Here is a 57,671-nt window from a genome sequence, read left to right as displayed (position 1 = left end):
AACAAGGTTTTTGACTTCGAAATAAATATTGATACCGTTGTTTGATTTCTGTTTTGGCTGCTAAAACAGTTGGTTTTTGACTGCCAATCAATGTCCAGCTATACCGTAAAAAGACCGATTGCCCATTTTCAGCTAATAGTTTACGGATTTCCTTGGCGTAATCTTTTCTAGCTTTTAGATAGATACTGATTTTTCTAAGTGGTAGCCAAAAGAACCGTGCAAGGATACTAAAGAAAATCAAAAATTCAACGAGGTGTCCACGAACAAAAACTCTGATTTGCTCAAGTGAGAGGTGATTTTCTGAGAAGTCATCGATTTTCAGCTGTCCAGTTAAGACTTGATCAATATTAGATACGGTATGTGCAACACCGGCATCATAATTTTTAGCTTGAAAAAATTCTTTGGTTTGATCATCCATCAATTGATAAGCAAGTCCATCAGGAATTATCGCTTCTAAGCCATAGCCAACTTCGATTCGTTGTTTTCGATCATTGACCGCAATTACGTAAAGTATCCCAGAATCATATTTTTTATCGCCAATACCTAATCGATTGAAGGTTTCATTGGCATAGTTTTCAAGCGTATCATCAGAAGGTAGATTAGGCAAAGTGATCACTACCAACTGTGGATGCAGATCTAGTTGCTGATAATTTTGATTATAAGAACTAATTTTATCTTTGGTTGTTTGAGATAAAACGTGGGCTTGATCATCGACAAAAATAGTATCAGCCTGGACATCTTTACCAATAAAAATCAGGAATAGCAGAGTACATAAAAAAAGAAATCGTTTCATTGTGGCGCCTACTTTGTATTTTTTCTATTATTATGTCGGTTTCTATGGATTGTGGCAATCATTTTTTAGGAAATAATGGAATAAAAAAACTTGACGAGAAAAAAACGCTCGTCAAGTCATCGCTTTATTTGTGTTTTACAGTAATAATACTAGTTTCTATTCAAATCCGATTAGATAATCGTCGTCATTCATCGCTTCAACTTGTCCTAGCAGGTAGCCATTACCAACTTGTGAGAAGAAATCATGGTTACTGGTTCCTGTCGAAATACCATTCATAACGATTGGATTGACATCATCTGCTGTATCTGGGAAAAGGGGATCCATTCCTAGATTCATCAACGCTTTGTTAGCATTATAACGTAAGAAGGTTTTGACTTCTTCGGTCCAACCGATCGCATCGTACAATTCTTCCGTATAGCGTTCTTCGTTTTCATACAATTCATACAATAAATCGTACATCCAATCTTTCAAACGTTCTTGTTCTGCTTCAGGCAATTCATTGTAGCCGCGTTGAAATTTATAGCCAATATAAGTACCATGAACGGATTCATCACGAATAATCAATTTAATGATTTCGGCCACGTTGGCTAGTTTATTGTTTCCTAAATAATAAAGCGGCGTATAAAAACCAGAATAAAACAAGAATGTTTCAAGGAAGACACTCGCAATTTTCTTTTCTAGTGGTGTTCCGTTCTTATAAATTTCATTGATTCGTTCGGCTTTTTTTTGTAAGTATTGGTTGGTATTCGTCCATTCAAAGATATCTTCGATTTCAGCTTTCGTATTCAAGGTACTGAAGATCGATGAATAACTTTTGGCGTGAACGGATTCCATAAATTGAATATTATTTAAAACCGCTTCTTCATGCGGGGTACGGACATCTTTTCTTAATTGATCCATGCCGCTTTCTGATTGGACGGTATCTAATAATGTCAAACCACCGAACACATAACCAACGGTAGTTTTTTCAAGGTCTGATAATTTACGCCAGTCATCTAAGTCATTAGATAACGGGATCCGTGTATCCAACCAAAATTGTTCTGTTAATTTTTCCCAAGTCGATTTATCGATGATATCTTCGATTTCGTTCCAGTTAATGGCTTCATAATAAGTTTCTGCCATGGATATTCCTCCTAGTTCGTATTAATGTATTTATTTTTTCAAAGACCGAAAAAATAAATTTGATGCTCACCACGTATATCATCTAACTATCTAAGTTCATACCTGATGTAAATTAACCTGTACGATTTATTTTAAACAAATGAAACTTGCGAAAAGTTGGATTGACATCCTAAAATAGTAAGTTAGACGATAAGAGTACCTCTCGTGCAAAAGCGCGAGAGGTAGCTAGGTTTTAGATGACACAACTTTCACATTGATTTGAACCGATCTCTTCAGCATCGTCGGTAAATGTCCGAACATAATAGATCGATTTACACCCTTTATAGAAGGCGTAGTTCCGTAAAATATTCAAATCACGTGTGGTTTGTTTGCTTTCGGTTTTCCATTCATATAAGCCTTCAGGAATCTCAGACCGCATAAACAAGGTCAAGCTCATTCCTTGATCGATATGTTGTTGAGCAGTGGCATAGACATCGATAACTTTACGCATATCCATATCATAGGCAGAAGTATAGTACGGCAATGTTTCATTATTCAAGTAAGGTGCTGGATAATAAATTTTACCGATTTTCTTTTCTTGGCGCTCTTCGATTAAACGAGTGATCGGGTGCAAACTAGCACTGGTATCATTGATGTAAGAAATCGAGCCATTTGGTGCAACTGCTAAACGGTTTTGGTGATACAAACCATCTTTTTGAACCGCGATTTTCAAAGCTTCCCAATCTTCAGCGCTTGGAACAAAAATATCTTTGAAAATTTCTTTGACTTTATCTGTTTTTGGCAAAAATTCACCCGTTGTATATTTATCGAAGTAAGAACCATCGGCATAAGCTGATTTTTCAAAGTTATGGAACGTTGTTTGTCGTTCTTTAGCTAAAGTATTGCTTTCCATTAAAGTCCAATAATTTAACAAGGTGAAATAGATATTGGTGAAATCAATGGATTCTTCGGAACCATAAGCCATCAAATGTTTTGCAAAAAAGCTGTGAAGCCCCATTGCCCCTAAACCGATCGTATGATTTAGTTGATTTCCATTTTGAATCGATGGGACCACATCGATATCTGATTCATCGGTCACAAAAGTCAACGCCCGTACCATTGTCCGAACGGATTGTCCAAAATCAGGACTTTCCATTAAATTGACGATATTTGTTGATCCTAAGTTACAAGAAATATCCGTCCCTAAAACATCGTATTCTTGCCGCCCATTGATCAATGAAGGGGTTTGGACTTGTAAGATCTCTGAACACAAGTTACTCATCACGATTTTACCATCCACAGGATTTGCCCGGTTTGCTGTATCGATATTGATGATGTAAGGATAGCCAGATTCTTGTTGTAATTTAGAGATTTCATTTTCTAAATCACGAGCACGAACTTTTTTCTTACGGATATTTGGGTTAGCAACTAAATTATCGTATTCCTTTGTAATATCGACGTAAGAATAAGGTACGCCATATTCACGTTCAACTCCATAAGGACTGAATAGATACATCTCTTCGTTCTTACGGGCCAATTCATAGAATTTGTCCGGCACAGTGATTCCAAGTGATAATGTCTTTACTCGGATCTTTTCGTCAGCATTTTCTTTTTTGGCCGATAAGAACATTTTGATATCTGGATGGAAAACATCTAGATAAACGACACCAGCTCCTTGCCGTTGTCCTAGTTGGTTTGAGTATGAAAAGCTATCTTCAAATAATTTCATGACAGGCACAACACCACTTGCCGCGCCTTCGTAACCTTTGATTGGAGCACCAGCTTCACGTAAGTTTGAAAGATTGATCCCAACACCACCGCCGATGCGAGAAAGTTGTAAGGCTGAGTTGATTGATCGACCGATACTATTCATATCATCGGTTACTTGGATCAAGAAACAAGAAACAAGTTCACCACGACGCTTCCGACCCGCATTTAAGAAAGAGGGCGTTGCTGGCTGATAGCGTTGATGAATCATTTCATCTGCTAAAGAAAGAGCTAATTCTTCGTCGCCATCTGCAAAATACAAAGCGTTATAAGCAACACGATCCTCATAACTTTCTAGGTATTCTGACCCATCATTACTCTTTAAAGCATATTGAGAATAAAATTTATACGCTGCCATGAATGATTTAAAGGTAAAATTTTGCTTTTTTAAATAAGTAAATAACTTTTCAATAAAGGCCGGAGAATATTTTGCAATAAAGGCTTCTTCCAAAAAGTCTTGTTCCAATAAATAGTCGATTTTTTCTTGCACAGAAGAAAATGCATGCGTGTTAGGCTCAACGTTTTCTTTGAAAAAAGCGGCTAGTGCGTCTTTATCTTTGTTTAATGGAATCTGTCCATTTACTGGACGATTGATTTCGTTGTTCAATTTGAAGTAGGATACTTCACCAAGCTCTTTTAAACTCATTTCGTCACATCTTTCTCTTTAAAATTTTCTCTCTATATAATGAAGAAAAACTTTGCAATCATGGACCGCAAAGTTTCAAACTACGCTAATGCTTTCAATTGATCTGGTCGAAATCCGATGATGGCTTGTTGACCGCCGAAGATAACAGGAACACTTTGGAAACCTTGATCTTTCAGAAAACCTAGAGCTTCGGGTTCATTGTCGATATTGATTTCTTCGAATGAAATTTGATTTTCAGTTAAATAACGCTTTGTCATTTTACATTGCATACAATTATTTTTTGAATAGACTTTTACCATAAGACTACCTCCTCTGATTTCTACAACTCCTAGTATAAAAGATGTAGTAAAAAAGTCAATCGTTAAACACTATATATTGTGGTGGTTGAAGAGTGGTATACCACTCTTTGTGTTCTTTGCAAAATTATTGAAAACAAGTGAATTCAGAGGAAAAGCCCTTTTTACTAGCTTGAATCATGAAGTTTAGTGTTTTTTTACGGAAAATAATTTTTTTTAATAACGTAAAATTTGAAATGAAATCAAATGTATTGTCAGTTGTCAAATAAACTGCTCAAAAATAGCGAAAATCTTCGACCATTTATTGACTTTGTTATCAAATGAGGCTATTCTTATTGAGAAAGATTCTCATTATTGATTGAGTAGATAAAATAAGTGGCTATAAATGGAGGAAACTATGACAACTTTAGCAGATGTATCATTGAATCAAGTCGTTCAAATCGATGAAATGACATTAGAAAATGAATTAAAGCATAGATTACAAGATTTAGGGATGATCGTTGGATCAAAAGTTGCTTTGGTCAATCATTCTGGTGAGAATGGCATCGTTCTTTTACACAATACCCGCTTAGCATTATCGCGCTCCTTATTAAAACAAATACTTGTGAAAGATCTAACGCAAGTTCAAGAATCTTGGGTATCGTTGGATCAACTACATGCAGGTGAGCAAGCAGTGGTGGTCAGCGTTCACGGAACTGGTGCAGTCAAACGTCGCTTGATGGATATGGGATTGACCAAAGGCACACCGATAAAAGTAGTGAAGTTAGCGCCTTTGGGTGATCCAATCGAATTAAGAGTTCGCGGCTATGAGTTGAGTTTACGAAAAAGTGAATCCGAAATGGTCGTGGTATCAAAAGAAGAGGGGGCGAATTAATTGGCACAGCTTCATATTGCTCTAGCAGGAAATCCTAACAGCGGAAAAACTAGTACATTCAATGTATTGACAGGTACTAATCAATTCGTTGGAAATTGGCCGGGAGTAACAGTGGAACGCAAAGAAGGTCGTTATAAGAAAAACTCAGACGTAACGATCGATGACTTGCCTGGGATTTATTCTCTTTCGCCTTATTCGCCCGAAGAAGTAGTAGCCCGAGATTATTTATTATCAGACACACCAGATGCGATCATTAATATTATTGATGGGACCAATTTAGAACGCAATCTTTATTTGACGACGCAGTTGATTGAGACGGGGATTCCGGTGGTTGTCGCAGTCAACATGATGGATATCGTTAAAAAAAGTGGCAAACAAATTAATCTAGAGAAATTAGCCTATGCACTAGGAGTACCGGTCGTGGGTGTCAGCGCCCTAAAAAATTTTGGGATCGATAAAGCCGTGAATGAGGCCATACATCTGATCGAAAAAGGGCGAACTGAAGTCAGCTTTCCGCATTATGATCGGCGGTTGGAAGCTGCACTTAGTGAGATCGAAGAGGTTTTGGGCAGTACTGTTTTAGCAAAATATAGCCGATTTTATAGTGTGAAATTATTTGAACGCGATGAACAAGCACTCACACAATTAGATTTAAGTAAGATCCAACAAAAAGAAATTGCAGAAATCGTTCAAATTACAGAAAAGATTTTTGGCGATGATGCAGAGAGTCTTATCATCAATGAACGCTATAACTTTATCACTCATTTAACAACGTTATGTGTCGTGAATGGGGATCATTTTAAATTATCCTTGTCAGATAAGATCGATCATGTCATCACCAATCGTTTCTTAGCTTTGCCGATCTTTGGTCTAGTGATGTGGCTGATTTACTATATTGCGATCCAGACCGTCGGGACGATGGGAACAGATTGGGTCAATGATAATTTATTCGGTTCGATCGTACCAAATTTTGTCAGCTCGACCTTACAAGCCTGGCACGTAGCGGCTTGGATGCAGAGTTTGATTTTAGATGGAATCATCGCGGGCGTCGGTGCGGTGCTGGGTTTCTTACCACAGCTGATGGTACTATTTTTATGTTTAGCCATTTTAGAAGATTGTGGCTATATGGCTCGCATTGCTTTTGTGATGGATCGAATTTTCCGCAAATTTGGGTTGTCGGGTAAATCTTTTATTCCGATGCTGATCGCCACAGGTTGTGGCGTACCGGGAGTTATGGCAAGTCGGACGATTGAAAATGAAAAAGATCGTCGAATGACAGTGATGCTGACGACATTTATGCCTTGTTCTGCAAAATTACCGATCATCGCTTTAGTAGCAGGAGCTTTTTTCCCGCATAGCAGTTGGGTAGCACCCTCGGCCTATTTTGTTGGGATGGCGGCTATCGTTCTATCTGGAATCGCGTTGAAAAAGACGCGACTGTTTAGTGGTGATCCATCACCGTTTATTATGGAATTACCAGTCTATCATTTTCCGCGGATCGGAAATACGATTCGTTACACTTGGGATCATAGCAAAGCCTTTGTCAAACGAGCAGGAACGATTATTTTTGTTTCAAGCATCATTATTTGGTTTATCTCTAGTTATAATTTCCGCTTACAATCCGTGAATGAAAACGACAGTATTTTAGCAGCTCTAGGTGGTGTAATTGCTCCGTTATTTGCCCCGCTCGGGTGGGGAAATTGGAAAGCCGCAGTGGCTGCTATCACAGGTTTGGTTGCTAAAGAAAATGTGATTGGGACTTTTGGCGTACTGTATCGCCATGCGGAAGTTTCAGAAAATGGGTCAGAAGTTTGGTCGGTATTGCGCCAAACGTATACCTCAGTTGGTGCATATTCATTTTTAGTTTTTAACCTTTTATGTGCGCCTTGTTTTGCTGCAATAGGAGCGATCCATCGTGAAATGGGTGATCTGAAATGGACGATTCGTGCTATTGGTTATCAGTGCGGGTTGGCGTATGCTGTAAGTTTTATACTTTATCAATTTGGGCATATCTTTTTTGAAGGTGGTCATATTACTTTAGCTACAGTGATTGCGGGAATCATCTTGGCAACGATGGTTTATTACATCATCAGAAAACCAGCGAAACAGACACCAAGTATTTCGATCCAAGAAATCAAAGAGGTGAAAGAATGGCAACTATAATTTTAAGTATCTTGATCTTTGGTGGTGCAGGGGTGATCATTTATCGTCGGATCAAACATGGTGGTTCATGTGAAGACTGTGATTGCAGTTGTCCAGTGAAAGAAGAACAACAAAAGAATTAAACGATTCGGCGAGTATTCGCCGGATCGTTTTTTCTTTTGTTGGAAAAAATAAAAAAGTTTTGTAAAGTTGTTGACAAAGATGAGGTACCGAACTATAATAACTAACGAAATGAAGTTAGGTACCGAACTTTGAGGGTGTTCACCCCGAATGCTTGAACACATCCAAGTTTAAGATAATGAAAGGGAGCGATTGGAATGAGTCATTTTACTGAAGAATTGATGCAACAATTACGTTTTATCAGAACAGCAAGTAATGCGTTTATCAGCAAGCGTCAAAGATTGACCGGACAACAACGTGTTTTAGCAATTTTAGATAAAGAAGATGGATTGATCCAAAGCCAATTGGCTGAAATATTGGATATTCGTCCAAGCTCATTAGCTGAATTAATGAAGAAGATGGAAAAAAGTGACGATGTTCGTCGACAAGAAGAAGAGCAAGATCGACGGATCAAACGAGTATATCTAACGGAAAAAGGCAAAGAAAAAGCCAAAAAATTAGGTAGTACAGGCGGAGATATGAGCGAAGCGTTTTTTGCTGGATTGACAGAAGAAGAACAACAACAATTTAGTGAAACACTACAAAAAATATCTGATGGTTGGAAAGATGAATTTAAGAAGCAAGCAGGCCGTTTTGTTGATCCAATGGATCGCTTGCGTCAAATGCAAGCCATGCGTGAGCAAATGGCTGATAATTGGAAAAATCTTTCACGAGAAGAACAACGCCAACTGCGTAATCAAATGAAACGCCAAATGCGGGATACTTCGCATGAATTTCCACGAAACAAGTTTCCACGTGATTTCCAGCAAAATTTCTGGGGGAATCCGGATTATTTTAATCAACCAGAGGAACCAAAAAAATCAGCTGACAATGAATGGGAAGATTTCTAAACGTCATTGATTGAACAAAAAATAAATTTTCTACTATAGTATAAGAGCTAGTCATAGTCTCTGGGTATTAGCAGAATGAGTAAACTGACGAGCAGGACCTCGTCGCTATGAACTAGGAGGAAACGATAATGGATCGTGATATGAGAATGGAGCAAGAACGCCCCCACACAAAAAGTAATTACAAATTGAAAGATTTTATTCGCTTGATTACGAGCGTTAACCCTAAAAAAACATTATTTGGGGTGGGATTATTTTTAAGTCTATTGACTAGTGGTGCTAGTTTGATCGTGCCACAATTGACAAAAGGTCTGATCGATACGAGTAAACTCGCTCAAATCGACAAAATGATGTTGGTCGTATTAGTCTTAGCATTTGTCGCTCAATTAGCTTTTGGAGCCATCGGCAGTTTTTTATTACGTTATGTTGGTGAAAGTGCAGTTAAAACATTACGCGAAAAATTATGGGGCCATCTATTACAAATGCCTGTTGGGTATTATGATGACCATAAGTCAGGCGAAAGCAGCTCTCGTCTAGTTAATGATACGACGGTAATCAAAGATTTAGTAGCTACACAATTTCCAAACTTTATTACTGGAGGAATCCAGCTTGTGGGTTCAATGATCATTCTATTCGTGATGGATTGGAAGATGGCCGCAATGATGTTTTTAGCGGTACCGATCATGGCTTTGATCATGGTGCCAATTGGCCGTGTCATGTCACGACTTGGCCGTCAATTACAATCAGCAACTGCTGATTTTAATGCAGAAGCAAGTGAAAAATTATCAGAAATTCGCTTGATCAAAGCGAGTAATGGAGAACCCTTTGAAAAAGCTAGTGGTCGTTCATTTATCAATAAGATTTTTAGCTTAGGGATCAAAGATGCGAAGGTAGAAGCATTGCTTCAACCAATTATCACGACTGTGATGTTAGGTTTATTTGTTGGTATTTTAGGTTATGGTGCTGTTCGGGTCCAAGCGGGAACATTGACTAGTGGGGAATTAGTTGCTTTCCTATTATATTTATTCAATATCATGATGCCTGCGGCTAGTTTTGCAACATTCTTCTCACAAGTTCAAAAAGCAATGGGCGCGACCGAACGTATTGAGCAAATTTTAAAAACGGACTTGGAACCAATCGAAGAAGGTAAAACAGTCGACGTTTCCGGTAAAACGATCAAAGCAGAAAATTTATCTTTCCACTATGAAGAAAATCGTCCAATTTTGAAAAATGTTTCGTTTGAAGCGAAACCCAATACTGTGATTGCATTTGCTGGACCTAGTGGTGGCGGGAAATCCACGATCTTTTCTCTGTTGGAACGTTTCTACGAACCAACAGCAGGGGCCATTAAAATCGGAGATGAAACAGTCGATGAACTTAGCTTAGCTAATTGGCGTTCGCAAATCGGCTATGTTTCGCAAGATAGTGCCGTATTTGCTGGCAGCATCCGAGATAATCTACAATATGGATTGGACCGTACATTAAGTGAAGCCGAGTTATGGCATGGTTTGGAATTAGCTTATGCAGATCAATTTGTTCGGGATTTCCCTGATCAATTAGAGACAGAACTTGGCGAACGGGGGGTTAAATTGTCAGGTGGTCAAAAACAACGGATTGCGATTGCTCGTGCATTCTTGCGAGATCCTAAAATTTTAATGTTGGATGAAGCCACGGCTAGTCTTGATTCACAATCAGAAGAAAAGGTTCAACGGGCCTTGGATCAATTGATGGAAGGACGGACAACATTAGTGATCGCACACCGCTTGTCCACGATCGTAGATGCGGATCATATTTATTTCATCGAAAAAGGTGAAGTAACTGGACATGGTTCCCACAGCGAATTGATTGCCACTCATCCACTATATGCAGAATATGTACAAGAACAAGTTGTTAATTGAACATAAAAAAGCTAGCAAGACGAGTAATCGTTTTGCTAGCTTTTTGTTTTACCTATAAGGAGGCATTGATGATTCATAAGCCTTGATTTTATCTTCATATTGTAAAGTGATACTGATATCATCCGAACCATTGATTAATTTTTCTTTCCAAGTTGGATCGATTTGAAATGCGTAACGAGCTTCTGATGTTTGGATCTCTTGATTTGGCAAATCGATCGTGATGGCTTCAGCTGCTGGTAGCTGACTTAAAACACTGCGCGCATCATGATTCAATTTAATAGGAAGTAATCCATTTTTTAACGCATTCATATAAAAGATGTCACTGTAACTACCTGCAATCACTGCATGAAAACCATAGTCTTGTAATGCCCAAGCGGCATGCTCACGCGATGAACCAGAACCAAAGTTCTCACCCGCAATCAAAATCGTTGCTTCTTTTCGATCGGGTGCGTTCAAAATAAATGTGGGATTAGCTGAGCCATCGGCTAAAAAACGCCACTCATCAAATAAATGTTTTCCAAAACCAGCTTTGTCGACTTGTTTTAAAAATCCTTTGGGAATGATTTGATCAGTGTCGATATTGTCATTCATCAATGGCACAGTTTTACCAGTGTAACGAATAAATTTTTCCATTAGAAAACCTCCTTGCGACTGTCAACAAAATTACCATTAATGGCAGCTAAAGCAGCCATCACGGGACTACAAAGATGGGTACGGGCATTTTTACCTTGGCGCCCTTGGAAATTACGATTGGAAGTAGAGGCACAGTGAACTCCTTCAGGTACACGATCAGGATTCATCCCTAGACACATAGAGCAACCAGGTTCGCGCCATTCAAAACCAGCCGCCTTAAAAACTTTATCCAGGCCAATTTTTTCAGCGGCTTTGCGGACAGGTCGGGAGCCAGGGACGACGATGGCGGTAACTTTTTCGTGTACTTTTTTTCCGGCAATGATTTTGGCGGCTTCTTGTAGATCCGAAAGTCTGCCGTTAGTGCAAGAGCCGATAAAAACATAACCTACCGGAATATCAGCAGGGGTCTGGCCGGGTTTTAGTCCCATGTAATCATAAGCTTTTTGGATATCTGGTGACGTGACTGCTGGAAAGTGGCTATTAAAAGGTACGCCCATTTCGGGGTTGGTACCCCAAGTCACGAAAGGAACCAACTCAGTTACATCCAACGTCAATTCTTTATCATATATCGCATCATCATCCGTATAAAGTTCTTGCCAATCAGCGATCGCAGCTTGTAGATCTTTTGGTGCAAACTCACGTCCGGCAACATAAGCAAAGGTTTTTTTATCAGGAGCGATCAAACCAATTTTTGCCCCACCTTCGATCGCCATATTACAGATCGTCATTCGTTCTTCCATCGATAAGTTTTCAATCGCTTCGCCGTAAAATTCTGCTCCATATCCTACGCCAAAATCTGTGCCGTATTTAGCAATTAACGCTAAAATGATATCTTTTGCATAGACCCCTCTAGGAAGTTTCCCTGTGATTTTGATCCCCATATTTTGCGGCTTGTTTTGCCAAAGCGTCTGTGTCGCAAAGACATGCTCCACTTCACTAGTGCCAATACCAAAAGCTAAAGCACCAAATGCGCCGTGTGTTGCAGTATGAGAATCACCGCAAACGATCGTTTTTCCAGGTTGGGTCAAGCCAGTCTCTGGACCAACCATATGGACGATGCCTTGCCGATCACTACCATTAGTGCAAAGTTGAACACCAAACTCACGACAATTTTCTTTTAATGTATCGATTTGTTTTTTTGCTACCAAATCAGAAAAATTGAAGATATCAACAGTCGGAACGTTATGATCCATCGTCGCAAATGTTCGTTCAGGATGACGTAATTTTCTTCCTGCTGCACGTAAGCCTGCAAAAGCTTGTGGGGAAGTGACCTCGTGGATCAATTGTAGATCGATATAAAGTAATTGCGGAGCACCTTCTTCGCCATAAACGACGTGTCGTTGCCAAAGTTTATCAAATAGTGTTTTTCCCATGTTCGTTACTCCTTTGCTTTAAATTCTAAATTATTGTGGTCGTAGCTGAAATCATTTGACACATTTGGATGACTGCTGCGGTAAATTCCGTCGTGCTAGCAGTCCCACCTAGATCGCTCGTTGCAATGCCTTGAGCTAAAACTTGGTCACAAGCTTTTTCGATCAGTTGTGCTGCGTGCTCTTCTGCAAAAGATTGGCGCAGCATCATGGCTATAGATAAAATCATCGACATTGGATTGGCAAGTCCTTGTCCGGCGATGTCTGGAGCCGAACCGTGGATCGGTTCATAGAGCGAAGGACCGTCGCTGCTATGGCTAGCACTTGGTAATACGCCCAATGTTCCTGGTAAAACGGAAGCTTCGTCGCTCAAAATATCTCCGAATAGATTATCTGTTACGATCACATCAAAATCCGTCGGTCTTTGGATCAATTTCATCGCAGCCGAATCGACGTATTGATGATTTAGCTGACAATCGGGATAGGCTTTGGATACTTCTTCAGCCGTTGCTCGCCATAGTTTACTTGAAGCTAAAACGTTGGCTTTATCAACCGAGGTGACTTGTTTTCTTCGACCTTGAGCGATTTTAAATGCTGTATGGAGAATTTGTTCGATCTCATTTTTTTGATAGCGTGCTGTGTCATAGGCCATCGTCGCAGTCAATTCTCTAGGTTCACCAAAATAAATTCCACTGCTTAACTCACGAACGATCACCAGATCGGTTCCTGCAATTATTTCCGGTTTTAAAGGTGATCGAGGAGCTAAAGTAGCAGAAACAGCTACCGGCCGGATATTAGCGAATAGCTTCAGCGTTTTACGTAAAGCTAATAATCCTTTTTCAGGTGTATCGATTTCTTTGTCCCATTTAGGACCACCAATCGCGCCTAAAAGAATCGCGTCTGCTTGTTGGCAAGCTGCTAATGTTTCAATAGGAAGCGGGGATCCGGCTGCATCAATCCCAGCCCCACCAAAGGGATATTTTTGGATCTCAAATTCATGAGTACATTGGGGTTCGACTGCACTTAAGACGCGTAACCCGCTTTCCATAATTTCAGGACCAATGCCATCTCCAGCTAGAACAATAATTTTTTTCTTCATATCAAAAGGACTCCTATCTTTGGATCAACAAATTAGTTGGATGTTTTTCATTAACTTAAAAAGTTAATGTGCTTGTGCAAAATGATTGCTAGCTTGGACATATGCTTTTGCCGAGGCGTGTAAAACATCAAAATCCACGCCGATTCCGCGAAATTCTTGTTTAGTTTGTTCATTGCACAAGGTGACTCGTACTTCTGCTTGGGCGTCTTCACCGCCAGTTAATGCTTGGATCTCATAATCGGTCAATGTCGGGTGTTGATGAAACACTTCATCGATCGCGTTGTAGATTGCTTGGATACTGCCGGCACCAATTTTAGAAGCTACTTTTGTTTGATTGTTGTCATCGATGATCGAGATGATCGCCCCTTGATACCCGTTGGAACTATATTGGACTTGCACATCGGATAGGCGATACTTTTCGATTTCTTCACGGTGTTGATCAGCGATTAGAGCAATCAAATCGTTATCAGTAATGTGTTTTTTCTTATCGGCTAAAATTTTGAAACGTTTGAAGGCTTCTTTACTTTCACTCTCGGATAGTTGATAACCCAATTCTTCAAGTTTGGAACTGAAGGCATGTCGACCGGACAATTTTCCTAGCGGTAGCGAATTTTGGGCAACGCCAACCATTGTCGGAGTGATGATCTCGTAGGTTTCTGGATTTTTCAATACGCCATCTTGATGGATTCCAGATTCATGAGCGTAGGCATTATCACCGATGACAGCTTTATTTTTAGGAACAGTGATCCCAGAAAGTCGTGAAACGAGGTCACTGGTTCGTTTGGTTTCATTTAAGACGATCGTTGTTTGACACGCATAAAAATCTTTTCGAATCGCGAGTGCTAGAGCGACTTCTTCCAATGCGGTGTTACCTGCACGTTCCCCGATCCCATTGACGGCGCCTTCTACTCGATTGGCACCATTTTCAATTGCTGCAAGAGCATTGGCAGTCGCCATACCTAGGTCATCGTGACAATGAGAGGAGAAGATGATTTCTTGCTCGCTTTGAATATTTTCAATCAAAAATTTGAATAGGGCGCCATATTCTGTTGGGTTAGAATAGCCGACTGTATCTGGGATATTGATGATCGTAGCTCCGGCATCAATAGCTGTTTGGACTGATTCTAATAGGAAGTCTTTTTTCGTTCGCGAAGCATCTTCGGGTGAAAATTGAACTTTTTCAAAGTAGTTATGCGCATAAGTGACGTGCTCTTTGATCGAAGCTAAGACTTCATCAGGGGTCATTTTTAGTTTGTACTTCATATGGACGTCACTAGTTGCCAGAAAGATATGGATCTGTGGATCGACTGCATTTTTTAAGGCTTCATAGACACGATCAATATCTTTTTTTTGACAGCGAGCCAAGCCAGTCACGGTCATCTTTTTTACATTGTCGGCAATGGCTTTTACGGCATCAAAATCACCAGGGGAGGCGATTGGGAAACCTGCTTCGATCACATTGATGCCCCATTTTTCTAATTGAAGAGCAATTTGGACTTTTTCTTTCGTGTTGAAATTAACACCGGGAGTTTGTTCTCCATCTCTTAGTGTGGTATCAAAAAACTGTATTTTTCTCATTTTCTTCCTCCTAATGACAAAAATGGGTACAAAAAAAGCATTCCACCGAAGAAGAACCTCTTTCTTCTCCGATGCAATGCGAATAGGGGCTTATTGAAAAATTTTTCAATAAGTCCCTAGCATAATAATAAAGTTGCGTTATATGTCGGTATTGATTTTTTCATAGCAACCACCCATTATTGTCAGAATTTTTTGTAATTATTTTTTATTATCTTATAGAAAAGAATGTGAGATGTCAATATGTTTATGAAAAATAAATGAGATTAAAAACCAGCTTATTTATTTAAATTTATTAGATTACTTATAAATATACGTTCTATAAAGCGCTTTTTATGAATTTTTTGTGATTATTCAATTACCATTGATATGTTATAAAAATGCTTAAAATGAAGAAAAATGTCCTTTTTAACCAAAAAAAGCGTTTTAGTTTTTCAAGTTAAAAAATTTTTTGACAAATTTGTTGATTTAGCAAGGATTATTAGGAAATTTTTGATAAAAAAGAATAAAATTAGAATTTTTGGAGTTTATTACTTGATTAATTAAAAATAAATGATTAAACTATTGTTCATATTCAGAAGAACGTAATTATTCTGAAAATTGAATCAAAAATTTTAGATCATTTGATCAAAAGGGGAAAAGGATATGAGGAACAAATTAGCTTATGGTATTGTCGCAATTTGCGGACTCGTTTTGGCGGGGTGTTATGGAGGAAGTAGTTCATCTACAGACAGTAGTAGTTCATCAAGTGGTAAGGCATCTGATAACGGCACATTCAATTTAGTCGTTTCACAAGAAATGCCAACGGCCGATTTATCTGTTGCCACAGATACAATTAGTTTTTCTGCTTTGAACAACGTATATGAAGGAATCTACCGTTTAGATAAGGACAACAAACCTCAACCAGCCGGTGCAAGTGAAAAAGTCAAAGTAAGTGATGATGGCAAGACTTACACGGTGAAACTAAGAGAGGATGCAAAATGGTCGAATGGCGATCCTGTAACAGCAAAAGATTATGTTTATGGTTGGCAACGAACAGTCAAACCTGAAACAGCCTCAGAATACGCGTACCTTTTTGAATCAGTTGAAAATGCTGCAGATATCACTGCAGGTAAAAAATCACCTGACGAGTTAGGCATCAAAGCAGTTGGTGATTATGAACTAGAAATTACATTAGCTAAAGCAACGCCATATTTTGATTATCTATTAGCATTCCCATCATTCTTCCCACAAAATCAAAAAGTGGTCGAAGCAAATGGAAAAGATTACGCAACGAAGAGTGATAAAGCAGTTTACAATGGTCCATTTACTTTAGAAGGTTTTGATGGCCCTGGTACAGATACGGAATGGGAATACAAGAAAAATGATGACTATTGGGATAAAGATGACGTGAAATTATCTTCTATCAAAGTCAATGTTGTAAAAGAATCTTCTACTGCTTTGAACTTATTTAAAGATGGCGAGGCAGATGACATCATTCTATCTGGTGAACTAGCACAACAAAATGCGAATGAATCAACTTACAAATCATTCAAAGAAGCTCGTACAAGTTACTTAGAGTACAACCAAAGGGATGCAGATTCACCATTTAAAAACGAGAACTTGCGTAAAGCAATTTCGTATGCAATCAACCGTAAATCGCTTGTAAATCAAGTATTAGGTGATGGCTCAGTCGTTTCAACTGGTCTAGTACCATCGGGTATGTCTAAAAACCCAGAAACAGATGAAGATTTTGCAAAAGAAGCAGGCAATTTAGCACCATACGATAAGAAGAAAGCCAAAGAGTATTGGGAAAAAGCTAAAAAAGAATTGAACATCGATTCATTATCATTTGAACTGATGGCTTCTGATACTGATTCTTCGAAAAAAGTGATTGAATATATGCAAAGTGCGTTGGAAGAAACGTTACCAGGTGTAACGGTTAAACCAACACCCGTACCATTCTCTGTTCGTTTAGACCGTTCAAATGCTGGCGACTTTGATGTCTTACTTGGCGGTTGGGGAGCTGACTATGCCGATCCTTCAAGCTTCACTGATTTATTCGTAACGGGTAATTCTTATAACCGAGGTCGTTGGAGCAATAAAGAATACGATGCTGCGGTAGAAGATTCAGCGAATAAAGATGCTAGTGATGAAAATGCTCGTTGGAAAGATCTACAAGAGGCAAATAAAATTATCTCAGATGAATCTGGTGTAGCACCATTGTACCAATTATCTGAAGCTCATTTGATCAATGAAAAAGTCAAAGGCATCGTTCACCATCCTGCCGGCGCTTCATGGGATTACAAATGGACATATGTTGAAAAATAAATAGTTTTCAACTAGTTCAACCAACTAAAAGAAAAACAATGACAAATAAAAAGAAGTTGGAACGAAAATCGTTCCAACTTCCTTTTAAATCATTGTTAATAAAGCACAAACAATTGATGAACCAATCAAAATAGCTGCAATCATTAACCAAAAAGAATAGCGTCCTTGTCCAACTGTAGAGAGGGACTGAAATTCTGATTTTTTCTTTTGTTTTCTGCTAAATGTTTGATGCATTGACCGCTGAAAATGATCAAAGAAGCCTGAAGAAAAAATCCAAAGCAAGATTCCGACAATCAAAAAAGGCAGTCCTATCAGAAATAAACGGTTTGATAAGGTGAGTAGTGTCAATGACTTTTGGATGATCGAAAAGATGATCGTGATCAAAAGTAAGCCACCACCGATCCCAATGGGAAATAATTTATTTTTCATACATACACTCCAATAATCAAAGGCTAGTTAAAAGCTTTTTAGATAAAACGATTTACTTACAACGTACTCCTACTGTAAACCATATCAAAAGTAGAAGTCAAAATTTAAGAACGCAACAGCGAATCCATCGATGAATTCGTTGAAACGAATTAGGAGGCACCTCATGGGCAGTTATTTAAAATATTTTTTAAAGCGTGTCTTTTTCATGCTAGTGACATTATGGTTGATTGCAACGATCACCTTTTTCTTGATGCAATTATTACCAGGAACACCTTATACCAACCAAGAACGGTTGAGTCCTGAAACAGTCGCTATGTTAAATAAACAAGTTGGCCTAGATAAACCAATCATCGTTCAGTACTGGGTCTATCTAACAAACCTTGTACAAGGAAACTTTGGGATTTCGTTCCAATTTAAGAACCAAGAAGTTGCTTCTTTATTAGCAGGACGTATCGGACCGTCATTACAACTAGGGTTACAGGCTATCGTCTTCGGGACGTTTGTCGGTATCGTTTTAGGAACGATCTCTGCGATGAAACAAAATTCATGGGCAGATACGTTAGCAACATTGGTTGCGATCTTAGGACGCTCAATTCCTAACTTTGTTTTCGCCGTATTACTTCAATATATCTTTGCTATGAAATTACGTGTATTACCAATTGCGAAATGGGAAGGTTTTGCCTATACGATTTTACCAACCCTCGCCTTAGCGATGTCACCGCTGGCCGATTCAGCTCGTTTCATTCGAACCGAGATGGTGGAAGTCTTGCACAGTGACTACGTCGAATTGGCACGTGCTAAAGGATTGAGTCGTTGGGAAATTGCCTTTAAACATGGCTTGCGTAACAGTTTGATCCCTTTGATGACACTATTAGGACCATTGGCCGTGGCTTTAATGACTGGTTCGTTAGTAGTCGAAAATATTTTTGCCATCCCAGGTATTGGGGAACAATTTGTTAAGTCAATCATGACTAATGACTATCCAACAATCATGGCTGTTACGATTTTGTATTCATTCATGTTAGTCTTCGTGATTTTGGTGGTCGATTTGCTTTATGGTTTTGTGGATCCTCGGATCCGTCTGTCAGAAGGGAGTAAGAGTTAATGGAAATAAAATATCCTTCAATCGTTGATATTCCCGCTGATGAATTTCAACCCTTACAAAAAAACACCGAAGAAGAGCGTGAGGAGATCGCTGCACCTTCGCTGAATTTTTTACAAGATTCTTGGCGTCGCCTAAAAAAGAATAAAGCGGCAGTCATCTCAATGATCGTTTTAGCAGTCATTATCGTGATTTCAATTGTAACGATCTTTGTTTCTCCGCAAGATCCAACGAAACAAAATGTGGATTACATTAACTTACCGCCACGAGTTCCAGGTTTGAATATCAATGGTTTAAACGGGAAAACGATGGTTGCTGGTGAATTAGTCGATAAATATGCGCAAGCAGATGTACCGAGCAGTGTAAATTACTTGTTAGGAACCGATGGTTTAGGGCGTGATGTATTGAGTCGCTTGTTCATGGGGACGCGTATTTCTTTATTGATCGCATTTATCGCAGCACTGTTTGATATCACGCTGGGTGTTGCGTATGGATTAATTTCCGGCATGCTTGGTGGTAGAGTCGATAACGCGATGCAACGTTTCTTAGAAATTCTTTCGGGTATTCCGAACTTAGTCGTAATGATTTTGATGCTGGTCGTTTTTGAACCAGGGATCTTCTCGATCGTTGCAGCGATGGCTATTACGAACTGGATACCAATGGCCCGAATTGTCCGAGCCCAGACGCTGAAGCTAAAAGATCAGGAATATGTTTTAGCAGGTATGACTCTGGGTGAATCTAAATGGAAAATTTCACTGAAACATATCATTCCAAATATCTCAAGTGTCATTATTATTCAAATGATGTTTAGTATTCCGACAGCAATTTTCTTCGAAGCGTTCTTGAGTTTCATTGGTTTAGGTTTGACACCGCCGGCCGCTTCACTAGGTACGTTACTAAATGATGGATACAAAACGTTCTTGTACTTACCATACTTATTATGGATTCCTGCAGTGACGATCTCATTGATCATGATCTGCTTCAATTTATTAGCCGATGGTCTACGCGACGCATTCGATCCGAAAATGAAAGAGTGAAGAATTTATGGAAAAAATTTTAGAAGTGAAAAATTTAAATATTTCATTCGATACCTATGCCGGAAAAGTGCGAGCAATTCGTGGTGTGGACTTCGATTTGAATAAGGGTGAAACACTGGCAATCGTAGGTGAATCGGGTAGTGGGAAATCTGTTACGACCAGAACGATCATGCGATTGTTATCAAGTAATGCCAATATCGACGAAGGTGAGATCCTCTTTAAAGGTGAGAGTATCGTTGATAAAACAGAAAAAGAAATGCAAAAAATTCGTGGTCGCGAGATCGCAATGATTTTTCAAGATCCAATGACATCGTTAGATCCAACTATGACGATCGGAAAGCAAGTCGCAGAATCACTACGTAAACACAAAAAAGTTTCAAAAAAAGAAGGCATGAAAGCTGCATTAGATTTACTGAACCTAGTGGGGATTCCCGATGCTGAAAAACGTCTTAAAAATTATCCCCATCAATTTTCTGGTGGCCAACGTCAACGGATCGTTATCGCGATCGCATTGATCTGTAATCCTGAGATTTTGATTGCAGATGAACCAACTACGGCTTTGGACGTAACGATTCAAGCACAGATTTTGGAATTACTAAAAGAAATCCAAGAAAAAATCGAAACGTCGATCATCTTTATTACCCATGATCTTGGAGTAGTAGCGAATGTGGCTGATCGGGTAGCAGTTATGTATGCCGGCAGAATCATTGAAGTTGGTACAGCTGAAGAAATTTTTTATAACCCACAGCATCCATATACTTGGGGATTATTAGGTTCAATGCCGACATTAGATAGTGAAAATGATCGCCTTTATGCGATTCCTGGTTCACCACCTGATCTATTGGATCCACCTAAAGGTGATGCCTTTTATCCTCGAAATGAATTTGCTCTGAAAATTGACGCCGAGATGGAACCGCCGTTCTTTGAACTTTCAGCGACACATAAAGCAGCGACTTGGTTACTAGCACCACAAGCGCCAAAAGTAACGCCTCCGCTTGAGATTCAAAGACGCTGGGATATTTTTCGCAAAAAGCAAAATCAATATTCCGCTTAAACCAAGTGAAGAAAAACGGGGGAACTATACATGGAGAAACGATTATTAGAAGTCAATAATTTAAAACAGTATTTTAATACTGGTACAAAAAACGAAGTTCGAGCAGTCAATGATGTGAGTTTTTATATCAATGAAGGGGAAACGTTTGGACTAGTTGGTGAATCAGGTAGTGGGAAATCAACGACTGGTCGTTCGATTATTCGCTTGAATCAGCCGACAGACGGTGAGATCTTATTTGATGGTGAAGATGTTACGAAGATTCATGGAAAAAACGATTTGACCAAATTCCGCCGGGATGTTCAAATGATTTTTCAAGATCCATATGCCTCTTTGAATCCTCGAATGAAAGTAAAAGATATTATCGCTGAAGGGATCGATGTCAATAAGTTGGCGAGTACGCCGAAAGAGCGTGATAAAATTGTCAATGAATTGCTCGAAACAGTCGGTTTGAATCCTAGTCATGGCACGCGCTATCCCCATGAATTTTCAGGGGGGCAACGTCAACGGATCGGAATTGCTCGCGCATTAGCGGTTCGCCCACGTTTTATTATTTGTGATGAACCGATTTCGGCTTTGGATGTATCGATCCAAGCCCAAGTCGTGAATTTGCTTCAAGATTTACAAAAAGAACAAAACTTGACTTATTTATTTATCGCCCATGATTTATCGATGGTAAAACATATCAGTGATCGGATCGGTGTTATGAATAATGGTCACTTGTTAGAAGTCGGAGATAGTGAAGAAATCTATCACTTTGGTGTTCATCCTTATACTGAAAGCTTGCTATCAGCAATTCCGATGCCTGATCCAGACCATGAACGTCAGCGTCGCCGCATCAGGTATCAAACCGAACCACATGATGGCAAAACGCGGACATTGCGAGAAATTGGCCCTGGACATTACATTTATTCTTCAGAAGATGAAGTAGCCTACTACAAGAAAAAATTAGAACATTTAAAAAGTGAAAAACTATTGGTTAAAAGTTGAATTTGAGAAGAAAGTTATGACGAGCATGTCATAGCTTTTTTTGTTTTAAATAATTAAAATAGTTATTTTTAAGAGTTTAAAATGCTTTTTTTATTTAGTTTACAAACAATTTAAAAATAATGACGATTAAAAGTATTTTATTTTTTCATTTTTACTTTAAAAAATAATTGAATTTGAGTATACTTGGACTAATTTAATGAAATTACTTTAGGGTTGGAGTTTATTTTCATTGAATAAAATTATTTAGGAGTGAGTAAATGGAAAAGCATTTAAAAAAGGCAAAGACATGGAATATGGTTTTGATTATTTTAGGAATACTCTCAACGATTACCGGAATCATCGGATTACCTAAATCATTGAATCCGAAACTTAGTGATTACAAAATGTTAGGCGACTATGGGCAAGAGATGTTCGACTATCTAAATAGTCCATTCACAAAAGTTTTCTCGATTGTTTCGTTAGCTATCTCAATTGGATTATTGGTTTATTATTTTAAAGCCAATAAAAAATTAGCTGATGAAAGTATCCCAACGAAGATCCCTTATTATGCCTATATCATTTGGGGGTTAATCGGGTTGCTAATCAATCAATTAATGCAGCCGACGATGCAAGTTGAAGGAGCGAATGTTTCATTGGTCATGATGATCGTCACGCTGATTTTTCAAGTAATTTTTTTGATTCCGGCAGTACTCGTGATTGTGCATTTATTCAAAGCAGAACCAGAGGTAGCTTAAATGAAAAAAATGACGAGAAAACAAAAAATTCGCTGGAGTATTATTGGTGGAATTATTGCGTTTGTGCTAGTAATTGGAATTATTATCTTTCAACAAATGAAACCAAGTAAAACAGCCGAAAATAAATTTCAAACCGTTACGTTAAAGAAAACCGATCCGTTGATATTTAATGGTATCGTTCAGGCTACTCATACCCAGGATTACTATCTGGATCAAACATTGGGGAAAATTTCAACAATCAACGTGGAGGATGGACAAGAAGTTGCCGAAGGGGCGACTTTATTGAGCTATACCAATCCGGAGTATGAGACTCAAGCTGAAGAGCAAAGTAGTAATTTAGATAAATTAAATTTAGCAGTGACGAATGCCCAAGAAATGTTGGCGATTGCCCAAGATAAACAGGCAAGAGTTCAGCAACAATTAAATACATCTATCAATAACTATAATAATATAAACGAAAATACGGAAGAAGATGCAGCTAAAAAAGAGCAATACAAACAAGAAAAAGATCAGTATGAAACGGCATTAGACAGTGCAAAAGATGCTGTCGTTCAAGCTCGACAAGGATTAGAAAGTGCCAATGTTGAATTGAATTCAGCCAACCAAAGTGTGGATACTGTCCGAAATAAAGTGAGTTCCGTCGTGACCAGTACGACAAAAGGAATTGCGTATGTCGATCAAAAAGGTAAGAATGATGTGACTGTTCCAGTCGTAAAAGTAGTCAGCAATGAGGTCACAGTTGAAGCAACAGCTTCTGAATATGATTATCCTCAAGTAAAACAGGATGCTTCGGTAACGATCAAGCCCGTGACAACGAACCAAGAAATCGCAGGAACGATCACTCATGTCAATCAATTACCGGATCAAGCCAGCCAAACAACAGGGAATGCAGCAGCAACCACGGCTGCTTCTTCGATTTCAAATTATAGTTTCAGTATTAAACCAACCGAAACGTTGCATTACGGGTACAATGTTCAAGTGGTTCTACCATTAGATGAGATACGCATTCCTAAAAAAGCGATTCGAACTTCTGGTGACACAGAATATGTTTTTGTTTATCGTAAAGGCAAAGTTCATGAAGCGACAATCAAAACCGAGAATCAAGGAAGTTACATGATTTTAAAAGAAGGTCTTAAAGAAGGAGACAAGGTAATCTCAAATCCTGATAAGACGTTACACGATGGTCAGGAATTGGCGGTGGATTAAATGATCGAATTAAAACAGATCAATAAATATTATCGGAATGATGAAGAGGTCTTGCATGTATTGAAAGACATTAATCTATCTGCCGATGCTGGTGAGATGATTGCGATCATGGGTCCATCGGGAAGTGGGAAATCAACACTGATTAATACGTTAGGTTTTATCGATACGAAATTTGAAGGAGAATATCTCTTTGAAGGAGAAAACCTTATCACGACAACCGATGATCGATTATCAAAAATTCGTAATCAAACAGTCGGTTTTGTTTTCCAAAACTTTAGTTTGATCGAGAATTATACCGTCTACGAAAATGTTGAGTTACCGTTGCTATATAATGGTTATAGTTTTCATCAAACCAAAGAAAAAGTAATGGCAGTATTAGCCAAAGTGGGCCTAGCAGACAAAGCAGAAAAACACCCACGTCAGCTTTCTGGTGGTCAGCAACAACGTGTAGCGATTGCCCGAGCGTTGATCAATCAGCCAAAGTTCATCATTGCAGACGAACCCACAGGAGCACTGGACACACACACTTCCAACGACATCATGGAATTGTTCAAAGAATTGAATCGTCAAGATCAAGTCACGATTTTTTTAGTGACACATGATCCAGAAGTTGTTCCTTATTGTACGCGACTGGTTCAAATCAGAGACGGGGCAATCATTGAAGATCGGACGGTGATCGAAGCATGAAATTTTATGTGAATTGGCGTTCTTCTTTAGGCTCAATTTTTAAAAATAAAAAAAGAAGCGCCCTAACAATGTTTGGGATCATTATTGGGATCGCAGCTGTGATTGCGATTTTATCGATTGGTCGTGGATTTGAACGGGATACAATTAAAAGCCTTACTTCGGAGGAATCGGATAAGTTAGAAGTCAATATCGATTTTGTACCTAACAACAATAACTTGTATGAATCAAATCTTGATATGATCCAAAGTTCTGATTTTAGTTTATTGAAAACGATCGATGGGGTAGAAAAAGTCTCGTATCCTAAAACTGATTTGACTTATCTGTATAAAGATATCCCGGTAAAAGAAAAAACTAAAAGTACTCGTATCGGAGTAGTTACTAAAAAGGGAAAAGCAGTCAGTTATGGTCGGGGGCTAACAGCTTTTGATAATCAAACTCAAAATAAAGTGGTAACGCTAGATGCTTCATTGGCGAAAGAGCTTTTTGGAACAGCAAGTGAAGCCGTGGGCCGTGGATTCGAAATGGATCAAGCAGTCTTTACAATCGTAGGCGTTTTTCCGGCTGGTGCAGAAGAATCCATGTTTTCGGTGGGTGCCACGAAGGTCCAAATTCCTCGACAGACTTATACACACTTTTTTGGTAACGAAAAAAATACCGGATCCGTAGTATTGACTTTAGCTGATGGCAGTAAGTTAAATAAAATTGCTGAAAAAGCTATCAATAAGTTAAAAGCAAACGGAGCGATGCGCCAGCAAGGGGAATACCAAGTCTCTAATATGGCCATGATGACGGACGGAATCAGTAATGTTTTGAGTAGTATCACGCTCTTCATTAGTGCTGTGGCCGGGATTTCTTTATTTATTGCAGGTGTTGGTGTGATGAATATGATGTATATTTCTGTCTCCGAACGTACAAAAGAGATCGGGATTCGACGAGCTTTAGGAGCAACTAGAGGCGCCATTCGCCTACAGTTCCTTTTAGAAGGAATGACGCTGACATTAGTCGGCGGGATCATTGGTTATTTATTAGGAATATTGGTCGCCTATGCGATTGGTAGTGTGATGAATATCCATGTTTCAGTGGATTTATTCACCGTTTGTTTGGCGGTCGGTGTTTCAAGTGGTATTGGCTTGCTCTTTTCTGTGATGCCGGCTTCCGAAGCTGCTAAAAAAGATTTGATCGATATTTTAAGATAAAAAAGAAGCTGGAACAAAAGTAGTAATACTTTGTTCCAACTTTTTTTGTTTTTTAGTATAAAAAAATGCCACCGCACACATTCTTTTCGAAACGTCCGAAGACGCCAAGATTGTGCCGGTGACGTGGGTTTGGCACCCAATGGGCTGTGAGGGGTTCGAACCCACGACCCGCTGATTAAGAGTCAGCTGCTCTACCAACTGAGCTAACAGCCCAAACAAATTACTTACATATGTTAGCACTGAGAAAATAAAAATGCAAGAATAAATAAAGATTTAATTAAAGAAAATATTTTATTTATCTAGTTTTAAAAACTATATTGTAGAATCATGATAATTTTGTTAAAATGAGAATTCAAAGATGCCGGTTTCATTGGTCACTTTATCGCAGTCTAACTATTTTTAACGATAAAAGCAATAATCCAACTATTAAAAAAATAAAAAGATAAAAATCCATCTTTGAAGAAATAGATTGATTTGAACTTTACAATCAAAAAAGGAGTTACCAGATTTGGAAGAAAAAGCACTCAAAGAATGGGCTGAAGTACTCAAAAATATTCGTTTGCCTTATTGGGAAGAACTACCTGAATTAGAATTATATATGGATCAAGTCATCACGCTAGTCGATCGTTACTTGTCTCCTTTGATTCAAAATGAAAAGCAGACGATCCTATCGAGTGCGATGGTGAATAACTATGTTAAACACAAATTGGTACCGCCACCAGTGAAGAAGCGTTACAATCGGAACCACTTGGCATATCTGATTGCGATCACTTCATTAAAACAAGTATTTACGATTCCAGATATCAACGAACTGATTCGGATGCAATTATCGGTCAATGAACCGCAAGAAGCCTACAACAATTTTTGTATCGTGCAAGAAGAGGCTTTAAGTGATATTGCAAAAGTAATTGAAGGTGAAACAATTACTACCACACGAACAAATAAAGATGTTTACTATTTAGCAATGAAAAGTGCGGTCGCTTCGCTGACACAAAAAATGTTAGCAGAAAAGATCATTCAATTGGAAAAAGAGAAAGTAGGCGAAAATAATGAGTGAGAAAATTGCAGTTTTAGTTGATTCAGGGACAGATGTTCCACAAGAAGTAATTGCTAACGGACCTTTTTTTATGGTACCGCTTCGAATTATTTTTAGTGATAAAGAATATAGAGATGGGATCGATATCAGTTCTGATACGATTTTTCCATTAATAAAAAAAGAGTTGCCAAAAACATCCTTACCTGATGGGGAAGTAATCCATCAAGTTTTTGATCAAATCAAAGCTCAGGGCTATACGCATGTGATTATGGTGACAATTTCGAGTGGTTTGAGTGGAACATATAATGCTTTACGTGTACTTGGTGAACATTATGAAGGATTGACTTTTCATTCGATCGATACTAAAAATGTGGGGATCGGAGCAGGTATTTTAGCAATTTATGCAGGGGATCTTATCAAACAAGGAAAAAATTTTACTGAAGTTATTGCGGAAGTCGAAAGTAAAATTCCACATACAAAAATCTTTTTTAATGTTGATACACTTGAATACTTACAAAAAGGTGGTCGTATCGGGTTGGTCGCTTCATTATTAGGAAGCGCCTTAAAATTAAAACCAATCATTTCATGTAATTCCGAAGGCATCTACTATACCGTAGCAAAGGTTCGCGGATTGAATAAGAGTATTGATAAAACGATCCAATTAGTCAAGGAACAGATTGGATCTCATAAACGGTTTAATCTAGCGGTTACCCAAGCAGATGCTTTAGAAACAGCTGAGAAGATGCGTGCTCGGTTACATGAATTATTCCCTACCGCTGAAAACATTTACTTTGGTAAAGTCTCACCAGCGTTAGCTGTCCATACGGGTCCCGGCTCACTGGGTGTCGTTTGCCAAATACTTGATTAATTATTAAAGACGAGCTTTTGCTCGTCTTTTTTGCTGATTTGGTGCCGTCAATTTTTTTGCTTTTTTTCTTAAGTAATTATTGTAAAAGAACAGTAGTATAATTGAAAAGATGAAACACTATTGAAATTATTGTATAATGAGAAGGCGTACATACAAACTTAAAAAAAGGTATGAGGTGACTCTTAGTGAAAAAAATTTTAGTTGTTGATGATGAAAAACCGATTTCCGATATTGTTAAGTTCAATTTGACGAAAGAAGGCTATGAAGTCTTTACCGCTTATGATGGTGAGGAAGCTTTAGTGAAAGTGGAAGAAGTGAATCCAGATTTGATTATCTTGGATTTGATGTTGCCAAAAAAAGATGGTTTAGAAGTAGCTCGTGAAGTACGCAAAACCCATGAGATGCCGATCATTATGGTAACGGCAAAAGATTCTGAAATCGATAAAGTTTTAGGTTTAGAATTAGGTGCGGACGATTATGTAACGAAACCTTTTTCTAATCGTGAATTAATCGCACGAGTAAAAGCCAACCTACGTCGTGGTGGTCAAACACCAAAAGAAGAAGAACCTACGACACAAACGGATTTAACGATTGGGGACTTGACGATCCATCCAGATGCTTATATGGTGACAAAACATGGTGGTACGATCGAATTAACACACCGCGAATTTGAACTATTACATTATTTAGCCAAACATATTGGTCAAGTAATGACACGGGAGCATTTATTGCAAACCGTTTGGGGTTATGATTATTTTGGCGATGTTCGCACAGTTGATGTGACCGTTCGTCGTTTACGGGAAAAAATCGAAGACAACCCTAGTCATCCAACATATTTAGTAACGAGACGTGGCGTAGGCTATTATCTACGCAATCCTGAACAGGATTAAAGGAAGGGAACATGGAAAAGAAAGTCCGTTTTTATCGATCAGTAAATTTTAAAGTCGCGTTTTCATTTATTTTGATTTTACTGATTTCAATCGAACTTATCGGTGCGTACTTTATTCGTGGCCTTGAAAGATCAACGATCAATAGTTTTACGAAGGATATGAATCAACGCGTGGCTTTGTTAAGTACCACGATTGCTTCGACAATGGCTGAAAACAGTGAAAATGAAGCAACACAGTTGCAACGGATCCTAGAAAACAACACTGCGGCTGACATCAAAGAGATGTGGGTCGTCGATGATAAGGGGATCGTTTTGGCCACCAACGATGTGGGCCAAAAGGATTCAGTCGTTGGAAAGAAAAATGATTCCAGTGATATCGCTGATTTTTCATTGAAACAATATGTGACGCTCGATGACAACAATCAACGGGTATATATCAATGTTCAACCTATTCAGTCCCCGACCGGCGATTCGGCTGTGATCGGGGCTCTTTATGTTAAGAGTAATATTGAACAAAAATATACCGAAATAAGCAATACTGCATTGATTTTCTTTACGGCTTCGGTTATTGCGGGGCTGATATCGATCATTGTGGCTTTATTGGTTGCCCGCTCGATCACCAAGCCCATCAAAGAAATGCAGAAACAAGCGATGCGAATCGCACAAGGTGATTATTCTGAAAAAGTCGAGATCCATGGACATGATGAACTAAGTCAATTAGCCGAAACGTTTAATAAACTATCTGATCGTGTCGAAGATGCACAAGATACGATGGAAGCAGAACGCAATCGACTAGATAGTGTTTTGACCCACATGACTGATGGTGTTATTGCTACCGATCGACGTGGGAAAGTTATCACGATCAACGAGATGGCTTTGTCTTTATTAGACATGAGTAATGAAGAAGCGATTGGTCAATCAATCTTAACCTTATTAGATTTAGAAGAAGAATACACCTTGCGTAAATTATTGGAAGCTCCAGGAGAAATTTTGATTGATCGTTCAAAAAATGAAGAAGATCGAATTACTTTGCGTTCAGACTTTGCGATGATCCGGCGTGAATCAGGCTTTATCAGCGGACTGGTTGTCGTGTTACATGACGTGACAGAACAAGAAAAAACCGCTGAAGAACGTCGTCAGTTCGTATCGAACGTCTCACATGAATTACGAACACCGCTAACTAGTGTACGCAGCTATCTAGAAGCGTTAGAAGAAGGGGCTTGGCAAGATGAAAATATCGCACCAAACTTTATTCAAGTAACTCTAGGTGAGACGGATCGAATGATTCGCATGATCAATGACTTATTAAATCTTTCTCGGATGGATTCTGGTGCTCAACAAATGGATCTTGAGTTAGTCAATTTCAATGAATTGGTCGATTATATTCTAGATCGTTTTGATATGATGGTTACCGGTCAGGAGAAAAATTATCGCATCGTCCGTGAGTTTACTGAGCGTGATCTATGGGTCGAGATTGATACTGATAAACTCATGCAAGTAATCGATAATATCATGAATAATGCGATCAAGTATTCGCCAGATGGTGGAAAGATCACCGTTCGGTTGATGGAGACACATAACAATGTTGTCTTAGGAATCTCAGATGAAGGGCTAGGAATTCCTAAAAAAGATTTAGATAAAGTCTTTGAACGTTTTTATCGAGTCGATAAAGCTCGGGCCCGTCAACAAGGGGGGACCGGTTTAGGTCTAGCCATTTCAAAAGAAGTCATGAAAGCTCACAATGGTCAAATCTGGGTAGAGAGTGTTGAAGGCAAAGGGTCGACATTTTATATTTCTTTACCTTATGAGCCTTATGAGGAGGATATTTGGGAATGAGATTATCAGAAAAAATTATCCGAATTGCACTTTTGGGTTTGATTTTATTAAGCTTGGCATTGACGTACGCGATTTGGTTAAGTCCCACTGTTAAAACAACTGAAGTGAATACGAGCAAACAAACCGTGAAAAATGCTCAAAATTATGCGAAAGCTACTGATGCTTTTTTACCATTGCGCGGGATTTGGGATATTCATGACGGAAAATATCAAACTAGTAGTGAAAATTTATTGGCCACTACACAAGCTCGTTTGACCGAGAGTACTTATGGTCAATTGCAGCAAGTAGCTAGTGGCGAAGCAGAAATTCAAAACTATTATAGTTTGAATGATGGGATCGAACTGAATTACGAGGGAAATTTTTCGTTAGCAGAGTATGTAAAAGTATTTGATATGCCAATTAGTCTAAAAGCTTTGAAAAATGCAGATGCGATCACTTTTTCTAAAATTCAAGTCGATTTTGCTAGAAAAAAGATTCGTTTTTTGAATTATAAAGAGAATATCGTTTATGAGGCAACGGCTTCTGTAGACGCCTCAAATGTAAAAGAAATTTACGAAAAGAATCAAAGCCGTTATTTGAGCATGTCGAGTGATAATTCAACGTTTCCTCGGTTACTCAAAACGCAAGAACGCGTCCGTTTGAAAAAATACAGTTATATTTTAACGACTCAATCTGATTCGTTGTTCAGAAATGCTTTTTTCCAGAATCCAGATCAGGCAACAGGAGAAGAAGAAGCTAGCGGGACACGCTCATTCATCAGTGGGCATGAAGAATTGATGATGAATGAGCAAAAACGATTGGTCACCTTTAATGGAGAACTACCAGATGATTTAAAAGATAAAAGTATTTATAGCCAAACATTCCATTACATCAGTCGCTTAGGAACCTCTGTGGGGAATCTGCGCTATTTTGATCAGAAAGACAAAATGATCAATTATCGAATCTTTGTCGAAGGTTATCCGATCTTCAGTACCTCTTCAAAAGGAAAGATGAGTATCTCAATAGATCCACAACCCAATAATGCGGATGCTAAAGTAACGATTGAAACCAGTATGGATACGGTTCAGGTACCGATTCCTTCCGATGAAGAAGTCGAATTGCCAAGTACCTTAGAAGTTGAAAATAATTTAGTAGCTGCAGGCATCGATTTGGATCATATCCAAAGTTTTATTATCGGTTATACTTGGCAGGATATTGATGGCGTCAATAAACTGGTATCACTGATACCAGAATGGTTTGTCAAATACGATGATAACTGGTATTCAGCTGACCAGCTGATGCAAGGAAATCTAGAGACGGGGGCAAACTAATTGGACTTTAGAAAAATTGAACAAATCTTTTTTCTCGTATTTATTGGATTAAATATTTTTCTTTTTAGTATCTATTGGAGCAATCAGCATGAGCAGCGGTTGGTCACAAGCTCGAATCAACGTGAAGATATCTTGCAACGCTTAGAAAATGACAATATCGAGGTCGAAGGAACCATTTCTGATGACCATCGTGAAGGGTATTATTTAAGTGCCGAACAAGATAATTTTGTTTCTTTGCTCAGTGAACCAGCCAATCAAGCGGTCGCTAGTACGTCAAATGCTTTAGATAAAGTGTTGACCAGTTACCCTAATAGTGGCACTAAGTTTGATTTAAAAAAATCAGCGAATAGTTTCAAACGTCTGATGGCCGACAAAGAGTTCATCTTAAAAGGAAATGAGTACACCTATCTCTCAAACCTTTCTAGAAAAGACGATGACCTGGGGAAAATCATTGGTGCGCAATCCTACGAAGGGATTCCCTTTATCGATGAGACTTCTCGAGTAACGATGGATATCGAAAAAGAAAATGATGAAGAGCAAGTGATGAAATATACACAAACGCGCTTAAAGGAAATCGAACCATTACGGGAAAAGATGACCTTATATTCAGAAAAAGAAATTTTGAATACGTTGTATATCAACAATAATATTCCAGCCAAATCAACCATCACGAATGTTTATCTGGGGTATTTTCGAACACTAGAGGTTCAAGAAAAAAATGTTTATGTCCCCGTGTGGTTCGTCAATATTCGAACGCCTGATAAGACGACACAAATTGAAAAAGTCAATGCATTGAACAATCAAGTGATTACGAACAATTTGGTTCCAAAGGTGGAAAATCCATAAAAAGGGTTGTATACTGGGAACAGTTTTGAAAGAGAGGACCAATTGCTCATGTTAGAAATGAATCATGCCTTCAAAGTTAGCATCTTAGCAAGCGGCAGTACAGGAAATTCATTGTACTTAGAAACATCGCAAAAAAGAATTTTAGTTGATGCTGGTTTGAGTGGGAAAAAAATCACTTCATTATTGGCAGAGGTCGATCGAAAACCTGAAGATCTTGATGCGATTTTAGTGACCCATGAACACCGCGACCATATACACGGCGTAGGTGTTTTAGCAAGAAAATATAAATTACCTGTTTATGCCAACGAAAAAACGTGGGAAGCGATGGCTCCACTGATCGGAAAAGTCGATTTGGAACAAAAACAAATTTTTGATATGGGAAAAGTCCTAACTTTTGGGGACTTAGATATCGAAAGTTTTGGTGTTTCACACGATGCTGCTGCACCGCAGTTTTATCGTTTTTATAAAGACGGACATTCATTTGTGATGCTTACAGATACAGGATATGCTAGCGAACACGTGAAAGGAACGATTCGTGATGCCGATGCCTATTTAGTTGAAAGTAATCATGACTTAGAAATGTTACGGATGGGTGCTTATCCATGGAGTTTGAAACAGCGGATCTTAGGGGATCGGGGCCATTTATCAAATGATGATGGTGCATTAGTGATGACGGATATCCTTGGTGATCGGACAAAACGGATCTATCTAGGCCATTTGAGCCGAGAAAACAATATGAAAGAATTGGCACATATGACGATGGAAGAAACATTGACGCGTTATGACTTGGGTGTGAATCACCAGTTCCAAATCTTTGATACTGATCCTGATAGTGCGACTGATCTATTTGCGATTTAAAAGGCAAGCTTGCAGATGCAGGCTTGCCTTTTTTTGTGATCAACTATAAACACTGAATTGTTGTTTTAAATGGCGTGGTTCGATGACTTCATCAATGATTGCAATCGCATAATCAGCCATACTGATCTCACTTTTTCCAGCGGTATTTTTCTGTAAGTGATCATCGCTTGTAAAGTAATGACCTGTTCGCTTTCCATCAGGAATGAAATTTGCTGCTGGACTTAAATATGTCCAATTGACTTGCTCTTCTATCTTAAGGCTCAAAAAAGCTTGATACATATTATAGGCTGTTGGATAATAATCGACTTGTGGATTAGAAACATCGATCATCCGTTGGTTATCATTAATGAACAAAGAAGAAGCACCACCGACCACGAGCAAACGAGTATCGGTATCGCGTAATATATCTGCTAAATGTTTGAGCGACGTTTGATGCATTTCTTCTTGACCAACAGGTGGCCGAAAGGCATCGATAATGACATCAAAAAAAGCGACATCTTTAGGTGTAAGCTCGAATAAATCTTTAACTAAGATAGGAACTTTCACTTGTAGTTTCTCTGGATGTCTGACAATGGCAGTTACCGATAAATCACGAGACAATGCTTCTTTTAAAATCAATGAGCCCGCATTTCCAGTCGCGCCAATAATTCCAATTTTCATAAAAACCCCCCCTAGACATTGTGATACTTTCAGTCTAAGGAGGTTAGGATCAAAAGGCAAAAGATATGGTTTGCAATTATTTTGATTGTAGAGCAAGCTGAGTGATCACTACTAACAGATTCATTCCAACATGGGTAATCATCGATGTCCAGATTCGGCCGCTATAACGGTACATTCCACAGAATAAGAAACCTAGACCTGCATACAAAAGATAATGGCCATCATTGTGAGCAAAAGCAAACAGCAAAGAACTGATCAATGTAGGAATCCAAAAGCCAAACTTTATTTCAAGGGCGCCAAAAATCGCACGACGAAAAACAAATTCTTCCATGATTGGACCAGCAATCGTAGTGGCTAAGATAAAGACCATATTATTCATGATCAATTGGACAATGTTCTCTGTATTTTGAGAAGCTGCCGTTTGACCTAAAAGGTGTTGTTCGATTTGTAGGATCGCTACTTGCAATATAAGCGAGACTGGAATGCCAACCAGCCCAATTAGTCCGGCTAAAACCCATGATTTTTGTTTATTTTCAATTTTAAAAAGCTGTGATTTGTAACGATAAACAATCATTAATACAGCACCTAAAAAATAAGCCAAGGTAGTTAGCTGGATAATTTGGGATTGACCGGCATTAAAAAAGCGCTGAAAAAACAATGGCGAAAACAAGACAAATCCATAGGTAGCAATGGTGATAAAACTATATTTTTTTGCGTCCATCTTTCTTCCTTTCTAAACCGTGTTGTGTTCAAGTATACCATAAGTTGAAGAAAAGCTTTGCAGCAGAAAAATCGAAAAAGATAAACCAAGGACTTGCAAAAAGAAGTAAAAATGAGTATGATAATAACTGTGAGTTAGCACTCGATATCAAAGAGTGCTAATATTTGAAAAATCATTACTAGTTGGAGGGATTTATCGTGTTAAAACCATTAGGTGATCGTGTCATTCTTGAAGTCGCTCAAGAAGAAGAAAAAACAGTTGGAGGCCTAGTATTGGCATCTGCTGCCAAAGAAAAACCACAAACAGCGAAAGTTGTTGCTGTGGGTGAAGGCAATGTACTGGAAAACGGTGAAAAAAGTCCAATGCCAGTAGCTGTTGGCGATATGGTAATGTTTGAAAAATATTCTGGTACAGAAGTGAAATATGAAGGCAGTGAATATTTGATCATCGCTGCAAAAGATATCATGGCAATCGTTGAATAAAAAATTAATGAGGTGAAGAAATTATGGCAAAAGATATTAAGTTTTCTGAAGATGCACGTGCAGCAATGCTACGCGGCGTAGACAAATTAGCAGACACAGTAAAAGTAACATTAGGACCTAGAGGACGTAATGTTGTTTTAGAAAAATCTTATGGTTCACCATTGATTACGAATGACGGTGTAACTATCGCAAAAGATATCGAATTAGAAGATCATTTCGAAAACATGGGTGCTAAACTTGTTTCTGAAGTGGCTTCAAAAACAAATGACATCGCTGGTGACGGTACAACAACAGCGACGGTTTTAACTCAAGCTATTGTGCGTGAAGGTTTGAAAAACGTAACGGCTGGCGCTAACCCAATGGGTATCCGTCGTGGAATCGAATTAGCAACTAAAGCTGCTGTAGAAGAATTACACAGTATTTCTAAAGTAGTTGATTCTAAAGATGCCATCGCACAAGTAGCAGCTGTATCTTCTGGCAGTGAAGAAGTTGGTAAATTGATCGCTGAAGCAATGGAAAAAGTCGGCAACGATGGTGTTATCACGATTGAAGAATCAAAAGGGATCGATACAGAATTAGATGTCGTTGAAGGAATGCAATTTGATCGTGGATACTTATCTCAATATATGGTAACAGACAATGATAAGATGGAAGCTGCCTTAGAAAATCCATATATCTTGATCACTGACAAAAAAATCTCTAACATCCAAGATATCTTGCCATTGTTAGAACAAGTCTTGCAACAATCTCGTTCATTATTGATCATTGCTGATGATGTGGACGGCGAAGCTTTGCCAACCTTAGTCTTGAACAAAATTCGTGGAACATTCAATGTTGTAGCGGTTAAAGCACCAGGATTTGGTGATCGTCGTAAAGCGATGCTTGAAGATATCGCTGTTTTAACAGGGGCAACTGTGATCACTGAAGATCTAGGTTTAGAATTAAAAGATGCAACGATCGAAAACTTAGGGACTGCTGGTAAAGTAGTAGTTGATAAAGACAATACAACAATTGTTGAAGGTGCTGGCGACAAAGCAGCCTTAGCTGACCGTGTAGAAATGATCAAACGCCAAATCGGTGAAACAACTTCTGATTTTGATCGTGAAAAATTACAAGAACGTTTAGCGAAACTTGCTGGTGGAGTGGCTGTCGTTAAAGTCGGTGCAGCAACTGAAACTGAATTGAAAGAATTAAAATTACGAATCGAAGACGCATTGAATTCAACGCGTGCAGCAGTTGAAGAAGGAATCGTTTCTGGTGGTGGTACTGCTTTAGTCAATGTCATCAAGAAAGTTTCTGAATTAGCAGCTGAAGGCGATGCCGCAACTGGGATCAAGATCGTGGTTCGTGCGTTAGAAGAACCTGTTCGTCAAATCGCAGAAAATGCTGGGTTTGAAGGATCAGTTGTGATCGACAAATTGAAAAATGCTGAACACGGTACTGGTTTCAATGCCGCTTCCGGTGAATACGTGAATATGATCGATGCCGGAATCGTCGATCCAACTAAAGTGACTCGTTCAGCATTACAAAATGCTGCTTCTGTTTCTGCATTATTGTTAACGACGGAAGCAGTCGTAGCTGACAAACCCGTTGAAGGTGGCGCAGGTGCTGCTCCCGCAATGGATCCATCAATGATGGGCGGCATGATGTAAAAGTAAAGCAAAAATCATCGGAAACTTTTTCCGATGATTTTTTTTATTTATAAAAATAAGCAAAGTTTTTTAGTTGTTTTTTTCAAAAAAAATTTAATTATGAAGAAAAATCACAGAATAACTATGGTAAAATAATTAGTGAGAGTTAGTTATTTTTTAACTAAACAATTGTAAGGACAGAGGAGTTGATTGGATGAAATTAATCGAAACACCGTTAAATAGCAACCTAAATATCGAAACATTGTATCCAAACTTGACGAAATATGCTTTTGATAACCGTCAAGCAGTTAAATATTTTAAATTGTACGCTTATGATCGAACAGAAATTATTTATGCCGACCGCTTCGACACGATCGAGTTGTTGTTATTGAATCGCCAACGTAAAATCAACCACAAAGAAGTCGATACAATCATTCATCGTTTATTGAAAGTCGATCGTAAAGAGGTATCAATCAATGTCGGTTATAAAAAACAAATCGATGAAGCAGGGATCAGACCAAAAAAATCCTATAAAGATATTATTTCTATCAAATATACTGTACCAAAAGATTAATTCAAAGAAAGTGAACCAAAAGTAGAAAAACTTTTGGCTTACTTTCTTTTTTTATTTGTGTTTCAAAATGAAAATTCTCCGTTTCTAAAGGAGCTAATACTACTCGTATAAGGCGATTATGATATAATAAAAAAAATAGTTTAATTGACTAAAAACAAATGAGGAGCCTGGACTATGAAAAAGTTGTACGAAGATGACAGTTTGACCCTTCATACGGATCTTTATCAGATCAATATGATGAAAACCTATTGGGAGACAGGTCGAGCAGATCTTCATGCCGTATTTGAGTGCTATTTTCGTAATATGCCATTCGACAATGGCTATGTGATCTTTGCCGGATTGGAACGTCTTGTAAAATATTTAGAAAATCTAACTTTCAGTGAGAGTGATCTAGCCTATCTATCAGAAGTAGAAGATTATCCAGCTGATTTTATCGATTATTTGAGAGAATTTAAATTTTCTTGTACCGTTCGTTCGGTGATTGAAGGCGAGTTGGTATTCAGCAATGAACCATTGATTCAAGTGGAAGGACCTTTACTACATTGCCAATTAGTCGAAACAGCACTTTTAAATATTGTTAATTTCCAAACTTTGATCGCAACAAAGGCCGCACGAATCAAATCAGTGATCGGCGATGACCCTTTATTAGAATTTGGAACACGTCGGGCGCAAGAAATGGATGCGGCTCTTTGGGGGACACGAGCTGCCTACATTGGTGGTGCGGATGCTACTAGTAATGTTCGGGCAGGGAAGATTTTTGGGATTCCTGACAGTGGAACGCATGCGCATTCATTGATTCAATCGTATGGAAATGATTATGATGGTTTCAAAGCCTATGCGCAAACACACCGTGACTGTGTCTTTTTAGTCGATACGTATGATACGATCAGATCCGGAGTACCTAATGCAATCAAAGTCGCACGGGAAATGGGTGATAAGATCAATTTCTTAGGTGTGCGAATCGATAGTGGAGATATGGCGTATATTTCAAAACGAGTTCGCCAGCAATTAGATGAAGCCGGCTTTCCAGATGCAAAAATTTATGCCTCTAATGACTTAGATGAAGGCACGATTTTAAACTTGAAGATGCAACATGCAAAAATAGATGTTTGGGGTGTAGGGACAAAACTGATCACAGCCTATGACCAACCAGCTTTAGGAGCAGTCTTCAAATTAGTTTCGATTGAAAATGAGCAAGGCGAAATGATCGATACGATCAAACTTTCAAGCAATGCTGAAAAAGTAACGACACCAGGTAAAAAACAAGTATGGCGTATCACACGGAAATCAGATGGAAAATCGGAAGGGGATTATGTGACTTTATGGAATGAAGATCCCCGGGAAGAAGATGAGATCTTCATGTTCCATCCAGTCTATCCATATATCAATAAGACGGTGAAAAATTTTGAAGCCCGGCCGATCTTGCAAGAGATTTTTGTTGACGGAAAATTGACTTATGAACTTCCCGATTTGGAAGAAGTCAAACAAACGGCAAAAAATAGTTTAGATTCTTTATGGGAAGAATACAAACGGGATTTGAACCCACAAAAATATCCAGTAGATTTGTCTACGGAATGTTGGAACCACAAGAACAGAATTATGGAAAAAGTACGTAATTCAGTGGTAAAAATAGACCAAGAAGATTAGGGAGTGGATGTCTGATGACATTACAAGCAGAAATTATCAAAGAATTAGGAACAAAACCAGAAATCGAGCCAAAAGCAGAAATCCGTAAAAGTGTCGATTTTCTTAAAGCCTATCTAAAAAAATATCCGTTTTTAAAAACATTGGTCTTAGGAATCAGTGGCGGACAAGACTCTTCTTTAGCAGGACGTTTGGCTCAGTTAGCGATGACTGAGCTGCGAGCAGAAACCGGCGATGATAGCTATCGTTTTATCGCAGTTCGTTTACCTTATGGTACGCAAGCAGATGAAGCAGATGCCAAACGAGCATTAGATTTTATTCAACCAGACGTTAGTTTGAGTGTCAATATCAAACCAGCTGTTGATGCACAAGTAGCCGCGTTGGAAGAAGCTGGTGTGACCATCAGCGACTTCAACAAAGGTAACATCAAAGCACGCCAACGGATGATCACTCAATACGGAATCGCTGGTGGGAATGCTGGTGCAGTCATTGGAACTGATCATGCAGCCGAAAATATCACCGGGTTCTTCACTAAATTCGGGGACGGCGGTGCAGATATTTTACCATTATTCCGGTTGAATAAACGTCAAGGCAAAATGTTATTGAAAGAATTAGGCGCTGAAGAAGCCATTTACTTAAAAGTACCGACTGCTGACCTTGAAGATGGTAAGCCGTTGGTTGCAGATGAAGTAGCATTAGGTGTCACCTATGATGATATTGATGATTATCTAGAAGGTAAAACAATTGCTGCGGATGCTCAAGCAACGATCGAAAATTGGTGGAACAAAACGCAACACAAACGCCATTTACCGATTACGGTCTTTGATGACTTTTGGAAATAGAATAAGTAAGACGGCTTAGCAGCTAAACTAGCTGCTAAGCTTTTTTTGTTATCTTTACTTTTTTTCTGATTATCGCTAAAATATTTAGTAATTCATTGAATAGGAGCAGTTTATGCAAAAAATAAAACGCCTGCCTTGGAGCCAGATTTTGATTGTTCTAGGAGTGGCAACGCTAATCATAGTTTCGAATCTTTTTTTTCAATTGACTCAAAATAATTTTTCGTTTGAATTAGCTTTTAAATTTGCTTTTTCTTGGCATACCGAAAAATTTTTCTTAGGGTGTCTCGTGTTACTTATTTTTTATGGCTGGTTGACTAGCTTTTTAGGTTCCTTAAAAATAGGGAGTATTTTTTATTTGCTAGTGATCATCGGCGTTGGTGTGGCAAATTTTATGAAAATGAACTATCGAATGGAGCCAATTTATCCCAGTGATTTAAAAATGGTGACTGAATTTAGTATGATCAAAGACATTGTCGGTTTTCCGCTGTTTCTCCTTTTTCTTCTATTATTAATAGTCGGAGTATTTTTGCTCGTCTTTAGTTTGAAGAAAAGTTTGAAATTAACCAAGCAGCAACAATGGATTCGCTTCGCGTTATTGGTTGTGACTAGTGGTTTATTAATATATGTCGGGGGTTTTAACCAACCAAACAACCTCTTACGTAAGGCTTACAATAAAACCGCATTGTGGATTCCCTATAGTCAAAAAATGAATTATTACAACACAGGCTTTATGGGCGGTTTTTTATATAATCTTTCGGTAGATGCCATGGATAAACCAGCTAATTATTCCGAAGCGACAATCAAAAAAATCACAGAAAAATATCAAGTGAAGAAGAAAGAAACTTCGGAGGATCAACCAAATATTGTTTACGTAATGAGTGAAAGTTTTTCTGATACGAGCCGCTTGAAAGGGTTAGATATTCTTGGCGGAGATCCACTAAAAGAGTATCGAACTGTGGCAAATAAAACTTATAGTGGTCAGATGTTATCACAAAATTATGGCGGAGGTACTGCTAATATTGAATTCGAAGCGTTGACGGGTTTTTCAATGGAATTGTTCAATAGCCAGATGACAACGCCTTACACGATGCTTGTACCAGAATTCAAGACATTTCCTTCTTTGGTCTCGACATTAAAAAATCGAGGTTATCAAACAACCGCGATCCATCCGTATAATACTTCGATGTATAAACGAAAAGATGTCTATCAGACTTTTGGTTTTGACCAATTTTTAAACGAAGATACGATGAAGCACACGGCTAAAATTGAGAACAATCCCTATATTTCTGATGCATCTGCCTATCAAGAAGTGATGGATCAGCTTGAAAAAAATAAGCAACCGCAATTTTTACATTTAGTAACGATGCAAACGCATATGCCATATGAAAATAAATATGCTGATGTACCGTATTTAGTGAAAGGCGACGATACGTCTTCGGTCCAAAGTTATCTTCAAGATGTAGCTTACAGCAGTGAAGCATTGAAAGACTTTTTAACTGAAATCGACCAATTACCGGAACGGACATTGGTCGTCTTTTGGGGCGATCATCTGCCAGGGATTTATTCTGATGCGACGCAAGAAGCAAATGAAGGACATCAACTCCATGAGACAGAATTTTTATTTTATGATAACCAACACCAGTTGTCGGATGAAAAAACCGTTACCAGTCCATTTTATTTTGCAGCAGATCTCTTTCAACAAACGGACATTCAACCAACCGGCTTCCAACAATTATTATTGGCCTTACAAGAAGAGTTACCGGCCTTTGAAAAAGGAATGTATTACCAAGATGGTCAATGGTTCAAAGAAGCGCGTCTCAATCAGGCCCAAGAAGAACGCTACCATGAGTATCAATTGATTCAATACGATATTACAACCGGTGAACAATACAGCTTAAAAGAGAACTTTTTTGACTAAAAAAGATTAGGAGCATTTATGGACTTTAAAAAGAAAGACAATCAACTTTATTTTAATCCTGTTCGTCGAGCGCTTTTGACTCATCAAATGATTCAAGCTGGCGATCGGGTTGCCATCGGTATGAGTGGTGGAAAAGATAGCACCACGCTATTAGTGTTGCTAGATCAATTGCGTAGGCAAAAACGACTAGGCTTTGATTTTGAAATTGTTCCGATCTGTTTGGATATGGGATTTGAAGGCTGTGATATCACACCAATGAAACAATTGGTTGAAGATTTAGGTTATACGCTAGAAATAGTTCCCACAAATATTGCAAAAATCGTATTCGATATTCGAAAGGAACATTCACCATGTTCCTTATGTGCTAAATTACGACGTGGAATTTTATACACTCGTGCACAGGAGCTAGGGTGTCAAAAAGTTGCTTTAGGGCATCATGTCGATGATGCCATCGAAACCTATTTTATGAATTTTTTGTTTCACGGTCGGTTAAACAGTTTTGAACCAACCAGCTATTTATCGAAGACAAACGTGACGTTGATTCGTCCGATGATCTATTTAGAGGAAAAACAAATTATTCAATTTGTGAAACGTTTCGAAATACCGATTGTTTTTAATCCTTGTCCTGTGGATAAAAAGACCAAACGAGAAGAGATAAAAAAATTAGTCACCACTCTTTCCGCTGAGTATCCAGATATTCGGAAGCGATTCATCGTTGGAATGGAGCAAGGAACAGCGGCTGACTTTTGGTCCAAAGATGATTAAGAAAGCCTTTACAGCTAGTTTTTCCATAACTATTATTTGTCTTTTTATGATTTATCATGCTATAATTCAGCTAGTATCCATAGGGGAGTAACTGGCAGTGTAAGCTGTGGCAACGCCACCAACAAGAAAAGAAATTTCTGGTGTTGTCTTAAATAGTGAGACTTATGTATGTGTTTTTTTCGCATACACAAGTCTATTTTTTTTACACCCGACAGCGCTTATTTTAAGGAGGATAAAAATGTCAGAAGAGAAAAAGCAACAACTAATAAAGCCTTTTTATGCTGAAGAGACAGAACAGGTTTTAGCGGAAGTGCAAACGACAGAAGATGGGTTAACCAAGTCGGAAGCACAAAAGCGATTAGAATCTTATGGACCGAATGAACTAGAAGAGGGCGAAAAGAAGAGTATGGTGGTACGCTTCTTTGAACAATTCAAAGATTTAATGATCATTGTTTTGTTAGCCGCAGCAATAATCTCGGCAGTCGTCTCTCATGAAGTCGTCGATTCAATCATTATTTTAGCCGTTGTAATCATCAATGCAGTGATGGGTGTGGTACAAGAATCAAAAGCGGAACAAGCAATCGAAGCATTACGAGAAATGTCGACACCGAATGCGAATGTTTTACGTGATGGTCACGTCAGTACAATCAAATCAACAGAACTTGTACCAGGAGATATCGTCATGTTAGAAGCTGGTGATGTGGTACCGGCGGATTTACGCTTGTTTGAAGTCGCTTCATTGAAAATCGAAGAAGCAGCCTTGACCGGTGAATCTGTTCCAGTTGAAAAAGAAATGATCGTGATTGATGGCACAGATGTTGGTATCGGGGATCGCGTCAATATGGCATATTCAAATAGCAATGTGACCTATGGGCGCGGAAAAGGAATCGTCGTTAATACGGGGATGAATACCGAAGTCGGTAAAATTGCTGGCATGCTAGCTCAAGCTGATGAAACAGAAACACCATTGAAAACCAATTTGAACCAACTAGGAAAATTTTTAACGTTAGCAATTATTGTGATCGCAGTCGTGATGTTTGTAGTTGGGATCGTCTTTAACGGTACTTCTTGGGTCGATATGTTATTGACCTCGATTTCGCTAGCAGTAGCAGCCATTCCAGAAGGGCTGCCAGCGATCGTAACGATCATTTTGGCTTTAGGAACACAAGTAATGGCCAAACGAAATTCAGTGATCCGTAAATTACCAGCAGTAGAAACACTAGGTTCAACCGATATTATTGCTTCAGATAAAACGGGAACGTTAACATTGAATCAAATGACAGTTGAAAAATTATACGTTGATAATCAACAATTTGATGCAAATAACGAAGTGCCAATCGATAGCATGGCGATGAAAGTCATGAATTACGCCAATGATACAAAAATTTCTCAAGAGGGCGATTTGATTGGGGATCCAACAGAGACGGCGCTAGTTCAATTTGGCTTAGATAATCAATTTGATGTACGAGAAAAAGTTGCGAAAGAACCACGGGTTGCAGAACTGCCTTTTGATTCTGACCGTAAATTGATGAGTACATTACATGAAGAACAAGATGGCAAAATTTTGGTTGCAGTAAAAGGGGCACCGGATGTCTTATTAAATCGTACGACTCAAATTTTATTGAACGGCCAAGTCGTTCCAATGACTGAAAAAGAAAAACAAGATATTTTGACCAACAATAAAGATATGGCGCAACAAGCATTACGTGTACTGGGAATGGCTTATAAATATGTGGATCACGTCCCAGCTGAATTAGAATCAGAAGTGATTGAAACCGACCTGATTTTTGCTGGTTTAGTCGGTATGATCGATCCAGAACGTGCCGAAGCAGCCGAAGCAGTTCGAATCGCTAAAGAAGCGGGTGTTCGTCCAATCATGATCACCGGAGATCACAAAGATACAGCTGAAGCAATCGCCGCTCGCTTGGGTATTATTACTAAAGGTGATGATGCTGCTGTCCTGACAGGCGCACAATTAAATGAAATGTCAGATGAAGAGTTTGCCCAAAAAGTAGAACATTATTCGGTCTATGCCCGCGTTTCTCCTGAACATAAAGTTCGAATCGTTAAAGCTTGGCAAAAAGAAGGTAAAGTTGTGGCGATGACTGGTGATGGGGTCAATGATGCACCGGCTTTGAAACAAGCGGATATCGGGATCGGAATGGGGATCACAGGTACGGAAGTTTCAAAAGGCGCTTCAGATATGGTCTTAGCTGATGATAATTTTGCGACGATCGTCGTAGCTGTTGAAGAAGGTCGCAAAGTTTTCTCAAATATACAAAAATCAGTTCAATATCTATTAGCCGCTAACTTAGGTGAAGTATTGACGCTATTTATTGCAACGCTTCTTGGGTGGGATACCTTATTACCGATCCATTTATTATGGATCAATTTAGTAACAGATACCTTCCCAGCAATTGCTCTTGGAATGGAACCAGCAGAAAAAGATTTGATGAGCCACAAACCGCGTGGTCGCAGTTCGAACTTGTTTTCAGGTGGTGTCTTCTCAAGTATCATCTATCAAGGAATTTTAGAAGCTGCTACGGTCTTGTTCGTGTATTGGTCAGCGATCCAATGGCCCGTTCACACGGTTTATGCAGAAATCCATTCGGATGCATTGACGATGGCGTTTGCGACATTAGGATTGATGCAATTGTTCCATGCTTTCAATGTGAAGTCGATTCATCAATCATTGTTTACCGTGGGAGCATTTAGAAATAAAGCCTTCAACTGGGCAATCCTGTTATCCTTTGCTTTGATGATGGTCATCATCATCGTCCCAGGACTGAATGATATTTTCCGAGTTGCTCATTTAGATTTATATCAATGGGGCATCGTGATCGGTTCATCCTTTGCGATTATTCCGATCGTTGAAATTGTGAAATTCTTCCAACGTGCAAGTATGAAGAATAAGGACTAAGTAGGAAAGCTCTATTATCTTGAGTTAAGATAATAGAGCTTTTTATTTTTAAAAACAATTAAATTTATTGTTCATTTTTAGTACCGCTTTGCTTAATCAGTAAAAATAGGTAAAATGAAAGTATCTAAAGTAGAAAGAAGGAATAAATGAATGCGACCTAATACGGGATTTTATGCAAGAGAAATCAACGAGATCGTTCAAGCAACCGAGCAAATGGGCGAACGTTTACACCCAAGTTACGAAGAGATTCGGACAGCGCTAGATGAAAAAAAGATGGCTGATTTTGATCAAAGCCACTTATCAGAAATCCATGAATTATTCAAAGAAGGCACTCAATTTTATAAACTGAATCTAGAAAAAATCAGCTTGCTTAAACCGCCGGCAAAAGTGATGGGAAATCATAAAAGTTTTCAAAAGGCATATATCGAATATGTAGCTGGTTGTCAAGAAATGACAGATAGCCTATTGCCACAAGTCAATGAAGAAGCCTTTGATGCTGCTGAAAAAAAACAAGATGCTGCGACAGATACGATTTATAAATCCATTCAAAAAATCACTAATCTGTTATTGAAATAGTGAACAACATAAATTCTAAAAGAACAAAGGTTTTCTAATTTTATTATAACGTTATTTTAAGTACAGTGGATACGGAATCAGGTATGATTAATTCATAACCAATAACAACCTTTTCTTTTTCATTGCATTTAGGTAATACTCCTTTGCACCGATTTGCCGATCGGTGCTCTTTTTTTAAGTCATGGATTCATACAACGAAAAAAACTCTTTAAGCAATTCGCTTAAAGAGTTTTTTTATTAATTTTCAATGTTGCGTACATAGTTTTCAAAGTAGTTATTCAAATCATTTTTGATTTTTTGATATTCTTCTTCAGTGTATTCTTTTTCTTCTAAACGTCCTTTGAAGTTAGGCAATCCTAGCTCTGTTTTTAGACGTTCGATTACAGCTTCTTTATCCATTTAACAAATCGCTTCCTTTTATTCGAAATAAACACAAACGGCTTCTGGAGCATAAATATCTTTTTGGATCATTTGCAAGAGACCTGTTGTTTGATCTCGACGGTAAAGGGTTAGATTATCTGTATTTTGATTCGCGCAGACAATGTAGGCATTATCTGGACTTAAAGCAAAGTCACGCGGAAAATCACCTTCACTTGAAATACTTTGAATCAATTCAAGTTTTTCACCGTTTTCTGTGATTGCAAAAACTGCGATTGAATTATGCCCACGGTTTGAAGCATATAAGAAATTGCCATCTTTGGAAATTCGAATCGCTGCACCGCCATTTTCACCGTCAAAATCTGCGGGCAATGTAGAAAGTTTTTGTTTTTGCGTAAAGCTGCCATCTGTAGCATCATATGAAAGAACGGTCACACTGCTATCTAATTCACCAAATAGATAGGCATTTTTTTCATTGGGGTGAAAGACAAGGTGTCGTGGTCCTGTTCCAGGCTCGGCTAGATAAACGGCAGCTTCTTCGACTGCACCATTTTCACTCACATCATAGGTATAAATACGATCAGTGCCTAAATCACAGACCGCTAACCGTTGATCCGGTGTCAGATCAGTATAGTGAGTGTGAGCATGGTCTTGATTTTTATGTGGACCAGTCGGTTCTGTATGCTCTATTGCTGAGGTTGCTTTAAGTGAGCCATCTGCTTGGATTTTGTAGGTGTTTAGAGCTCCTTTGTGGTAGTTTGCGGCATAGACAAGCTGGCGTCCATCATCGACTGCCACGTAACAAGGAGGGGCACCATCTTCTGTTACCGCATTCAAAAAATTATTTTCAGTATCATAGCTGGAAACACCACCTTGATCATTACGGCTAGTCACAGAGTACAAATGATTTAATTTACTTTTTGCCAAATAGGTCGGGCTTGTTTCTGCCAGTACTAATGCTAAATTTTCCAACGTTTCCTTCGTCGTATCTAACTCGATCTGATAGATTCCTTGACTGATACGTCGGGTATAGGTACCTAAAAGTATTTTATGGATCATAAAAAAACCTCCTTCATTGTATCTATATTCTAGCAATTTTATTGGTTCTTGGATAGCGCTAACTTTATGATATAATTGAAAAATAAACAGGAAAAGAGCGTGAATTATGACAGTGACTGAAATTACTCAAATTGGCAAAGATGCAATTAACGATGAAAATCTTTTAGTACTTTTTGGCGAAGCAATTCCGTCAGATCTATTAGAGGTATCCATCGTCCAAAAAAATAGTGGAGATGAACCAATCGCGCTTAGCGAAGGTAGCCAGTTATTATTTGGCGACCAAGTCTATCAAGTAAATGGTCTTGGACATTTAGCCAATCAGAATTTAAATGAGATCGGACATGCTACCGTGTTCTTCCAAAAAGAAATCGGTGTGATTCCAAATGGTATCTATGTGACACCAGAAAAATTACCTGAACTAGAAGTGGGCATGAAAATTACTTATAAATAGGACGTGAGTGTTTGGATAAAAAGAAATTTACGCAAAAAACGTCTTGGTTTTGGAAATGGTTTTTAAATAGTCAAGTCGTTGTTGCGCTGATCATCGTATTATTATTATTATTAATCACCTTGGTCTTCACGAAAGTCTCCTATTTGTTTGAACCAGTCGGCCAGTTTTTTGCTATTGTTGGACTGCCAGTTGTTATTGCAGGGATCTTGTATTATTTGATGAATCCGGTCGTCAATTTTTTAGAGAGAAAAGGATTGAATCGGACTGTCGGGATCATTTTACTGTTCATTGTCGTTGTAGCTTTGATCATTTGGGGGATCGTAGTGATTATTCCACAGATACGTCAGCAAGTAGAGACGATGATCCAAAGTTTGCCGGCATATTTTGATACAGTCAGCGACAAAGTCAGTGAACTTTTCAAAGACCCTTCGTTTAAACCGGTGCAGCAGCATTTAGATAATAGCTTACAAAAGTTATTAGAGTCATTGACTGAGACTGCACAAAATATTTCACGGGTAACGATCCAAGGACTCGGGAATGTGGTTTCGACTTTAGCGACGGTATTGATCGCTTTGATCACCGCACCGATTATTTTATTCTTCTTATTAAAGGATGGCGATAAGTTAGCGCCATATATACTACAATTTTTACCGACAAAGACTCGTAAGCCAACGTTACGAGTGATGACCGAGATGAATTCACAGCTAGCTTCTTATATTCGGGGGCAGTTGACGGTCGCTTTTACGGTTGCCGTGATGTTTATTATCGGTTTTTCAATCGTGGGGATGAACTATGCGATCACTTTGGGGATCTTAGCGGGAGTATTGAACTTAGTCCCATACTTGGGCTCTTTCTTAGCAATGGTTCCAGTGATTTTTATCGCTGCAGTGACTGGACCGATTATGTTGGTCAAAGTAATCATTGTCTTTACGATCGAACAGACGATTGAAGGACGAATCGTTTCACCATTAGTTTTGGGGAATCAACTGGAGATCCATCCAGTCACGATCATGTTTGTCTTATTGACGGCTGGAAAAATTTTTGGCATCATTGGTGTGATTTTAGGAATTCCGTTTTATGCAGTTGCTAAAGTCATTGTTATCCATGTTTTTGAATGGTATAAAGGTGTTTCTAATTTATATGAAGACGAAGAAAAAAGACCGGTCGACGAATAGTCGCTCGGTCTTTTTTTGCGTTTAAAATTGTGCCGCTAATTTCTTGGCTTTTTCTTTGGCTGCGTCAATGATTTCAGGTGCTTTACTTGGATCGTAATCCGCACCTTCAATATAAACGGCATCAAAATCAGTGATACCGATAAAGTTCATGATGCCTTTAACATATTGTGAAGCAAAATCTTGGCCGTTGTAAGTACCGCCACTAGATTGAATATGGATTGCTTTTTTATCGGTAATCAATCCAACTGGACCTTCAGCTGTGTAGCGGAAAGTTTTACCGGCAACATTGATCGTATCAAACCAGGCTTTTAATTTGGTAGGAATGTTCAAGTTCCATAGCGCATTGGCGATCACGATTTTTTCCGCTGCTAGAAATTGATCTGTAAATTCATTGAATAAGCGCACTTTTTCTTGTTGTGAATTGCTTAATTCAGTAAATTCTGTTCCTTTTTGCAACGATTTCCAAGCTGATAGCAATTCGCCATCGATTTCTGGAATATCGGTGTAATACAAATCTAACATCGTAATGACATCTTCCGGATGGGTTGCTTCATGTTCATTTAAAAAAGCTTCTAAAACAGTTACTGTTTGTGATTCTTCTGCAGCGAGTGGGTGTGCATTTACTACTAAGACATTTGCCACTGTTAGTCCTCCTTATTTTTTCATACTATCGAATCGTACATAAAATAGTTAAAACAAACAATTTATTTGCTCAAAAAGTCCTAAAAATTTAACTAGCTAGGTATTGTTTATAAGCTGAAGTGCCACCAGTAATACGAATGACGTTAAAACCTTCATTTCGTAAATGCTGAGCCATCGTTTTTGCTCGTTGCCCAAATTGGGTGAATAGATAATATGTTTTATCTTTATCTAGTTGATGCAACCGGTTAGGCAATTGAGTCAAAGGCAATTGCAAAACAGTAGCATGTTCGATCGTGTCGAGGGTATCAAAAATATCAGCATCGCTTAAATCCAGTACATTCACAGTTTCCTTAGCAGCAAGTGCAGCAAATTCTTTTGCGGTTAACGAGTTATTCATCTTTTTTATGACCTCTTCTTTATTAAGATAGTCTCCAATTTAATCTATTTGTTTTGTAATTACAACCGCTCTTGAGAATTTTTTAAATAATTCATTGAAAATGATCAAAATATTTTCAAAAAAGAAAGGAATTGATTAGAGATGTAACCTTTAACTTCATCTTAACTCGCTATAATGAATCAAAATGATAAAAAATCAATGCTCAAAACAGCTGAAAGAATCAACGATTTGTCAGAAAATTCACATTTTTTCGTTTGATCAAAGGATATCGCTTGCGTGAAAGGACCCCCATCGTTAAAATAAAGAGGAAGAAGGGAAGAGGACAATGGGAAATTTTCATTTAGGGAAACTTGATTTAAAAACGATCGCTATTCGTGTACGTGATCGAGACGGAATGATCCATTTTTACCGTGATATCATTGGATTACATTTATTGCGAGAAGAAAATGAACTAGCGATTTTAGGTTATAAAGAACCAGCTAGCGAACTACTATGGCTGGAAGAAAGTCCTCGGGCAGATGAACACCGTGGGGAAATCAAAAAAATGAGTCGTTTTTCATTAGTTGTTCCAAACGAAAAGGAACTAGCAAATGTTTACTACCGGGCAGAAAAAGAGAACTATCCTGTAAAATCTGCGCTCTCGGCAGAAGATGAAAAAGGATTACTTTTTGAAGATCCAGAAGGAAATGAAATTGAAATTTTTTATGGACCAAGTAAACAACGTTCAACATCGACACCGATTAATTTGAATGCTAAAAAACTTAGTGAACTTGCGACTAAAGAAGAAAAAATTCATGCGGCTTTTTTTGACAAGATCCATTTGAATGTCAGTGATTTGAAGAAACAAGAAGCATTCTTAGCGGATATCTTAGGTCTACAAGTCCATGACGAAAATGATGAAGAGCTGTTACTGAATCGTGGCGAGTTTAATGTCGGTCTGACTACTGCAACGGGTGGAACGATCGATTTGCCAACAGATAAGGTTTTAGGCTTAGACTTTTTACAATTTAGCGTGTCCAAAGAAAACTTATTAGAGTTATTGGAACATTTGCAAGCAGAAAATATTGCGTTTTTCTGTGATAAAAAACAAAATTTGATCACGATCTATGATGCTGTAGGCATCGAATGGTGGTTCATCGTAAAATAGGTTAGAAAGAAGTTGAGACAAAAGTAGCTAATGCTTTTGCCTCAGCTTTTTTTGTCGCTTCGATATGACTGAAAAAATGAATAGTTGGTCGCTTTTATGCTATACTTTTTGATGAAAATCAATGATTGAGAGAAAGGGTGAGGGAATGTATCCTGAAACCGTACAGTTGATCCAAGCAAAAATGCAAGCGGGAGTCTTTCCAGGAGTTGTTTTCCAACTGATTGAAGGCACTCAAGAACAGACGTATACGTTTGGTCAAGCACAGATAGATCCGGTAACGGTGCCCATGCAAACAGAGTATTTATTCGATGTTGCGTCATTGACTAAAGTTGTCTGTACGACAAGCGTCCTATTGAAATTATTTGAAGCTGAGAAGCTTGACTGGGATCAATCTTTACATGAATTATTGCCAGAGTTCGAAAATAAAACGATTACGTTGCGGCATTTGTTGACCCATACTTCTGATATTCAAACCTATATCCCAAATCGTGATCAATTAGATGCGCAAGCCTTGCGTGCAGCTTACCTGAAATTACAGCCAGGTGATGGTCTAGGGAAAGTGGTTAAATATACGGATGCAGGAACGATATTATTAGCTTTTTTACTTGAAAAAATCTACCAAAAACCAGTAGTAGAAATTTTTCAAGCAGAAGTCTTAACCCCGCTAAAGATGAGAGCTAGCCGTTTTTTACCACAACCACCATATGATCAGATCGTTCCGACTGAAAGGCAAGGTGATGGGAGTATTTTAAAAGGCATCACGCATGATCCGAAAGCACGTATTTTAGCAAGTCATGCCGGTAATGCCGGACTTTTTACAAATTTGAATGATTTGAGTAAATTTGCAAAAATGTATTTGAATCTTGGAAGCGTTAGCGATATGATTTACTTGCATGACAAGACCATCAAAGAATTGCTGCATGACCAAACGCCTACCAAAAAAGGAAAGCGGTCTTTTGGTTGGGATCTAAAGTTTAGTCCGTTAGATCAGAGCCCGTTGCTTTTCCATACTGGCTATACTGGAACTTTTCTTTTATTGGATGTCGAAAAAAAATCGGCCTTCATTTTTCTATCGAATCGTGTCCATCCAAAGGATCATCGAGCAAGTTACGTTGAGCAACGCGATGAGATTTTAGCATGTTATTTGAATGAGCGAACAAAAATCTATCAAAAATAAAGGAGCAATACTTTTATGGAACCACTATTTCTAAAACCAGTTTTTCAAGAAAAAATTTGGGGAGGAAACCAATTACATACGGTTTTTGGCTTTGATATCCCTAACGATAAAATCGGTGAAGATTGGGCAATCAGCGGTCATCCACACGGAGTCAGCACTGTTGAAAACGGACCATATAAAGGTTGGAAAGTCAGCGACCTTTGGAGTGAACACCGTGAATTATTTGGGGATGCTCAGGGAGATGTTTTCCCATTGCTAACAAAAATTTTGGATGCAGAAGATGATTTGTCAGTCCAAGTCCATCCCGATGACAGTTATGGCTTAAAACATGAAGGTGAATTAGGAAAAACAGAATGCTGGTATATTATCAATGCAAAACCAGGTTCAGAAATTGTCTATGGCCATAATGCAAATTCGCGTGAAGAGTTGGCTGAAATGATCGAAGATGAACGTTGGGATGATTTATTACGCCGTGTTCCGGTGAAAAAAGGTGATTTCTTCTATGTGCCAAGTGGTACGATCCACGCAATCGGCAAAGGGATCATGATTTTAGAAACGCAACAAAGTTCAGATACGACGTACCGTGTTTATGATTATGATCGTAAAGATGACCAAGGCAACACTCGTGAACTGCATATTCAACAATCAATCGACGTGACGACTGTTCCCGCTATCAGTCCAGCGCTTGAAATGACTGAAATGAAAAAAGGTTCTTCTTCAGTGATCACATATTTAAAAACAGATTTCTTCAATGTTTATGAATGGGATGTTGTTGGCGAATTAGCATTGAAAAAAGACGGTGATTACACATTAGTAACAGTTGTAGAAGGTTATGGTCATTTGATCGTTGAAGGTCAAAGCTATGAAATGAAACCTGGAACAAGTTGTATTTTACCAGCTCAAATCAATGAATGGAAAGTTGAAGGGGAAATGAAAATCATTGCTTCAACGCCAGGAACAAAATAAAAAGAAGTAAAAAAGCGCTCAGTCTGACAACAGACTGAGCGCTTTTTACTTAAGGTAATTGCGGCAATTCGATCTCTTTACCATATTTGTTTTGCAAAGCAGTATGCAGTAAACGCACAGCTAAGCTTTTGTTGCGAGCTAGGATTGGTCCGTGAAAATAAGAACCGTATGTGTTTTTATAGATCACACCTTCACCTTGATCTTCGCCGTTGTTCCCATTCCCTTTGACTAAAGTGCCTAATGGACGTTCACCTTTGCCTAAAAAAGTCCGGCCATTATGATTTTCAAAACCATAATAGGTTTCGTTAAATTCTTCATTGTAGATTTCGATATCACCGATAAAGCGATTGTTGTCTTGGCTTAAGGTGTAATGATCCAAGGCACCGATCCCTTCGATTTTTTCACCATTCGCACCGATATAATAATGGCCAAGTAATTGATAGCCACCACAGATCGATAAAATCACGCCATCGTTTTCGATGTATTGCGTCAACGCTTCTTTTTTGTCTTGGATATCTTTTGAAACGATCACTTGTTCATAGTCTTGACCGCCGCCGATAAAAACAAAATCATATTTGTCAGGATCAAATTCTTGATAGATGCTGACGATTTCTGAATGGATCTCAATCCCCATTTGTTTGGCGTAATAATTCAATGTCAGTAGATTTCCATTATCACCGTAAGTGTTTAACAGATTCCCATACAAATGTGCCAAGTTCAATTCATAATTAGCCACGATCCATCCCTCCATTGATATAGCCTTTTTGAGCCAATTCTTTTCGTAATTGCAAGACTGCTGTGTAGGTCGCTAAAATATAGACATGCTCAGTCGGTAATTTTTTGATTTCATCGATCACACCAGTTAAACCTTCAACTTCGGTTAACTTCTCATCAGGGATACCAGCCACGCGCAGACGCAAGGCCATATCTGTGTGGCGATCACCACCCGCGATCACTGCAGGAACATCCATTTTAGCAAAGGCCTCGTGATTGCCATCCCAGATCCAACTAACGTCGATTCCATCGGCATAGTTGGCATTCAATAATGAAACAAGTGAGAAGGGATAAGGTGCAAGTCCGATCATATCAATGACTTGATTCAACCCCACTGGATTTTTTACTAAGACCAACGTACATTTTTTTCCATCGATCTCAAATTCTTCTTGGCGTCCAAAAACTTTTTCATCGTAACCCAATCCACGCTTGATATTTTCTTTTGAAATACCGTAATACTCGGCTACAGCTGTTGCAGCTAATGCGTTGTAAACATTGTACATACCGCCGACTTCAATTTTGTAGTCTTGGCCATCGATCACAAATTCAGATGACTTATTGTCCATGGCTTTCATCTCAGTTAATTTGTAATCTAACTCTGGACGATGGAACCCACAGTTTGGACAGTAATATTTTCCTAAGTTCGCATAAGTGATCATCTTGTATTTTAAGATGTGTTGACAATTAGGACATAGTAAACCGTCCGTATTGTAATGAGCATCTTGTTCTTGATCAGGTAAATGATCAAAGCCATAATATTTTCTTGGATTGACTGTTTCCAAGGAGTTAAAAATCGGAGAATCACCATTACACAGGATCGGTGCATTCGGGGATTTGGCGGCACCATCAACGATCAATTTATACGTCGTATAGATTTCGCCATAACGATCCATCTGATCGCGGAAAATATTGGTGAATAAAAAGAGTTCAGGCTTCACATATTCCGTGACTTTGCTGAGACTGGCTTCGTCAATTTCTAAAACGGCGATTTTTTTGTCACCTTTTTTAGCTTTGGCATTTAGAAACGTTGAGACGATTCCTTGAGCCATGTTGGCCCCAGTGGGATTGGTCAAAACATAATCGTATTCTTGTTTTAAAATGTTGACCGTCAAAGCAGTCGTCAAAGTTTTTCCATTAGTTCCGGTAACGACGACGACTTGATAGTCCTTCACTAAAGCATCTAAAATATTTGGATCTAATTTCAACGCCAGTTGTCCTGGGTAACTAGAACCACCTTTAAAGAAAGTTTTTAATACCCATTGGGCGGTCTTGCCGGCAGAGATCGCCAGTTGACTTCTTAACCCCATTACACATCCTCCATGTCTGTTACAAATTTAATTTATCTTATCATATTTAAAAAAAAAGTTTAAATAGGTTTCCTTTTTCTTAATGTTTCGACTGCATTTCAGTGGGAACTCTCTAATGATACCAAAATGAAAGCATTTTTCCAAAAATTCATTGCACTATATGCATGAACAAAAAAAAGGCTGGAGCAAAAGCTCCTAGCCAATAATAATCTTTTCTTCTGGGAATTCATAGCCTAAGTCACGGGTTTCTTTAGGAACGAACAACATCAAGGTATACAACATGCCGACCCGACCGATGAACATCAAAATAGCGATCATGACTTTGCCGGTACTGGAAAGATCAGGGGTGATCCCTAATGATAAGCCGGTTGTACCAAAAGCTGAAGTGACTTCAACAATGATCGAGATCAAGGAATGATCCTCGGTCGCTGTTAAAAATAAAATACTAAATAAGCACATACCTGCAGAAAGCATGAAGACGACAACGGATTTACGGACATCTTCGGGAGCGATTTTGCGGCCAAAGATGTTGATGTCATTTTCGTTTTTTAAGAAAGAGTAGAGGTACAAACCAATGATCGCAATCGTTGTTGTTCGAATCCCGCCACCGACTGAACTAGGCGAAGCGCCGATGAACATCAGCAACGAGAAAATAATCAAGGTCGTATTTTGAAAATTATTTAAATCATGGATCTGTAACCCGGCATTTCGTGTCGTCATCGAGTAGAAAGCTGAATTTAACCATTGATCAAAGAAGCTCATATCAATAAAGCTGTGGTCTTTTTCTAACAACCAAATGATGATGGTCCCGCCTACAAATAGAACCACAAATGCTAAAAGGGCAATTTTTGAGAACAGACTGAAACGAAAAGGAATTTTAGCCTTAGCGCGTTTATGTAACAACCAACCATGGAAATCCATCAAGACTGGAAAGCCGATCCCGCCGATAAAGATCAGCAGCATGATCGTTAAAATGAAAAAGGCATCGTGAGAAAAAGGAATGATCGAGTCGCCGGTCACGTCGAAGCCTGAATTGGTCACGGCCGAGATCGACTGGTAAAATCCATAAAAAAAGGCTTGTGAGAGTTTCTGATAGTACCCCATTAGATAAAAATAAAAAGCAAAAACCGTGCCGAATAAAACTTCGATGACTAGAATCATCGTAAAAGTAATTTTGATCAAGTTAACGATGCCACTCAAGCGCGGCTGGTTCATATCGGTCATGATCAATTGGCGTTGTTTCAGCGTGATGCGTCGCTTGGATAAAATAAAGAAAAAAGTCGTAATCATCATGATCCCAAGTCCACCGATATGAAATAAAACTTCTAGCATGACGACACCGGCGTCATTAAAAACGGAACTGATATCAAACGTTGTAAGTCCGGTCACTGAAATCGTAGAAATCGCCATAAACAGCAGATCCAAAAATGATACGTGGTATCCCGGTTCCCGAAAGACGGGTAAACTGAATAGAATCATTGCTAGTACGGTCATCGCAAAATAATAAAACACGATGATTTGAATGGAAGAAAAGCGGTTGTTAAGCTTGCGCCAACTTTTTCTTAGAAAACTGATACGTCGGTCAAAATTCATAGCGTCTCCTTATTCAATCAAGAAAATCTGCAAAACGGCAGTTGATTTTTATCGATAAAATCAGTATAGCATGCTTCAATAAAAAAAACTCCCGCCGCTTTGGCAGGAGTGGGGAAGAAACTGATTAAGTGATCATGCGTCTTGAGCTGTCGCTGCAATATCGATTTCACGAATATTTACTTCTTGCGGCATGTCATAGATAAACTTGACGGTTTCAGCTACATGAACAGGATTTAATGTAATTCCGCCCATACTTTGTTTCCAT

54 protein-coding genes and 1 tRNA gene (2 of these 55 cut by a window edge) are annotated in these 57,671 nt (G+C 38.6%); 35 read left to right on the top strand and 20 right to left on the bottom strand.

The window, feature by feature from the left end:
• From RV04_RS13360 to nrdH, 4 genes are all read right to left on the bottom strand, one after another.
• Positions 1-793: the 5' portion of a TPM domain-containing protein gene (locus tag RV04_RS13360; RefSeq protein WP_084405481.1), read on the bottom strand. Its footprint begins 245 nt before the window's first position; 793 of the gene's 1,038 nt are visible here — the first part of the coding sequence; its start codon is at positions 791-793; the stop codon falls past the left edge of the window.
• A 156-nt stretch (positions 794-949) separates the two neighbouring features.
• Positions 950-1,915, bottom strand: coding sequence for a class 1b ribonucleoside-diphosphate reductase subunit beta (gene nrdF, locus RV04_RS00850; RefSeq protein ID WP_071856585.1), 966 nt, complete (start codon positions 1,913-1,915; stop codon positions 950-952).
• A 232-nt stretch (positions 1,916-2,147) separates the two neighbouring features.
• Positions 2,148-4,307 (bottom strand): class 1b ribonucleoside-diphosphate reductase subunit alpha, encoded by a 2,160-nt coding sequence (gene nrdE / locus RV04_RS00845; RefSeq protein WP_071856584.1) that lies wholly within the window; start codon positions 4,305-4,307, stop codon positions 2,148-2,150.
• 80 nt (positions 4,308-4,387) lie between these two features.
• Positions 4,388-4,606, bottom strand: coding sequence for a glutaredoxin-like protein NrdH (nrdH, locus tag RV04_RS00840; RefSeq protein ID WP_016180418.1), 219 nt, complete (start codon positions 4,604-4,606; stop codon positions 4,388-4,390).
• Positions 4,607-5,000: 394 nt separating this feature from the next.
• Here nrdH and RV04_RS00835 point away from each other — a divergent pair, with 394 nt between their 5' ends.
• From RV04_RS00835 to RV04_RS00820, 5 genes are all read left to right on the top strand, one after another.
• The gene (locus tag RV04_RS00835; RefSeq protein ID WP_071856583.1) at positions 5,001-5,477 is read left to right on the top strand and encodes a FeoA family protein; all 477 of its coding nucleotides are present in this window, start codon (positions 5,001-5,003) and stop codon (positions 5,475-5,477) included.
• Positions 5,478-7,640, top strand: coding sequence for a ferrous iron transport protein B (feoB, locus tag RV04_RS00830; RefSeq protein ID WP_071856582.1), 2,163 nt, complete (start codon positions 5,478-5,480; stop codon positions 7,638-7,640).
• Entirely contained in the window at positions 7,628-7,762 is a 135-nt protein-coding gene (locus tag RV04_RS13050) for a FeoB-associated Cys-rich membrane protein (protein ID WP_143139470.1), read from the top strand. The genes feoB and RV04_RS13050 overlap by 13 nt, the downstream gene beginning before the upstream one ends.
• 195 nt (positions 7,763-7,957) lie before the next feature.
• Positions 7,958-8,650 (top strand): MarR family transcriptional regulator, encoded by a 693-nt coding sequence (locus RV04_RS00825; protein ID WP_071856581.1) that lies wholly within the window; start codon positions 7,958-7,960, stop codon positions 8,648-8,650.
• 128 nt (positions 8,651-8,778) lie between these two features.
• Positions 8,779-10,545, top strand: a complete 1,767-nt coding sequence (locus tag RV04_RS00820) for an ABC transporter ATP-binding protein (RefSeq protein WP_071856580.1) — start codon at positions 8,779-8,781, stop codon at positions 10,543-10,545.
• A gap of 48 nt (positions 10,546-10,593) precedes the next feature.
• On the opposite strand, the gene leuD is transcribed toward RV04_RS00820, so the two are convergent.
• The 4 genes from leuD to RV04_RS00800 form a co-directional block, all read right to left on the bottom strand.
• A complete protein-coding gene (gene leuD, locus RV04_RS00815) occupies positions 10,594-11,178 on the bottom strand; it encodes a 3-isopropylmalate dehydratase small subunit (protein WP_071856579.1) in 585 nt (194 codons plus the stop codon).
• A complete protein-coding gene (leuC, locus tag RV04_RS00810; protein WP_071856578.1) occupies positions 11,178-12,551 on the bottom strand; it encodes a 3-isopropylmalate dehydratase large subunit in 1,374 nt (457 codons plus the stop codon). Before leuC ends, leuD begins: the two co-directional genes overlap by 1 nt.
• A 25-nt stretch (positions 12,552-12,576) precedes the next feature.
• Positions 12,577-13,647 (bottom strand): 3-isopropylmalate dehydrogenase, encoded by a 1,071-nt coding sequence (gene leuB, locus RV04_RS00805; protein ID WP_071856577.1) that lies wholly within the window; start codon positions 13,645-13,647, stop codon positions 12,577-12,579.
• A 63-nt stretch (positions 13,648-13,710) separates the two neighbouring features.
• Complete coding sequence (locus tag RV04_RS00800) at positions 13,711-15,225, bottom strand: 2-isopropylmalate synthase (RefSeq protein WP_071856576.1); 1,515 nt, start codon at positions 15,223-15,225, stop codon at positions 13,711-13,713.
• A gap of 642 nt (positions 15,226-15,867) precedes the next feature.
• Here RV04_RS00800 and RV04_RS00795 point away from each other — a divergent pair.
• Positions 15,868-17,532 (top strand): peptide ABC transporter substrate-binding protein, encoded by a 1,665-nt coding sequence (locus tag RV04_RS00795; protein ID WP_071856575.1) that lies wholly within the window; start codon positions 15,868-15,870, stop codon positions 17,530-17,532.
• 84 nt (positions 17,533-17,616) lie between these two features.
• Here the strand turns inward: RV04_RS00795 and RV04_RS00790 are convergent, their stop codons facing one another.
• Positions 17,617-17,961 carry a DUF3899 domain-containing protein gene (locus RV04_RS00790; protein WP_071856574.1) on the bottom strand — a complete coding sequence of 115 codons (345 nt, stop codon included), beginning with the start codon at positions 17,959-17,961 and terminating at the stop codon, positions 17,617-17,619.
• Between the two features lie 163 nt (positions 17,962-18,124).
• On the opposite strand from RV04_RS00790, the gene opp3b reads away from it, so the two are divergent.
• The 8 genes from opp3b (at position 18,125) to RV04_RS00750 (ending at position 25,964) form a co-directional block, all read left to right on the top strand.
• Complete coding sequence (gene opp3b, locus RV04_RS00785; RefSeq protein WP_071856573.1) at positions 18,125-19,066, top strand: oligopeptide ABC transporter permease; 942 nt, start codon at positions 18,125-18,127, stop codon at positions 19,064-19,066.
• Positions 19,066-20,100 carry an oligopeptide ABC transporter permease gene (gene opp3C / locus RV04_RS00780; RefSeq protein WP_071856572.1) on the top strand — a complete coding sequence of 345 codons (1,035 nt, stop codon included), beginning with the start codon at positions 19,066-19,068 and terminating at the stop codon, positions 20,098-20,100. The genes opp3b and opp3C overlap by 1 nt, the downstream gene beginning before the upstream one ends.
• A 7-nt stretch (positions 20,101-20,107) precedes the next feature.
• Entirely contained in the window at positions 20,108-21,154 is a 1,047-nt protein-coding gene (locus tag RV04_RS00775) for an ABC transporter ATP-binding protein (protein ID WP_071856571.1), read from the top strand.
• A gap of 30 nt (positions 21,155-21,184) precedes the next feature.
• Positions 21,185-22,141 (top strand): ABC transporter ATP-binding protein, encoded by a 957-nt coding sequence (locus RV04_RS00770; RefSeq protein WP_071856570.1) that lies wholly within the window; start codon positions 21,185-21,187, stop codon positions 22,139-22,141.
• Between the two features lie 257 nt (positions 22,142-22,398).
• Entirely contained in the window at positions 22,399-22,875 is a 477-nt protein-coding gene (locus tag RV04_RS00765) for a hypothetical protein (protein ID WP_071856569.1), read from the top strand.
• Positions 22,876-24,081, top strand: a complete 1,206-nt coding sequence (locus RV04_RS00760; RefSeq protein WP_071856568.1) for an efflux RND transporter periplasmic adaptor subunit — start codon at positions 22,876-22,878, stop codon at positions 24,079-24,081.
• A complete protein-coding gene (locus RV04_RS00755; RefSeq protein ID WP_071856567.1) occupies positions 24,082-24,768 on the top strand; it encodes an ABC transporter ATP-binding protein in 687 nt (228 codons plus the stop codon). It begins immediately after the preceding gene.
• Entirely contained in the window at positions 24,765-25,964 is a 1,200-nt protein-coding gene (locus tag RV04_RS00750) for an ABC transporter permease (protein WP_071856566.1), read from the top strand. The genes RV04_RS00755 and RV04_RS00750 overlap by 4 nt, the downstream gene beginning before the upstream one ends.
• 140 nt (positions 25,965-26,104) lie before the next feature.
• On the opposite strand, the gene RV04_RS00745 is transcribed toward RV04_RS00750, so the two are convergent.
• A tRNA-Lys gene (locus RV04_RS00745) sits at positions 26,105-26,177 on the bottom strand.
• A gap of 295 nt (positions 26,178-26,472) precedes the next feature.
• Here RV04_RS00745 and RV04_RS00740 point away from each other — a divergent pair.
• The 7 genes from RV04_RS00740 (at position 26,473) to RV04_RS00710 (ending at position 33,607) form a co-directional block, all read left to right on the top strand.
• Complete coding sequence (locus RV04_RS00740) at positions 26,473-27,021, top strand: DUF1836 domain-containing protein (protein WP_071856565.1); 549 nt, start codon at positions 26,473-26,475, stop codon at positions 27,019-27,021.
• Positions 27,011-27,868, top strand: a complete 858-nt coding sequence (locus RV04_RS00735; protein WP_169818176.1) for a DegV family protein — start codon at positions 27,011-27,013, stop codon at positions 27,866-27,868. The genes RV04_RS00740 and RV04_RS00735 overlap by 11 nt, the downstream gene beginning before the upstream one ends.
• A 185-nt stretch (positions 27,869-28,053) precedes the next feature.
• Entirely contained in the window at positions 28,054-28,758 is a 705-nt protein-coding gene (gene yycF, locus RV04_RS00730; protein ID WP_071856563.1) for a response regulator YycF, read from the top strand.
• A gap of 11 nt (positions 28,759-28,769) precedes the next feature.
• The gene (gene walK / locus RV04_RS00725) at positions 28,770-30,593 is read left to right on the top strand and encodes a cell wall metabolism sensor histidine kinase WalK (protein WP_071856562.1); all 1,824 of its coding nucleotides are present in this window, start codon (positions 28,770-28,772) and stop codon (positions 30,591-30,593) included.
• The gene (locus tag RV04_RS00720; protein ID WP_071856561.1) at positions 30,590-31,903 is read left to right on the top strand and encodes a YycH family regulatory protein; all 1,314 of its coding nucleotides are present in this window, start codon (positions 30,590-30,592) and stop codon (positions 31,901-31,903) included. The genes walK and RV04_RS00720 overlap by 4 nt, the downstream gene beginning before the upstream one ends.
• Positions 31,904-32,749, top strand: a complete 846-nt coding sequence (locus RV04_RS00715; protein ID WP_071856560.1) for a two-component system regulatory protein YycI — start codon at positions 31,904-31,906, stop codon at positions 32,747-32,749. It abuts the gene before it with no gap.
• 48 nt (positions 32,750-32,797) lie between these two features.
• A complete protein-coding gene (locus RV04_RS00710) occupies positions 32,798-33,607 on the top strand; it encodes an MBL fold metallo-hydrolase (protein WP_071856559.1) in 810 nt (269 codons plus the stop codon).
• Positions 33,608-33,646: 39 nt separating this feature from the next.
• On the opposite strand, the gene RV04_RS00705 is transcribed toward RV04_RS00710, so the two are convergent.
• Positions 33,647-34,267: an NAD(P)-dependent oxidoreductase gene (locus tag RV04_RS00705; RefSeq protein ID WP_071856558.1), complete on the bottom strand. Its 621-nt coding sequence runs from the start codon at positions 34,265-34,267 to the stop codon at positions 33,647-33,649.
• A gap of 76 nt (positions 34,268-34,343) precedes the next feature.
• Positions 34,344-34,988 carry a CPBP family intramembrane glutamic endopeptidase gene (locus RV04_RS00700; RefSeq protein WP_071856557.1) on the bottom strand — a complete coding sequence of 215 codons (645 nt, stop codon included), beginning with the start codon at positions 34,986-34,988 and terminating at the stop codon, positions 34,344-34,346.
• A 197-nt stretch (positions 34,989-35,185) separates the two neighbouring features.
• Here RV04_RS00700 and groES point away from each other — a divergent pair, with 197 nt between their 5' ends.
• The 9 genes from groES to RV04_RS00655 all read left to right on the top strand — a co-directional run bounded on the left by groES (position 35,186) and on the right by RV04_RS00655 (position 46,340).
• Positions 35,186-35,470, top strand: coding sequence for a co-chaperone GroES (gene groES, locus RV04_RS00695; RefSeq protein WP_071856556.1), 285 nt, complete (start codon positions 35,186-35,188; stop codon positions 35,468-35,470).
• A gap of 23 nt (positions 35,471-35,493) precedes the next feature.
• Positions 35,494-37,122, top strand: coding sequence for a chaperonin GroEL (gene groL / locus RV04_RS00690; protein WP_071856555.1), 1,629 nt, complete (start codon positions 35,494-35,496; stop codon positions 37,120-37,122).
• A 193-nt stretch (positions 37,123-37,315) separates the two neighbouring features.
• On the top strand, positions 37,316-37,675 hold the full coding sequence (locus tag RV04_RS00685) for a DUF1827 family protein (RefSeq protein ID WP_071856554.1): 360 nt from the start codon (positions 37,316-37,318) through the stop codon (positions 37,673-37,675).
• 174 nt (positions 37,676-37,849) lie between these two features.
• Positions 37,850-39,322 (top strand): nicotinate phosphoribosyltransferase, encoded by a 1,473-nt coding sequence (locus tag RV04_RS00680; RefSeq protein WP_071856553.1) that lies wholly within the window; start codon positions 37,850-37,852, stop codon positions 39,320-39,322.
• 14 nt (positions 39,323-39,336) lie between these two features.
• Entirely contained in the window at positions 39,337-40,161 is an 825-nt protein-coding gene (gene nadE / locus RV04_RS00675) for an ammonia-dependent NAD(+) synthetase (RefSeq protein ID WP_071856552.1), read from the top strand.
• A gap of 112 nt (positions 40,162-40,273) precedes the next feature.
• On the top strand, positions 40,274-42,079 hold the full coding sequence (locus RV04_RS00670; RefSeq protein ID WP_071856551.1) for an LTA synthase family protein: 1,806 nt from the start codon (positions 40,274-40,276) through the stop codon (positions 42,077-42,079).
• Between the two features lie 18 nt (positions 42,080-42,097).
• Complete coding sequence (locus RV04_RS00665; protein WP_071856550.1) at positions 42,098-42,844, top strand: tRNA 2-thiocytidine biosynthesis TtcA family protein; 747 nt, start codon at positions 42,098-42,100, stop codon at positions 42,842-42,844.
• Between the two features lie 238 nt (positions 42,845-43,082).
• Positions 43,083-45,764, top strand: coding sequence for a cation-translocating P-type ATPase (locus tag RV04_RS00660; RefSeq protein WP_071856549.1), 2,682 nt, complete (start codon positions 43,083-43,085; stop codon positions 45,762-45,764).
• A gap of 150 nt (positions 45,765-45,914) precedes the next feature.
• The gene (locus RV04_RS00655) at positions 45,915-46,340 is read left to right on the top strand and encodes a hypothetical protein (protein ID WP_071856548.1); all 426 of its coding nucleotides are present in this window, start codon (positions 45,915-45,917) and stop codon (positions 46,338-46,340) included.
• Positions 46,341-46,577: 237 nt separating this feature from the next.
• Here RV04_RS00655 and RV04_RS13155 read toward each other — a convergent pair whose 3' ends face one another.
• Both RV04_RS13155 and RV04_RS00650 read right to left on the bottom strand, forming a co-directional pair.
• Entirely contained in the window at positions 46,578-46,739 is a 162-nt protein-coding gene (locus RV04_RS13155; protein ID WP_169818174.1) for a hypothetical protein, read from the bottom strand.
• Between the two features lie 18 nt (positions 46,740-46,757).
• Positions 46,758-47,777, bottom strand: a complete 1,020-nt coding sequence (locus RV04_RS00650) for a lactonase family protein (protein WP_071856547.1) — start codon at positions 47,775-47,777, stop codon at positions 46,758-46,760.
• A 106-nt stretch (positions 47,778-47,883) separates the two neighbouring features.
• Between RV04_RS00650 and RV04_RS00645 the strand changes: the two genes are divergently transcribed.
• Positions 47,884-48,228 carry a PTS glucitol/sorbitol transporter subunit IIA gene (locus RV04_RS00645; RefSeq protein WP_071856546.1) on the top strand — a complete coding sequence of 115 codons (345 nt, stop codon included), beginning with the start codon at positions 47,884-47,886 and terminating at the stop codon, positions 48,226-48,228.
• Positions 48,229-48,239: 11 nt separating this feature from the next.
• Positions 48,240-49,403 (top strand): AI-2E family transporter, encoded by a 1,164-nt coding sequence (locus RV04_RS00640; protein WP_071856545.1) that lies wholly within the window; start codon positions 48,240-48,242, stop codon positions 49,401-49,403.
• Between the two features lie 21 nt (positions 49,404-49,424).
• Here RV04_RS00640 and RV04_RS00635 read toward each other — a convergent pair whose 3' ends face one another.
• Together RV04_RS00635 and RV04_RS00630 are read right to left on the bottom strand one after the other, a co-directional pair.
• Positions 49,425-50,045 (bottom strand): NAD(P)H-dependent oxidoreductase, encoded by a 621-nt coding sequence (locus tag RV04_RS00635; protein WP_071856544.1) that lies wholly within the window; start codon positions 50,043-50,045, stop codon positions 49,425-49,427.
• Positions 50,046-50,133: 88 nt separating this feature from the next.
• Positions 50,134-50,442: a rhodanese-like domain-containing protein gene (locus tag RV04_RS00630; protein ID WP_071856543.1), complete on the bottom strand. Its 309-nt coding sequence runs from the start codon at positions 50,440-50,442 to the stop codon at positions 50,134-50,136.
• Positions 50,443-50,767: 325 nt separating this feature from the next.
• Between RV04_RS00630 and RV04_RS00625 the strand changes: the two genes are divergently transcribed.
• The 3 genes from RV04_RS00625 to manA all read left to right on the top strand — a co-directional run bounded on the left by RV04_RS00625 (position 50,768) and on the right by manA (position 53,732).
• The gene (locus RV04_RS00625) at positions 50,768-51,589 is read left to right on the top strand and encodes a VOC family protein (RefSeq protein ID WP_071856542.1); all 822 of its coding nucleotides are present in this window, start codon (positions 50,768-50,770) and stop codon (positions 51,587-51,589) included.
• 145 nt (positions 51,590-51,734) lie between these two features.
• The gene (locus tag RV04_RS00620) at positions 51,735-52,766 is read left to right on the top strand and encodes a serine hydrolase domain-containing protein (RefSeq protein WP_071856541.1); all 1,032 of its coding nucleotides are present in this window, start codon (positions 51,735-51,737) and stop codon (positions 52,764-52,766) included.
• A gap of 15 nt (positions 52,767-52,781) precedes the next feature.
• Positions 52,782-53,732: a mannose-6-phosphate isomerase, class I gene (gene manA / locus RV04_RS00615; protein WP_071856540.1), complete on the top strand. Its 951-nt coding sequence runs from the start codon at positions 52,782-52,784 to the stop codon at positions 53,730-53,732.
• A gap of 49 nt (positions 53,733-53,781) precedes the next feature.
• Here manA and RV04_RS00610 read toward each other — a convergent pair whose 3' ends face one another.
• The 4 genes from RV04_RS00610 to RV04_RS00595 all read right to left on the bottom strand — a co-directional run.
• Positions 53,782-54,468: a type 1 glutamine amidotransferase gene (locus RV04_RS00610; RefSeq protein ID WP_071856539.1), complete on the bottom strand. Its 687-nt coding sequence runs from the start codon at positions 54,466-54,468 to the stop codon at positions 53,782-53,784.
• Positions 54,461-55,813, bottom strand: coding sequence for a Mur ligase family protein (locus tag RV04_RS00605; RefSeq protein WP_071856538.1), 1,353 nt, complete (start codon positions 55,811-55,813; stop codon positions 54,461-54,463). The genes RV04_RS00610 and RV04_RS00605 overlap by 8 nt, the downstream gene beginning before the upstream one ends.
• 195 nt (positions 55,814-56,008) lie before the next feature.
• Positions 56,009-57,406, bottom strand: coding sequence for a TrkH family potassium uptake protein (locus RV04_RS00600; RefSeq protein ID WP_071856537.1), 1,398 nt, complete (start codon positions 57,404-57,406; stop codon positions 56,009-56,011).
• 132 nt (positions 57,407-57,538) lie between these two features.
• Positions 57,539-57,671, bottom strand: partial view of an SDR family oxidoreductase gene (locus tag RV04_RS00595; RefSeq protein ID WP_071856536.1) — the end only. 599 nt of this gene lie beyond the right edge of the window; 133 of the gene's 732 nt are visible here — the last part of the coding sequence; the start codon falls outside the window, past its right edge; the stop codon is at positions 57,539-57,541.

The organism is Enterococcus hermanniensis (assembly GCF_001885945.1).
Classification (GTDB): Bacteria; Bacillota; Bacilli; order Lactobacillales; family Enterococcaceae; genus Enterococcus_A; species Enterococcus_A hermanniensis.
The sequence above is the reverse complement of the archived record's forward strand: the minus strand, read 5'-3'. Positions and strand labels throughout refer to the sequence as shown.

What these genes read in the sequence shown, in the direction of transcription:
- RV04_RS00750 (WP_071856566.1), top strand. Translation starts at nt 24,765, where the DNA reads ATGAAATTTTATGTGAATTGGCGTTCTTCTTTAGGCTCAATTTTTAAA.
- nrdF (WP_071856585.1), bottom strand. Translation starts at nt 1,915, where the DNA reads ATGGCAGAAACTTATTATGAAGCCATTAACTGGAACGAAATCGAAGAT.
- groL (WP_071856555.1), top strand. Translation starts at nt 35,494, where the DNA reads ATGGCAAAAGATATTAAGTTTTCTGAAGATGCACGTGCAGCAATGCTA.
- leuB (WP_071856577.1), bottom strand. Translation starts at nt 13,647, where the DNA reads ATGAAGAAAAAAATTATTGTTCTAGCTGGAGATGGCATTGGTCCTGAA.
- RV04_RS00625 (WP_071856542.1), top strand. Translation starts at nt 50,768, where the DNA reads ATGGGAAATTTTCATTTAGGGAAACTTGATTTAAAAACGATCGCTATT.
- RV04_RS00665 (WP_071856550.1), top strand. Translation starts at nt 42,098, where the DNA reads ATGGACTTTAAAAAGAAAGACAATCAACTTTATTTTAATCCTGTTCGT.
- RV04_RS00800 (WP_071856576.1), bottom strand. Translation starts at nt 15,225, where the DNA reads ATGAGAAAAATACAGTTTTTTGATACCACACTAAGAGATGGAGAACAA.
- RV04_RS00630 (WP_071856543.1), bottom strand. Translation starts at nt 50,442, where the DNA reads ATGAATAACTCGTTAACCGCAAAAGAATTTGCTGCACTTGCTGCTAAG.
- RV04_RS00685 (WP_071856554.1), top strand. Translation starts at nt 37,316, where the DNA reads ATGAAATTAATCGAAACACCGTTAAATAGCAACCTAAATATCGAAACA.
- nadE (WP_071856552.1), top strand. Translation starts at nt 39,337, where the DNA reads ATGACATTACAAGCAGAAATTATCAAAGAATTAGGAACAAAACCAGAA.
- RV04_RS00770 (WP_071856570.1), top strand. Translation starts at nt 21,185, where the DNA reads ATGGAGAAACGATTATTAGAAGTCAATAATTTAAAACAGTATTTTAAT.
- RV04_RS00705 (WP_071856558.1), bottom strand. Translation starts at nt 34,267, where the DNA reads ATGAAAATTGGAATTATTGGCGCGACTGGAAATGCGGGCTCATTGATT.
- RV04_RS00600 (WP_071856537.1), bottom strand. Translation starts at nt 57,406, where the DNA reads ATGAATTTTGACCGACGTATCAGTTTTCTAAGAAAAAGTTGGCGCAAG.
- walK (WP_071856562.1), top strand. Translation starts at nt 28,770, where the DNA reads ATGGAAAAGAAAGTCCGTTTTTATCGATCAGTAAATTTTAAAGTCGCG.
- RV04_RS00670 (WP_071856551.1), top strand. Translation starts at nt 40,274, where the DNA reads ATGCAAAAAATAAAACGCCTGCCTTGGAGCCAGATTTTGATTGTTCTA.
- RV04_RS13155 (WP_169818174.1), bottom strand. Translation starts at nt 46,739, where the DNA reads ATGGATAAAGAAGCTGTAATCGAACGTCTAAAAACAGAGCTAGGATTG.
- RV04_RS00700 (WP_071856557.1), bottom strand. Translation starts at nt 34,988, where the DNA reads ATGGACGCAAAAAAATATAGTTTTATCACCATTGCTACCTATGGATTT.
- RV04_RS00835 (WP_071856583.1), top strand. Translation starts at nt 5,001, where the DNA reads ATGACAACTTTAGCAGATGTATCATTGAATCAAGTCGTTCAAATCGAT.
- RV04_RS00645 (WP_071856546.1), top strand. Translation starts at nt 47,884, where the DNA reads ATGACAGTGACTGAAATTACTCAAATTGGCAAAGATGCAATTAACGAT.
- nrdE (WP_071856584.1), bottom strand. Translation starts at nt 4,307, where the DNA reads ATGAGTTTAAAAGAGCTTGGTGAAGTATCCTACTTCAAATTGAACAAC.
- RV04_RS00825 (WP_071856581.1), top strand. Translation starts at nt 7,958, where the DNA reads ATGAGTCATTTTACTGAAGAATTGATGCAACAATTACGTTTTATCAGA.
- RV04_RS00650 (WP_071856547.1), bottom strand. Translation starts at nt 47,777, where the DNA reads ATGATCCATAAAATACTTTTAGGTACCTATACCCGACGTATCAGTCAA.
- RV04_RS00760 (WP_071856568.1), top strand. Translation starts at nt 22,876, where the DNA reads ATGAAAAAAATGACGAGAAAACAAAAAATTCGCTGGAGTATTATTGGT.
- RV04_RS00605 (WP_071856538.1), bottom strand. Translation starts at nt 55,813, where the DNA reads ATGGGGTTAAGAAGTCAACTGGCGATCTCTGCCGGCAAGACCGCCCAA.
- RV04_RS00795 (WP_071856575.1), top strand. Translation starts at nt 15,868, where the DNA reads ATGAGGAACAAATTAGCTTATGGTATTGTCGCAATTTGCGGACTCGTT.
- opp3b (WP_071856573.1), top strand. Translation starts at nt 18,125, where the DNA reads ATGGGCAGTTATTTAAAATATTTTTTAAAGCGTGTCTTTTTCATGCTA.
- RV04_RS00820 (WP_071856580.1), top strand. Translation starts at nt 8,779, where the DNA reads ATGGATCGTGATATGAGAATGGAGCAAGAACGCCCCCACACAAAAAGT.
- RV04_RS00660 (WP_071856549.1), top strand. Translation starts at nt 43,083, where the DNA reads ATGTCAGAAGAGAAAAAGCAACAACTAATAAAGCCTTTTTATGCTGAA.
- leuC (WP_071856578.1), bottom strand. Translation starts at nt 12,551, where the DNA reads ATGGGAAAAACACTATTTGATAAACTTTGGCAACGACACGTCGTTTAT.
- RV04_RS00720 (WP_071856561.1), top strand. Translation starts at nt 30,590, where the DNA reads ATGAGATTATCAGAAAAAATTATCCGAATTGCACTTTTGGGTTTGATT.
- RV04_RS00775 (WP_071856571.1), top strand. Translation starts at nt 20,108, where the DNA reads ATGGAAAAAATTTTAGAAGTGAAAAATTTAAATATTTCATTCGATACC.
- RV04_RS00655 (WP_071856548.1), top strand. Translation starts at nt 45,915, where the DNA reads ATGCGACCTAATACGGGATTTTATGCAAGAGAAATCAACGAGATCGTT.
- opp3C (WP_071856572.1), top strand. Translation starts at nt 19,066, where the DNA reads ATGGAAATAAAATATCCTTCAATCGTTGATATTCCCGCTGATGAATTT.
- RV04_RS00710 (WP_071856559.1), top strand. Translation starts at nt 32,798, where the DNA reads ATGTTAGAAATGAATCATGCCTTCAAAGTTAGCATCTTAGCAAGCGGC.
- leuD (WP_071856579.1), bottom strand. Translation starts at nt 11,178, where the DNA reads ATGGAAAAATTTATTCGTTACACTGGTAAAACTGTGCCATTGATGAAT.
- RV04_RS00755 (WP_071856567.1), top strand. Translation starts at nt 24,082, where the DNA reads ATGATCGAATTAAAACAGATCAATAAATATTATCGGAATGATGAAGAG.
- RV04_RS00790 (WP_071856574.1), bottom strand. Translation starts at nt 17,961, where the DNA reads ATGAAAAATAAATTATTTCCCATTGGGATCGGTGGTGGCTTACTTTTG.
- RV04_RS00765 (WP_071856569.1), top strand. Translation starts at nt 22,399, where the DNA reads ATGGAAAAGCATTTAAAAAAGGCAAAGACATGGAATATGGTTTTGATT.
- RV04_RS00680 (WP_071856553.1), top strand. Translation starts at nt 37,850, where the DNA reads ATGAAAAAGTTGTACGAAGATGACAGTTTGACCCTTCATACGGATCTT.
- RV04_RS00620 (WP_071856541.1), top strand. Translation starts at nt 51,735, where the DNA reads ATGTATCCTGAAACCGTACAGTTGATCCAAGCAAAAATGCAAGCGGGA.
- nrdH (WP_016180418.1), bottom strand. Translation starts at nt 4,606, where the DNA reads ATGGTAAAAGTCTATTCAAAAAATAATTGTATGCAATGTAAAATGACA.
- RV04_RS13050 (WP_143139470.1), top strand. Translation starts at nt 7,628, where the DNA reads ATGGCAACTATAATTTTAAGTATCTTGATCTTTGGTGGTGCAGGGGTG.
- manA (WP_071856540.1), top strand. Translation starts at nt 52,782, where the DNA reads ATGGAACCACTATTTCTAAAACCAGTTTTTCAAGAAAAAATTTGGGGA.